Annotated in this window: 34 protein-coding genes and 1 pseudogene (2 of these 35 cut by a window edge); 4 read left to right on the top strand and 31 right to left on the bottom strand. The window is 69.1% G+C overall.

The window, feature by feature from the left end:
- From DIE21_RS10045 to DIE21_RS10015, 7 genes are all read right to left on the bottom strand, one after another.
- On the bottom strand, nt 1-555 hold the 5' portion of the coding sequence (locus tag DIE21_RS10045) for a GNAT family N-acetyltransferase (protein WP_124497554.1). 462 nt of this gene lie to the left of the window's left edge; 555 of the gene's 1,017 nt are visible here — the first part of the coding sequence; the start codon lies at nt 553-555; the stop codon falls past the left edge of the window.
- Entirely contained in the window at nt 555-1,394 is an 840-nt protein-coding gene (locus DIE21_RS10040; RefSeq protein ID WP_124497553.1) for a formyltransferase family protein, read from the bottom strand. The genes DIE21_RS10045 and DIE21_RS10040 overlap by 1 nt, the downstream gene beginning before the upstream one ends.
- An 86-nt stretch (nt 1,395-1,480) precedes the next feature.
- The gene (locus tag DIE21_RS10035) at nt 1,481-3,736 is read right to left on the bottom strand and encodes a TonB-dependent siderophore receptor (RefSeq protein ID WP_124497552.1); all 2,256 of its coding nucleotides are present in this window, start codon (nt 3,734-3,736) and stop codon (nt 1,481-1,483) included.
- A gap of 46 nt (nt 3,737-3,782) precedes the next feature.
- A complete protein-coding gene (locus DIE21_RS10030; RefSeq protein ID WP_124497551.1) occupies nt 3,783-5,159 on the bottom strand; it encodes a lysine N(6)-hydroxylase/L-ornithine N(5)-oxygenase family protein in 1,377 nt (458 codons plus the stop codon).
- A gap of 34 nt (nt 5,160-5,193) precedes the next feature.
- Nucleotides 5,194-6,219: a GNAT family N-acetyltransferase gene (locus DIE21_RS10025; protein ID WP_124497550.1), complete on the bottom strand. Its 1,026-nt coding sequence runs from the start codon at nt 6,217-6,219 to the stop codon at nt 5,194-5,196.
- Nucleotides 6,209-11,215, bottom strand: a complete 5,007-nt coding sequence (locus DIE21_RS10020; protein ID WP_124497549.1) for a non-ribosomal peptide synthetase — start codon at nt 11,213-11,215, stop codon at nt 6,209-6,211. Before DIE21_RS10020 ends, DIE21_RS10025 begins: the two co-directional genes overlap by 11 nt.
- A gap of 9 nt (nt 11,216-11,224) precedes the next feature.
- The gene (locus DIE21_RS10015; RefSeq protein ID WP_124497548.1) at nt 11,225-20,944 is read right to left on the bottom strand and encodes a non-ribosomal peptide synthetase; all 9,720 of its coding nucleotides are present in this window, start codon (nt 20,942-20,944) and stop codon (nt 11,225-11,227) included.
- 272 nt (nt 20,945-21,216) lie between these two features.
- Between DIE21_RS10015 and DIE21_RS10005 the strand changes: the two genes are divergently transcribed.
- Entirely contained in the window at nt 21,217-22,962 is a 1,746-nt protein-coding gene (locus DIE21_RS10005) for a cyclic peptide export ABC transporter (protein ID WP_124497547.1), read from the top strand.
- Nucleotides 22,963-23,192: 230 nt separating this feature from the next.
- Here the strand turns inward: DIE21_RS10005 and DIE21_RS10000 are convergent, their stop codons facing one another.
- From DIE21_RS10000 to DIE21_RS09970, 7 genes are all read right to left on the bottom strand, one after another.
- Nucleotides 23,193-24,230, bottom strand: coding sequence for an ABC transporter substrate-binding protein (locus DIE21_RS10000; protein ID WP_124497546.1), 1,038 nt, complete (start codon nt 24,228-24,230; stop codon nt 23,193-23,195).
- A complete protein-coding gene (fhuF, locus tag DIE21_RS09995) occupies nt 24,227-25,027 on the bottom strand; it encodes a siderophore-iron reductase FhuF (RefSeq protein ID WP_124497545.1) in 801 nt (266 codons plus the stop codon). The genes DIE21_RS10000 and fhuF overlap by 4 nt, the downstream gene beginning before the upstream one ends.
- A complete protein-coding gene (fhuB, locus tag DIE21_RS09990; protein WP_124497544.1) occupies nt 25,024-27,117 on the bottom strand; it encodes a Fe(3+)-hydroxamate ABC transporter permease FhuB in 2,094 nt (697 codons plus the stop codon). The genes fhuF and fhuB overlap by 4 nt, the downstream gene beginning before the upstream one ends.
- Nucleotides 27,114-27,974: an ABC transporter ATP-binding protein gene (locus tag DIE21_RS09985; RefSeq protein ID WP_124497543.1), complete on the bottom strand. Its 861-nt coding sequence runs from the start codon at nt 27,972-27,974 to the stop codon at nt 27,114-27,116. The genes fhuB and DIE21_RS09985 overlap by 4 nt, the downstream gene beginning before the upstream one ends.
- Complete coding sequence (locus DIE21_RS09980) at nt 27,964-28,983, bottom strand: TauD/TfdA family dioxygenase (protein ID WP_124497542.1); 1,020 nt, start codon at nt 28,981-28,983, stop codon at nt 27,964-27,966. Before DIE21_RS09980 ends, DIE21_RS09985 begins: the two co-directional genes overlap by 11 nt.
- A 45-nt stretch (nt 28,984-29,028) precedes the next feature.
- Nucleotides 29,029-29,271: an MbtH family NRPS accessory protein gene (locus tag DIE21_RS09975; protein ID WP_124497541.1), complete on the bottom strand. Its 243-nt coding sequence runs from the start codon at nt 29,269-29,271 to the stop codon at nt 29,029-29,031.
- 95 nt (nt 29,272-29,366) lie between these two features.
- A complete protein-coding gene (locus DIE21_RS09970; RefSeq protein ID WP_124497540.1) occupies nt 29,367-30,035 on the bottom strand; it encodes an RNA polymerase factor sigma-70 in 669 nt (222 codons plus the stop codon).
- A 246-nt stretch (nt 30,036-30,281) separates the two neighbouring features.
- Between DIE21_RS09970 and DIE21_RS37710 the strand changes: the two are divergent.
- Nucleotides 30,282-30,362: pseudogene (locus DIE21_RS37710) on the top strand (HHHH-motif protein); the annotation flags it as partial.
- A gap of 50 nt (nt 30,363-30,412) precedes the next feature.
- On the opposite strand, the gene DIE21_RS09965 reads toward DIE21_RS37710, so the two are convergent.
- The 7 genes from DIE21_RS09965 to DIE21_RS09935 all read right to left on the bottom strand — a co-directional run bounded on the left by DIE21_RS09965 (nt 30,413) and on the right by DIE21_RS09935 (nt 41,928).
- Nucleotides 30,413-31,435, bottom strand: coding sequence for a fimbrial protein (locus DIE21_RS09965; RefSeq protein ID WP_124497539.1), 1,023 nt, complete (start codon nt 31,433-31,435; stop codon nt 30,413-30,415).
- Nucleotides 31,432-32,178 carry a molecular chaperone gene (locus tag DIE21_RS09960; RefSeq protein WP_124497538.1) on the bottom strand — a complete coding sequence of 249 codons (747 nt, stop codon included), beginning with the start codon at nt 32,176-32,178 and terminating at the stop codon, nt 31,432-31,434. The genes DIE21_RS09965 and DIE21_RS09960 overlap by 4 nt, the downstream gene beginning before the upstream one ends.
- A gap of 16 nt (nt 32,179-32,194) precedes the next feature.
- A complete protein-coding gene (locus DIE21_RS09955; RefSeq protein ID WP_124497622.1) occupies nt 32,195-34,648 on the bottom strand; it encodes a fimbria/pilus outer membrane usher protein in 2,454 nt (817 codons plus the stop codon).
- A 123-nt stretch (nt 34,649-34,771) separates the two neighbouring features.
- Nucleotides 34,772-35,284, bottom strand: a complete 513-nt coding sequence (locus tag DIE21_RS09950) for a fimbrial protein (RefSeq protein ID WP_124497537.1) — start codon at nt 35,282-35,284, stop codon at nt 34,772-34,774.
- Between the two features lie 828 nt (nt 35,285-36,112).
- Nucleotides 36,113-37,573, bottom strand: a complete 1,461-nt coding sequence (locus DIE21_RS09945; RefSeq protein ID WP_124497621.1) for an efflux transporter outer membrane subunit — start codon at nt 37,571-37,573, stop codon at nt 36,113-36,115.
- Nucleotides 37,573-40,710, bottom strand: a complete 3,138-nt coding sequence (locus DIE21_RS09940) for a multidrug efflux RND transporter permease subunit (RefSeq protein WP_124497536.1) — start codon at nt 40,708-40,710, stop codon at nt 37,573-37,575. The genes DIE21_RS09945 and DIE21_RS09940 overlap by 1 nt, the downstream gene beginning before the upstream one ends.
- Nucleotides 40,711-40,725: 15 nt before the next feature.
- The gene (locus tag DIE21_RS09935; RefSeq protein ID WP_124497535.1) at nt 40,726-41,928 is read right to left on the bottom strand and encodes a MexX/AxyX family multidrug efflux RND transporter periplasmic adaptor subunit; all 1,203 of its coding nucleotides are present in this window, start codon (nt 41,926-41,928) and stop codon (nt 40,726-40,728) included.
- Nucleotides 41,929-42,078: 150 nt separating this feature from the next.
- Here DIE21_RS09935 and DIE21_RS09930 point away from each other — a divergent pair, with 150 nt between their 5' ends.
- Together DIE21_RS09930 and DIE21_RS09925 are read left to right on the top strand one after the other, a co-directional pair.
- Nucleotides 42,079-42,726 (top strand): TetR family transcriptional regulator, encoded by a 648-nt coding sequence (locus DIE21_RS09930; protein ID WP_124497534.1) that lies wholly within the window; start codon nt 42,079-42,081, stop codon nt 42,724-42,726.
- A gap of 328 nt (nt 42,727-43,054) precedes the next feature.
- Nucleotides 43,055-44,323, top strand: a complete 1,269-nt coding sequence (locus tag DIE21_RS09925) for a M23 family metallopeptidase (protein ID WP_124497533.1) — start codon at nt 43,055-43,057, stop codon at nt 44,321-44,323.
- A 129-nt stretch (nt 44,324-44,452) separates the two neighbouring features.
- Here the strand turns inward: DIE21_RS09925 and DIE21_RS09920 are convergent, their stop codons facing one another.
- From DIE21_RS09920 to DIE21_RS09870, 10 genes are all read right to left on the bottom strand, one after another.
- Nucleotides 44,453-45,178 carry an amino acid ABC transporter permease gene (locus DIE21_RS09920; RefSeq protein WP_124497532.1) on the bottom strand — a complete coding sequence of 242 codons (726 nt, stop codon included), beginning with the start codon at nt 45,176-45,178 and terminating at the stop codon, nt 44,453-44,455.
- Between the two features lie 2 nt (nt 45,179-45,180).
- Nucleotides 45,181-45,903, bottom strand: a complete 723-nt coding sequence (locus tag DIE21_RS09915) for an amino acid ABC transporter permease (protein ID WP_124497531.1) — start codon at nt 45,901-45,903, stop codon at nt 45,181-45,183.
- 115 nt (nt 45,904-46,018) lie between these two features.
- A complete protein-coding gene (locus DIE21_RS09910) occupies nt 46,019-46,834 on the bottom strand; it encodes an ABC transporter substrate-binding protein (protein ID WP_124497530.1) in 816 nt (271 codons plus the stop codon).
- Between the two features lie 455 nt (nt 46,835-47,289).
- On the bottom strand, nt 47,290-48,594 hold the full coding sequence (locus DIE21_RS09905) for an MFS family transporter (protein WP_124497529.1): 1,305 nt from the start codon (nt 48,592-48,594) through the stop codon (nt 47,290-47,292).
- A gap of 229 nt (nt 48,595-48,823) precedes the next feature.
- Nucleotides 48,824-50,503: a SpoVR family protein gene (locus DIE21_RS09900; RefSeq protein WP_124497528.1), complete on the bottom strand. Its 1,680-nt coding sequence runs from the start codon at nt 50,501-50,503 to the stop codon at nt 48,824-48,826.
- Nucleotides 50,500-51,768 (bottom strand): YeaH/YhbH family protein, encoded by a 1,269-nt coding sequence (locus DIE21_RS09895; protein ID WP_124497527.1) that lies wholly within the window; start codon nt 51,766-51,768, stop codon nt 50,500-50,502. The genes DIE21_RS09900 and DIE21_RS09895 overlap by 4 nt, the downstream gene beginning before the upstream one ends.
- 125 nt (nt 51,769-51,893) lie before the next feature.
- Nucleotides 51,894-53,816 carry a PrkA family serine protein kinase gene (locus DIE21_RS09890; protein ID WP_124497526.1) on the bottom strand — a complete coding sequence of 641 codons (1,923 nt, stop codon included), beginning with the start codon at nt 53,814-53,816 and terminating at the stop codon, nt 51,894-51,896.
- A gap of 509 nt (nt 53,817-54,325) precedes the next feature.
- Entirely contained in the window at nt 54,326-56,065 is a 1,740-nt protein-coding gene (locus tag DIE21_RS09880; RefSeq protein ID WP_124497525.1) for a methyl-accepting chemotaxis protein, read from the bottom strand.
- A gap of 276 nt (nt 56,066-56,341) precedes the next feature.
- Nucleotides 56,342-57,271, bottom strand: a complete 930-nt coding sequence (rbsK, locus tag DIE21_RS09875) for a ribokinase (protein WP_124497524.1) — start codon at nt 57,269-57,271, stop codon at nt 56,342-56,344.
- On the bottom strand, nt 57,268-57,671 hold the final stretch of the coding sequence (locus DIE21_RS09870; protein ID WP_124497523.1) for a LacI family DNA-binding transcriptional regulator. The gene runs 628 nt beyond the window's last position; 404 of the gene's 1,032 nt are visible here — the last part of the coding sequence; its start codon lies off the right edge, out of view; it ends in the stop codon at nt 57,268-57,270. Before DIE21_RS09870 ends, rbsK begins: the two co-directional genes overlap by 4 nt.

Raw genomic sequence — 57,671 nt, 5'->3', positions numbered from 1 at the left:
GAGGTTCATCCAGTCGCTGAACAGCTGCGCATGGGCATCGATGTCGACGGTGCGCAGGCTGAACGTCATCCCGACCTGCGGCATGTAGCGCGCATAGATCTCGCCGGCCGGCGACGGCGGCCGCACCGGATGCCGATGGCCGTTCGTGATCGTGTAGCGCAGCGGCATCCCGCCCGACGCGGGCGCCTTCAGCCACGGCTGCGGGTTCTGCCAGAACGTTGCGCGCGATGCGCTCAGGCGCAACCGGTCGCCCGCGACCTGCGCGCCGTCGATCACGCCTTCGCGCACCGCGCGGTCGACGTACGACGCGACGGCCGCCCGATCGGCGCCGCCGAGCGGCACCGACACCGTCGCCGCGTCGTGCCGCGTGTCGGTGTTGAACAGTGCGACGAATGCCGCGAGCAGCGCGGCCGGCGGATCATCGGGCCGCCACGAATCGAGCGTGCGCTCGGCGGCGGGCGTCGCCGGCCCGTGCGCGGCGCCGTCAAGTGCCGCGGCCACCTCGCCTTCGACGGCGTCTGCCGTGCGCGCCGGCTTCGTCATCGTGTCTTCCATCACAGTGCTCCCGCGTCGTGGCGGTCGGCGAGGATGTGCAGCCCTCGCTCGAGCGCCGGAAACAGGCTGCGCTGGAAGTTGTTCCAGCGCAGTTCGAGAATCGTGTCGTCCGGCGCGATCGGTGTGTCGAGCACGTCGCAGATCACCTCGCCGGAATCGATGCCGTTGTCGACGTAATGGAACGACGCGCCCGTCATCGTCACGGGTTCGACGCGCGACGTCGCGCCGCTCGCCCAGTCGACCCGTTCGCCGCGCGCGCCGTGCAGCGCGTCGAGCGTCGCCCATGCGCCGCGCCGCTGGTACGGCGAATCGTCGGCCGTGATGCCGGGGTGGATGTTCGCGATGCGGCGGTGAAAGCGCGCGCCGGGACGCACGAGTTCGTCGAGGATCACGAGCAGCCCGTCGAGCACCACCACGTCGGCGTCGAGTTCGAGCAGGCGTTCGAGCAGGCGGCGCTCGAACGCCTGCTTGCCGGTCACGCGCTCGCGCGCGTCGCGCGGCAGCCGGCGGTACGTCGACGCAATCGTGCAGAACAGTTCGTCGACCGGCCGGCCCTGCACGGTCAGCCCGTCGGGCAGAATCCACGGGCGGCCCGGCGTGCGCGTGAAGCCGTAGTCGGCGACCTTCGCTCGATCGGCCGGCGAGCCTTCGTCGTCGTCGACGATCACGCCTTTCAGCGTATAGCGTTCGCCGAGCGGCGAATCGTTCAGGCGCTCGACGAGGAATTCGAGCGGCGCCTTCATGTAGCGCGTGCCGCCCTGGTAAGCGACCGGCTGGCCGGCGCGATCGGCCGCGCCGTTGCGCAGCGACTGGATGTAGACGAGATTTTTCTTCGGCATGGAGGCGTCGTGGAAAAAGCGGACGACGGCGCCGCGGCCCGCCCGCGCCGGCCCGAAGGCCGGCCGGCGCGCCGCGGCGCGCGGCGTCACCAGTTGTATTTCGCGGTGGCGATCACCGTGCGGTCGGTACCGAAAATGCAGACGCTCGTCGACTGGCAACCGCTGATGTAGTGGCGGTTGAACAGGTTCGTCCCGTTCACGGCAAAGCGCCAGTTACGCGTGTCGTAGTGCACGCCCGCGTCGAACAGCGTGTAGCTCGCGACCGTCAGCGAGTTGTCCGCCGCACCGGCCGACGCACTCTGGTAACGGACGCCGCCGCCCAGGCCGAAGCCCGTGAGCGGCCCCGTGTGCCACGTCCAGTCCGCCCACAGCGACGCCATCTGGCGCGGGCGCGGAATGTCGACCGGCCAGTTGTTCAGCGACGCGTCGTTCGCCTTCACGTTCTTCACGTCCTGGTAGACGTAGGACGCGATCAGCGACAGGTTCCGCGTGAGCTTGCCGGTCGCGTTCAGCTCAATCCCGCGCGAACGCACTTCGCCGGTCTGGACCGACGTCGTGCCGGTCGGGTCGAGATTCGTCGGCGTCGGCGTGAGCACGTTGGTCTGGTTGATCTGGTAGATCGCCGCGCTCAGCATCAGGTTCCGGCCGGGCGGCTGCCAGCGCAGGCCGGCCTCGATCTGCTTGCCGCGTGTCGGCTGCGGCAGGCCGCCGCCGTACAGGTTCACGCCGATCAGCGGGTTGAACGACGTCGCGTAGCTGATGTACGGCGACAGCCCGTAGTCGCCCTGGTACGTGAGGCCCACGCGGCCGGTGAACGCCGTGACGTCGGCCTTCGACTGCGTGCCGCCCTCGCGATCGTCCATCCGCTGGTTGACCCAGTCCTCACGGCCGCCGAGCGTCAGCGTCCAGCGGTTCCACTTGACCTGGTCCTGCACGTAGAGCCCGAACGTGTTCATCGTCGTGTACGTGTTGGTGCGGTACGTCGTGTTAGGCGGCGAGAACACGGACAGCGTGACCGGCGTGTAGACCGGGTTGTAGATGTTCAGCGTCGATGCGGCGGCGAGCCATTCGCTGTCGGTCGCGGTCTGCCGGTTGTACTGGAAGCCGAGCAGCAGCGTGTGCTCGAGCGGCCCCGTGCCGAACCGGCCCTGCAGGTTGTTGTCGATGTCGAAGCGGCTGTAGTTCGTCTGGAACACGCCGGCCCAGCGGTTGATGTCGGTCAGGCTGCCGTCCGCGAAGCCCGCGCCGAACACCGACCCGTTGTCGAGCGACAGGTGCATCCAGCGCACGTTCTGCCGGAACGTCCACATCGAATTCAGGTTCCGCTCGAACTGGTAGCCGAGCGACCACTGCTTCTTGCGGTAGTAGTTGAAATTCGGGTCGCCGCCGTACACGTCCTTGTCGAGCTGCCCGTTCGGGTTCGGCAGCACCGTGCCTTGCGCCGGCAGGAAGTTCGACGAGATGTCGCCCCAGTCCTGCAGGTACGTGGCCGACAGCGTCAGCGACGTATCCGCGTCCGGGCGCCAGCGGAACGACGGCGCGAGCGCGACGCGCTGGTCGTTGTTCGGCCCCGTCAGCGCGTTGCCGTCGCGTGCGACGCCGACGAACCGGTACGCATACTTGCCGTCCGCGTCGAGCTTGTCGCCGACGTCGATCATGAACTGCTTGCGCGCATAGTTGCCGAACTGCACGCCGGCTTCGCGCACGCGCTCGCCGTCGGCCGTCTTGGTCTGCACGTCGATGATCGCGCCCGGGTCGCCCGCGCCGTACAGCACCGACGTCGGCCCGCGCAGCACGGTGATGCTGTCGATCATGTACGGATCGACGCGCCAGCTCGACAGGTTCAGCGTGTTCGGCACCTGCAGGCCGTTCACGTAGGCGGTCGGCGTGAAGCCGCGCAGCGCCGCGTACCAGTCGGAACGGTTGTCCGAGCCGTACGACGAGAAGCCCGGCACGTAGCGCAGTGCCGCGTTCACGTCGGTCGCGCCGGTCATCTCGATCTGCTGCGCGGTGACGACGTTGATCGTCTGCGGGATTTCATTGATCGACGTATCGGTCTTGGTGCCGGTCCTGCTGCGCTTCGCGACGAGACCGACCGTGCCGTCTCCTTCCGAGCCCGCGTTGACGTTGATCGCCGGCAGCGTGCCGGTCGCCGAGCCGCTCGGCGCGCCGGTCGACGCATTGTCCGCCGCGCCGTTGCGTGCATTGCTGCTGGCCGGCGCCGCGGCGCCTGCGTTCACGGCCGGCGCCGTCTGGGCGAATGCGTGCCCTGCCGCCATCCCGAACGCCACGCTTGCCGCGGCTGCGATCGCACGCAAACGCGTGCCTGTTGCCCACTCCATCTTTCTCTGCTCCACTTTTTTGATGCGGTCCCCGACCGCGCCTTTGTCAAAGAGCGAAAGCCATGCGGCCCGCGCTCGCCCCGTCTTGATGTCGTTGTTCATGCAGTGCCCGGGCCGCGCCATCGTCATGGGCGGGCGCGATCCCTTCCTCGAGCGACGCGCAGATCTCGTCCGCGCGGCGCGCCAGGACCGACAGCAGCGTGTCGGACAGGCCGTGGCTGTCTTCGCAGCAGCCTTGCAGGTAGATGCGCGGCGCGAAGTGCTCGGGCGTCGCGAGCAGGTAGTCGCGCGTGACGTCACCGCGCGTGAGCGCATCGCCGAGATGCGGCGCGAGTCCTTCGAGCAGCGTCGAATGCGTGTCGCGCCGGTAGCCGGTCGCGAGCACGAGCGCATCGAAGCGTTCGACACGCGTCGTGCCGTTCATCCGGTCGCGCAGCGTCAGTTCGATGCAGCCGTCGGCGGTGCGCACCGCGGCTTCGATCGCGCTGTTCGCGAGCAGCGCATGACGCGGCGTGCCGTCGATGCGCTGCAGATACAGCATTTCGTAGATCTGCTCGATCAGCGGCCGGTCGACCACCGCGTAGTTGGTGTCGCGGTAGCGCTCGAGCAGCGCGCGGCGTGCATCGTGCGGCTGCGCGTAGACGACGTCGGTGAACTCGGGACTGAAGATCTCGTTGACGAACGGACTGTCGTCGGCCGGCTTCAGCGCGCCCGCGCGCATCACGAGGCTCGCGTCGACGTGCGGGAAGCGGCGCGCGAGGTCGATGAACACCTCGGCCGCGCTCTGCCCCGCGCCGATCACCGCGACGCGGCGGCGCGCGCCGTCCGGCGACGCGGCCAGGCGGTCGATGTCGGTCAGGTACGACGACGAATGGATCACGCGATCGCGGCCGAGCGCGGCGAACGCGTCCGGCACCGCCGGCGTGCCGCCGACGCCGACCGACAGCGCGCGCGTCACGCGCTGGCGCTCATGGCCGGCCGCGTCGCGCGACACCACGCGCAGCGCATCGATCCGCGCGCCTTCGCCGCGCACGGGTTCGATGGCCGTGACGGTCTCGCTGTAATGGACGTGCTCGTCGAACGCGTCGGCGACCCAGCTCAGGTAGTCGTGGAATTCGACACGGGTCGGATAGAAGTTCTTCAGGTTGACGAATTCGTTCAGCCGGCCGCGTTCGAACAGGTAGTTGATGAACGTATAGCGGCTTTTCGGATCGCGCATCGTGACGAGATCCTTCAGAAACGAGATCTGCATCCGGCAGTCGTCGAGCAGCATCCCGCGATGCCAGCCGAAATCCGGCTGCCGTTCGATGAAGCATCGGGCGAGCGGGCGCGCCGCACGCCGCTCCTCGAGGCGCACGGCCAGCGCCAGATTCGACGGCCCGAAGCCGACGCCGATCAGGTCGAATACGGTTTCTCTCTGCATGTCTCTCAGCTCCCTTGTCGGTGAAACCGGCCCGTCAGACGTGACGGCCGGTGAAGAAGGTCTCGCGCAGCGTGCGCATCCACAGCGGCTGCACGTCGGCGAGCGCCAGGCGGCGCTGCCGCGCGAAGCCATGCCGCGCGAGGGTATCGACGACCCGCGCGCGGCCGGCCGGGACCGCGCAGCCGACCGCTTCGGTGCGCGGGTCGTCGAGAAACAGGTAATGCACGACGGACGGCAGCCAGCCGGCCACGCAATGCGGGCCGCGCCAGCGCGACTCGCCGACCAGCATCCGCAGCCCGCGGTCGTAGTCGCGCGCGCCGACGTGCGGCGCGAGCGGGTCTTCCTTCAGCCAGAACGCCTCGACATACGCGAACGGTTCGCCGTCGAAGCAGCCGACGAGCGGGCTCACGTGCGGCTCGGCATCGGGCGCCGTGCCGTCCACGCCGGGCTGCGTGCCCGGCCAGCCGTCGCGCACACGCGGCTCGTCGAACCAGCGCGCGACGCGCGCGGCGTCCTCGGCCGGCTGCCAGCCGCGCAGCGTGAAGCGCACGCCGAGCGCCGGCAGGTCGCGCGCATACACGTCGCCGCGCGGCGCGGGCGGCCGGCGCGGATGACGCCGGCCGTCGGTCAGCATCGGCAGCGTCGCGCACGGCAGATGCGTGCCGACCCGCCACAGATCGGGCTGCTGCGCCCAGCCTTCGCGCATGCACAGGCCGCCATCGGCGAGCACGCCGCTCGCGCGCAGCGCATCGAGCGCGACCACCGGCCACGCGGCCGGGTCGAGCCGGATCGCCGCGCGGCGCACGTCGTCGGAAAACGCGGCGGCGAGCGCGGCCAGCAGCGCGCGGCGCTGATCGGCCGGCGCCGCGCGATGGTTATATGCGACGAGGCGCAGCGTGCCGTCGTCCGCGAGTTGCGCGCGCAGCAGCTGCGCGCCGATGCCGTCGCCCTGCGCGACGCGGATCTCCGCGCCGTCGCGCGCGGCGAACAGGCCGTCCGCGAACGCGAGACGGCAGGTGTCGGGCATCGTGAATCCGTCCGGACGCACTTCAGCCAGCATCGCGCACCTCCTGCGCCGTTTCGGTCGATGCATCGATATGTGCGCCGAGCGCCGCGAGCGTCGGCGACGCGAACACGTCGGCCACCGTCAGCGCATGACCGGCGCGGCTCGCCGCGTCGACGAAGCGCACGACGTCGAACGACGTCGCGCCGGCCTCGAACAGGTCGGCGTCGGGTGCCGGCGCGGCCGTCGCGAACGTGTCCGACCACAGCGCGCCGAGTGCGGCTGCCGTGGCCGGCGCACGCGCCGCCGCCTTGACGCGCGCCGCGTTGTCGGCCGGCGCGGCCGCGACCGCCGTCCGCGCGGCGAACAGCGCATCGGGCGCGCCGAGCGCCGCTTCCTGCGCATCGGCGAAACGCGCGACTTCGTCGTGATAGCGGTCGACGAGCGCATCGACGAAGCCGCCGTCGAGCACTTCGTCCGCATACGAGAACGCGGCGCTCACGCGGCCGTCCGGATGCTCGACCACATCCAGCTCCAGCGTGAATACCACGCGATGGCGCACATCGTCGAATGCGGCGAGCGACAGGCCCGCCCAGTCGCGCGCGGCGGCGCCGGTCGGGCGCAGGTAGTTGAACATCACCTGGAACAGCGGATTGGCCTGCGCGGCACGCGGCGCGCGCAGCGCCGCGACGACGTCGGCGAACGGCACGTCGGCATGCGCATACGCGGCGAGCGCCGTATCGCGCACTTGCGCGAGCACGTCCGTGCGGCGGGCCGCCGCATCGATCCGCGTACGCACGACCACGGAATTGATGAAGAGCCCGAGCGCTTCGCGCGCCGCATCGCCGGTCAGCGCGCGGGTCGACGCGAGCACGCCGACCGGCTGGTCGGCCGCGCCGGTCACGCGGAACAGCGCGGTGTTGAGCGCCGCGTGCAGCAGCATCGGCAACGTCGCGTGCGCAGCGGACGCGGCGTCGCGCGCGGCACGAATCAGCGCCGCGTCGAACTCGAACGCGATGCGTGCCGCTCGCCATTGCGGGACGGCTGGCGCGTTGGCGCGCCGTGGCAGCATGGACGACGGCAGGTCGGCCAGCGCGTCGCGCCAGTACGCGACACGGGCCGGATGACACGGCGCGGGCAGCACGAGCGGCGTGTTTTCCGCGGTCATCGACGTCGCTGCCGACGATGCCGGCGCCGCGCCGGCACGCACGAGCGCGACGTAGCGGGCACGCACCGCGTCGAACCACAGCTCGATCGATTCGCCGTCCGACACGATGTGATGAATCGTCACCGACAGCACGTGATCGTCCGCCCCGAGTCGCAGCACGCATGCGCGCCACAGCGGTGCATCGACCGCGAGATCGAACGGCGCGAGCGCATCGGCATCGGTCAGCGCCGCCGCGCGGGCAAACGCGTCGGGCTGCGCGGACAGGTCGACGAGCGGCAGCGCGACGCAAGCCGCGGCATCGATCCGCTGGCCCGGCAGCATGCCGTCGCGTACGACGAGCCGTGCGCGCAGCGCCGGGTGCGCGGCCGCCGCCGCCGAGAACGCCGTGCGCAGTGCGTCGACGTCGAGCGGACCGCGCACGCGCAGCGCGACCGGAATGTTGTACGCCGCGCTGTCCGGCTGTGCCCGCCACAGGAACCACAGGCCGAGCTGCGCGGGCGACAGCGGCCACACGCCACGCGCATCGGGTTTGACCACCGCAACGCCCGGCGCCGCGGCCCCGGCGTGCGCGGCGCGCGGCGCGTCGGCCACCTGGCGCGCATATTGCGCGAGCACCGGCGCTTCGAACAGCGCACGCACCGGCACGTCGCGGCCGAGCCGCTCGGCGACGCGCGTCGCCACGCGCACCGCTGCCAGCGAATGGCCGCCGAGTTCGAAGAAGTGATCGCCGCGGCCGACGCGTTCGACGTTCAGCACGTCGCGCCAGATCGCCGCGAGCGCGGTTTCGTCGCCGTCGTGCGGCGCTTCGTATGCGCGTTCGACGCGCACCGGGGCCGGCAGCCGCGCACGGTCGACCTTGCTGTTCGCGTTGCGCGGCAGCGCGTCGAGCACGATCAGCTGGGCGGGCACCATGTAGTCGGGCAGCGTGCGGCGCAGATGCGCGTCGAGCGCCGCGGCTTCGACCGGTTGGGCGGCGGCCTGCGCGTCGGCGGTCAGTTCGACGTACGCGACGAGCTGCGCCTGCGCACCCTGCCCGTGCACGACCGCGCACGCCTCGCGCACCGCATCGTGCGCGGCCAGCTGCGCCTCGATCTCCCCGAGTTCGATGCGCAGCCCGCGCAGCTTCACTTGATGATCGACGCGGCCGATGAAATCGAACACGCCGTCCGCGCGACGCCGCACGAGGTCGCCCGTGCGATACAGGCGCGCGCCCGGCGCGCCATACGGATCTGGCACGAAGCGCTCGGCCGTCAGCGCGGGGCGATCGAGGTAGCCGCGCGCGACGCCGATCCCCTCGCCGCCCAGGTACAGCTCGCCGATCACGCCGACCGGCAGCGGATGCAGCCGCTCGTCGAGCACGTGCGCGGTGCGCGCGCCGACCAGCGTGCCGATCGGCAGATAGGCGGCGTCACCCAGCTTCGCGACATCGTCGCCGGGACGGAACATCCACAGCGTCGGCGTGATCACGGTTTCGGTCGGGCCGTAGCCGTTGACCACGCGCACGTTCGGCATCGCGCGGCGCAGCATCGCGAACGCTTCGCGCGACGTCGCTTCGCCGCCGACGGTCAGCGAGCGCAGCGTCGGCGGCGCGCCGTGCGCGAGCGCCCATTCGGCGAGCTGCGCGGCGCAGCCGGGCGGCACGTAGGTCATCGTCACGCCGTCGCGGACCATCATCGCGCAGGTCTGCGCGGGCGGCCACAGCACGTCGGCCGTCACCGACACGGCGGCGCCCGACAGGTATTGCGAAAACCAGCCTTCGTGCGCGCCGTCGAAGTTGACCGACTGGAACAGCAGGAACACGTCGTGCTCGCCCGCGCCGTAGCGCTGCGCGATCGCCACGCAATGCCGCGCGAACGACGCGTGATCGACGATCACGCCCTTCGGCTTGCCGGTCGAGCCCGACGTGTAGATCGCGTACGCCGCATGACCGGGCAGCACGTCCGGCAGCGCGACGTGGGCCGCTGCGTCGAGCGCGTCGACTTCGTCCGCGCGCCAGACGCGCAGGGCCGGCAGTTCGGGCAGCGATGCGGCGCTCGCGCCGTCGGTCAGCACGTGCGCGATGCCCGCATCGCCGACGATCTGCGCGAGCCGTTCGCGCGGATGGGCCGGATCGAGCGGCACGAACGCGGCGCCCGACTTCAGCACCGCGATCAGCGCGACCAGCAGGTCGACCGAACGCTGCAGCGCGACGCCGACGCGCATCTCGGGCCGCACGCCGGCCGAGACGAGATTGCGCGCGATGCGTGCCGCGCGCGCGTCGACCTCGCCGCGCGTCAGCGCACGATCGATGTCGGCGACGCCGCGTGCGTCGGGGCGTGCCGTCGCATGCGCGGCAATGCGCGCGTGCACCGGGACGAACGGTGCGGCTTCGGCGGCGCCCGCCGGCGCGTTCCATCCGAAGAGCTGCGCGCGTTCGCCGGCCGGCAGCCAGTCGAGATCGCCGACCGGCATGTCGGGGCGCGCGAGCGCATCGCCGAGCAGCGTGACGAAGCGCGCGGCCAGCCGCGCGATCGCGTCCGCGTCGAACAGGTCGAGCGCATGGATGAACGCAGCGTCGAACGTGCCGTCGGGCGTCGCCTCGACGGCGAGCGTCAGGTCGAATTTCGCGGACGGCGTGCCGGACGGCAGCAATGCGGCCGACGCCGCGCCGAGCGCCGGCAGCGCGCGGCGCTCGCCGTACGCGGCCATCACCTGGAACAGCGGATGGTGGCTGGCGCTGCGCGGTACGCCGAGCGCATCGACGACCTGCTCGAACGGCACGTCCTGGTGCATTTGCGCATCGACGAGCGCGCGCTGCGTGCGCGCGACCAGCGACGAGAAATCGCCGTGCGCGGGCACCGCGACGTCGATCGCGAGCGTGTTGACGAAGAAGCCGATCAGGCCGGCCGTTTCCGCGCGCTCGCGGTTCGCGGCCGGCACGCCGACGCAGATCCGCGCGTCACCGGTCGCGCGCGCGAGCAGCGCGTCGAGCGCCGCGAGCAGCACCGCGAACGGCGTCGCGCCCGAGGCGGCCGCGAATGCGCGCAATTGCGCACCGGTGCGTGCGTCGAGCGAAAACACATGACGTGCACCGCGCGCGCTGCGGCGTGCGGGCCGCGCGGCCGCGCCGGGCAGCGTCAGCACGCCGCGCTGCGGATCGAGCCGCTCGCGCCAGAACGCCAGCTGGCGCTCGCGCTCGCCGGCATCGAGCCAGCGGCGCTGCCACAGCGCGTAGTCCGCGTACTGGATCGGCAGCGGCGCGAGCGGCACCGGCGCGCCCGATGCGTACGCGCGATAGAACGCCGCGAGTTCGTCCAGCATCACGCCCGACGACCAGCCGTCCGACACGATGTGGTGAACGGTCAGCGCGAGCCAGTGATGCGTCGCGTCGAAGCGGATCAGGTGCGCGCGCACGAGCGGCGCCGTGCCGAGATCGAACGCGTCGGTTTCGTCGGCCGTCGCGATGCCTTCGGCGCGTGCGGTGCGCTGCGCGTCGGGCAGCGCCTCGAGATCAGTCTCGCGCCACGGGCAGCGCAGCGGCGGATGGATCGTCTGCGCGACGCCGTCTTCTGCTTCGTCGAAGGTCGTGCGCAGCGCTTCGTGGCGCGCGATCAGCGCATCGCACGCGAGCCGCAGCGCATGCGTGTCGAGCGGGCCCGTCAGCGCGAGCCGCTCGGTGATGTGATACGCGTCCGGCGCGTCGATCAGCCGCGCGTGCAGCCACAGCCGCGTCTGCGCGAACGAGGCCGGCACGCGGTCGTGGCGCGCCGTGCGCGGCGGGATCGGCAGCACGCGGAAGTCGATGCCGGCCGCGCCGAGTTTGTCGATGAACACGGCGCGCTGCGCGTCGGGCAGTTGCGCGAAGCGCGTCGCGAGCGCGAGCCAGTCGGGTTGAACCTTCGTCATCCGTCGTCCTTATTGGGTTTCCAGTTCGCCGAGCAGCGCGTCGATCGCGCTCGCCGCGTCGGTCGCGCCGCGGGCCGCGCAGGCCGAGTCGATCGCGTCCGCGCAACGTGCGAGCGTGCGGGTGTCGAACAGCGTGCGCAGCGGCAGCGCGAGGCCCCAGTGCAGGTTCGCCTGCGCATGGGCCTGCGTCGCGAGCAGCGAGTGGCCGCCGAGCAGGAAGAAATCGTCGTCGCGGCCGATCGCGTCCACGTGCAGCACGCGCTGCCAGATCGCTGCGAGCGCGCGCTCCGTGTCGGTCTCGAGTTCGACGGCCGCGGCCGCCTCGCGCACCGGCGCGGGCAACGCATGGCGATCGCACTTGCCGTTCGGCGTGACCGGCAGCGCGTCGAGCTCGATCAGCTGCGATGGCACCATGTACGCCGGCAGTTGCGCGCGCAGCGAATCCAGCAGCGCCGCACGGTCGAGCGGACCCGCGTCGCCGCGTGCGACATAGCCGATCAGCTGCTCGTCGCGCACGATCACGACCGCGTCGTGCACGCCCGGCGCCGTGCGCAGCAGCGCCTCGATTTCACCGGGCTCGATCCGCTGGCCGCGCAGTTTCACCTGCGTGTCGACGCGGCCGAGGTAGTCGAGCGCGCCATCGGCGCGGCGCCGTGCGAGGTCGCCGGTGCGATACATGCGCGCGCCCGGCACGAACGGATCGGGCACGAAGCGATCGGCGGTCAGCCCCGGACGGCCGAGATAGCCGCGCGCGAGGCCCGCGCCCGCCAGATACAGTTCGCCGGTCGCGCCGGCCGGCACCGGCTGCCATGCCGCGTCAAGCACGTGCAGCTGCAGGTTCGCGATCGGATGGCCGATCGGCACCGCGACGGCGCGCGCGTCGTCGGGGCCGCAGGTCCAGTGCGACACGTCGATCGCGGCTTCCGTCGGTCCGTACAGGTTCACGAGCGTCGCGTCCGGCATGAGCCGTGCAACCTTCGCGACCAGTTCGGGCGCGAGCGCCTCGCCGCTCGCGACGATCAGGCGCACGCTGTCGCATTGCGCAGCGGACGAGAAATCGTCGAGATAGGCGGCGAACGCGGCCAGCATCGACGGCACGAAGTGCAGCACCGTCACGCCGTGCGCATGGATCGCGGCCGCGAGGCGGGCCGGATCGCGGTGGTCGCCGGGCGCGGCGATCGCGAGCTTCGCGCCGGTCGCGAGCGGCCACACGAATTCCCATACCGACACGTCGAAGCCGAACGGCGTCTTGTGCAGCACGACGTCGTCGCGCGTCAGCCGGTATGCGTGCTGCATCCACGCGATCCGGTTCGCGAGCGCGCCGTGCGAGTTGCCGGCGCCTTTCGGCTTGCCGGTCGAGCCGGACGTGTAGATCAGGTACGCGAGCCGGGCGTCGTCGACGATGTCGGCCGCGGCGTCTGCGGCGACATCGCCCGATGCGGCGGCTTCGTCGGCGAGCAGATCGGCCACCGTCAGCAGTTGCGTCGTCGCGTCGTCGCCGAGCGCGGCCTCGACCTGCCCGCGCAGATGGGCCTGCGTGATCGCGACCGCGGGCCGCGCGTCACGCAGCAGATACGCGATGCGCTCGGCCGGATAGTCGGGATCGACCGGCAGGTATGCGGCGCCGGCCTTCAGCACGCCGACGAGCGCCGTGACCATGTCGAACGAGCGCTCGACGCACAACGCCACGGGCGTATCGGGCCGCACGCCGCGCCGGCGCAATGCGGCGGCGACGCGCGTCGTGTTCAGATCGAGTTCGCGATAGGTCACGCGTTGCACGCCGCCGCGGGCATCCGCGTATTCGAGTGCGATCGCATCGGGCGTCGCCTGTGCCACGTCCGCGAATTGCAGGTGCAGCGGCTGCCGTTGCGCGTCCGGCCACGTCCGCGCGGTGTCCTGCGCGAGCGCCAGTGCGCCGCGCGTCGCGTCGTCGGCGATCGACAGCGTGCCGAGCAGTGCGTCCGGCGTGCGGGCCAGCGCATCGAGCGCGCACGCGAACGCGCGGTGCCAGGTCTCGACCTGGCGCGCATCGACGCGCGCGGTGTCGTAGCCGTAGTCGATCGTCAGCCCGGCGCCGCTCTCGATCACGAGCGTCAGCGCGAAATCGGTCGATTCGACGCTGCGCACGTCGCTCAGCGCGAGCGCGCGCGGATCGGCTTCACGCGCCGTATCGTCGACCGGATAGTTCTCGAACACGACCAGCGTGTCGAACAGCGCGCCGCCGGCGCCGCGCGCCCAGCGCTGGATGTCGGCGAGCGGCGTGTGCGCATGCTCGGCGGCGGCCGCGTTCTCGCGCTGCAGCGTCTGCAGCCAGTCGGCCGCGCGCTGCTGCGGCGCCGGTGCCGTGATCACCGGCAGCGTATTGATGAAGAGACCGAGCACCGTGTCGACGTCCGCGAGCGCATCGGGACGGCCCGCGACGGTCGCCCCGAATGCGACGGCCGGCTGGTGCGTCATGCGCTGCAGCGCGAGCGCCCAGGCACCCTGCACCAGCGTGTTGACGGTCAGCTTCAGCGCACGCGCCGTTTGTGCGACGCGCGTCATCGCATCCGCGTCGATCGTTGCGCGCCACGTGACCATCTCGGCGTCCGCTCGGTCGGCCACGCGCTCGGCGATCAGCGTCGGCGCATCGAGGCGCGCGAGCCGATCGGTCCAGAAGCGTTCGTCCGCGGCGCGATCGCGCGTGCCGAGCCACGCGATGAAGTCGCGATAACGCAGTGTCGGGCGGCTCGCGAACGGCGACACCGCATCGGGGTCGCGATAGTCGCGCAGCACGTCCGCGAGCAGGCGCGCGGTGCTCCAGCCGTCGAGCAGCACGTGGTGGCGCGTCCAGACGACGCGCCATGCGTCGTCCGCGACGCGGATCAGCGTGAGCCGCATCAGCGGCGGCTCGCGCCAGTCGAAGCCGCGTGTGCGGTCCGCCGCGAGCCACGCGTCGAAATCGGTGTCCAGCGTGTCGCCGCGCATGCGCCAGTCGAGCTGCTCGACCGGCATCTGCGCATGGCGATGCACGCACTGCAGCGGCGCGGCCTCGTCGGGCATCACGCTGGTGCGCAGGATGTCGTGGCGCGCGACGGACGCGCCGAACGCGGCCGCGAGCCGGTCGGCATCGAGCGCCGTCGCGGTCGCGACGAGCTGGTTCACGTAGCTTGCGTGACCGGGCGCGAACAGCGCATGGAACAGGATCCCCTGCTGCATCGGCGACAGCGGATACACGTCGTCGATCGTGCGCCAGTCGAGCGGCGCGCGCTCGATCGCGGCTTGCGTGAGGCCGGCCGCCTGCGCGAGCGGGAAATCGCCCGGCGTCGCCCCGCCGCCACGGTGCACGACACGCGACGCGCATGCGTCGGCGAGTTCGCGCAATGCGGCTGCAAAGCGTTCGGCGAATGCCTCGATCGTCGCGCGCTCGAACTGCGGCGCGCCGTATACCCAGTGAATCTTCAGCGTGCGCGCGCCGTCGCGGCCGGTATCCAGATATGCATGGATCGCGAGCGTGTTGCCGAGCGGCCCCTGAGGATCGCGTTCGATGCCGGTGCCGCCGAAGCGCGGCACGAGCGTCGCGTCGCGCGGCACGTCGAACTGGCCGAGATAGTTGAACGTGACGCGCGGACGCGGCACGGCGGCCAGTGCCGCACGCGTCGCCGCGTCGCCGTGGTGCGCGAGCACGCCGAAGCCGAGCCCCTTGTGCGGCACCGCGCGCAGCGTGTCCTTGACCGCGCACAGCGTGTCGCGCGCCGTGGCTTCGACCGGCAGCATCACCGGATAGTGGCTGGTCAGCCAGCCGATCGTGCGGCTCGCGTCCGCATCGTCGAACAGCGCCTCGCGGCCATGCCCTTCGAGCTCGACCCGGCACGAGGCGCCACCGTCGGCACCGGCCAGCGCCAGTGCGAGCGCCGCGCCCAGCAGTTCGATCGTCTGCGTGCGATACGCGGCGTGCGCGTCGGTCAGCGCGGCACGGGTCAGCGTCGCGTCGATCGTCTGCACGACGACGGCCGCATCGGCGTTCGTCGCCGGTGCGTCCGGATGATCGGGCACGAGGTCGTCACCCTGTGCCATGCCGGCCCAGTATGCCGTTTCAGCGGCGAACGGCGATGCCGGTTCGGTCGCGGCCCGCGCGAGGCGTGCGGCCCATGCGTCCGCGCGCAGGCCCGGCTGCGACAGGCGCACCGGCGCGCGTTCGCATGCGGCGCGATACGCGGCGTCCAGGTCGTCGAGCAGAATGCGCCACGACACGCCATCGACGATTGCATGGTGAATCGCCAGATACAGCTGCGTCGAGCCGTCCGGCAGCCGCGTCGCGCACGCGCAGGCGAGCGGCCCGCGGCCGAGATCGAGGCGGCGCTGCACTGCGTCGAAGCGCGCCAGTGCATCGGCGTCGTCGCGTGCGGCCACCTCGACGAACGGCAGCGCGTCGTACGGCTTCGCCGCCTCGCTCGCATGCCAGTTGCCGTCCGCGCCGCGCGCGAAGCGCTGGCGGAATGCGTCGTGATGGGTCAGCAGCGTATCGAACGCGCGCGCGAATGCATCGGCGTCGAACGGGCCGCGCACGTCGAACGCGACCGACTGGTTCCAGTGGCCCGGATGCGGCACGTCGAGCGCGAAGAAGCGCTGCTGCGCGGGCGTCAGGATCGCCGCGACGGCCGGCGCGGACCGAGCCTGCGCCAGCGTTGCGGATGCCGACGTCGATGCCGGCGTTGCAGCGGCGACCTCCTCGGTCTTCGCGATGCGCGCGAGTTCGGCGACCGTCGGGCCGTCGAACAGCTGCTTCGGCGTGAAACGCACGCCGCGCTTGCGGGCGCGTGCGATCACCTGCAGCACGAGAATCGAGTCGCCGCCGAGTTCGAAGAAGTTGTCGTCGCGGCCGACGTGCGGCGCCTTCAGCACCGCTTGCCAGACTTCGGCGAGCGCCGTCTCGACCGGGCCCTGCGGCGCGTCGCCGAAGGCCGTCGCCACCGGTGCGGCCGCCAGTTCGCGCAGTGCCGCGCGATCGATCTTGCCGTTCGCCGTCACCGGCAGCCGCGCGAGCGCGACGAACTGCGCAGGCACCATGTAGTCGGGCAGCGTCGCGCCGAGCGCCGCGCGCAGGGCGGCTTCGTCGAATGCCGCGCCGTCGCGCATCACGACGAACGTCGCGAGCCGCAGGCGGCTGTCGTGCTCGATCGCGAGCGTCTCGGCCTGCGCGATCGGGCCGGCCGCGCGGACCGCCGCGCTCACCTCGCCCGGTTCGACGCGATAGCCGCGAATCTTCACCTGGTCGTCGATACGGCCGAGGAACGCAAGACGGCCGTCCGCGCACAGACGCACGCGGTCGCCGGTGCGATACAGGCGCGCGCCGGGCGTGAACGGATCGGGCACGAAGCGCTCGGCGGTCTGCGCCGGCCGGTTCAGGTAGCCGCGCGCGACGCCCGGCCCGCCCAGATACAGTTCGCCCGTCGCACCGGCCGGCACGCATGCGCCGAACGCGTCGAGCACCAGTGCGCGCGCATTCGGCAGCGGCATGCCGAGCGGCACGCCGCTCGCCGGGTCGCGCGCATCGGCGGCGATCGATGCGGTATCGCACACGATCGCGCCGACGGTCGCTTCGGTCGGCCCGTAATGGTTGATCACGCGGCAGGCCGGCGCGAGCGCGGCCAGGCGCGCGACGAGCGCCCACGTCAGCGTTTCACCGCCGGTCACGAGCGCGTGGCACGGCAGCACGTCGGCCGGCACGCGCGCGTCGAGCAGCGCCTGCAGGTGGCTCGGCACGATCTTCAGCACGCCGACGTCGCGACGGCGCATCTCTTGCGCGAACAGGTCCGGATCGAACGCGCACGCGGCCGGCAGCAGGTGCAGCGTGCGGCCCGCGCACAGCGCGCCGAACAGCGTCGTATGGCCGAGGTCGGCGGCGACGGTCGACACCATCGCGAACGACGCGTCCGGCGCGAACGCGAGTTCGTCGAGCATTCCGTGCACGTAGTCGGCCAGCGCGCCGTGCGATACGACGACACCCTTCGGCGTGCCGGTCGAACCCGACGTATAGATCAGATAGGCGCCCTGTTCCGGATGCGGCGCGGCGCGTACGCCGGCCGCATGCGCGAGCGTCGCGTCCTGCGTGAGCGTGTCGACGTCGAGCGGCTGCGCGTCGATTCCGGACGGCCACGCGGCCCCATCCCGACCATGCGCGACGAGCGCCCAACGCGCGCCGCAGTCGGCGGCCGCGGCCGCCAGGCGTGCGGTCGGCTGCGCCGGGTCGAGCAGCACGACCAGCGCGCCGGCCTTCAACGCGCCGAGCAGGCCGACGACGAAGCGGACCGAGCGCTCGATGCAGACGATGACGGGCGCTTCGGCCGTCGCGCCGCGCAGTGTCAGTGCGTGCGCGATGCGGTTCGACGCGTCGTCGAGTTCGGCGAACGTGAGCGATGCCGACGCATCGGCGAGCGCGACGCGATGCGGATAGGCAGCCGCCTGCCGTGCGAATGCGGCGACGATGTCGGCGTGTTCGACGCTCAGCGCGCGGCCGTCGCGCGGCTGGCGCGACGCCGGCGACGCATCGCACGGCAGCGCGGCCGTCGTGCATTGCGGTTCATGTGCGGCGGCCGCGACGAGCGCCGCATAGCTGTCGAGCCACGCGCGCGCGGTGTCGGCATCGATGCAGTCGGTCGCGTAGGCGGCGACGAGTTCGATCCCGTGCGCGTCGTCGGTGAAGTCCAGCGCGAAGTCGAAGCGCGCGGCGAGATCGGGCCCCGGCGTCGCGACCGCGGTCGCGCCCGGCAGCACGCTGTCGTGCCGCGCATCGAACTGCTGCGCGAATTTCACGCGCAGCCATTCGTCGCCGCGCTTGACGGGCGGCTTCACCGCATCGACGACGCGCTCGAACGGCACGTCCTGGTGCGCGACCGCGTCGAGTGCGGCCGTGCGGGCCGCGTCGACCAGCGCGCGGAACGGCAGCGTCGGCGCCACGCGCACGCGCAGCGCAACCGTATTCAGGAACAGGCCGAGCAGCGCGCGGGTTTCCGGGCGCTGGCGATGCGCGACCGGCACGGCGACGACGACGTCCGTCTCGCCGGTCAGGCGCGCCAGCCATGCATCGAGCGCGGCCAGCAGCACCGTGAAGACCGTGGCCTGCGCGTCACGCGCGAGGCGCCGCACGTCGGCCGCGACCGCGTCGGGCAGGCGGTGCGACACGCGCGCGCCTTGCAGCGTGCGCGTCGCGCCAGGCTGGCGGTCGACCGGCAGCGCGAGCGGGCCCGGCACGTCGCGCAATGCGGCGCGCCAGTATTCGAGCTGACGCTCGCCTTCGCCGCAAGCGAGCATGTCGCGCTGCCAGTCCGCGTAGTCGGCGTACTGGATCGGCAGCTCGGGCAACGACGGTTCACCGCCCTCCGCATACGCGCGGTACGCGGCCGACAGCTCGTCGAATGCGCAGCGCGAGCTCCAGCCGTCGGTAATCGCGTGGTGCGCGGTCAGCAGCAGCCGGTGGCGCTCGTCGGCGAGCACGATGAGCGTCGCGCGCAACAGCGGCCCGCGCGACAGATCGAAGGGCTCGCCCGCGTCGCGTTCGGCAATGCGCGCGGCTTCCGCATCGCGCGCAGCCGGCGGTTGCCCGCGCAAGTCGAGCGTCGTGATCGCGACCGGCAGGCGTGTATGAACGCGCTGCATCACGATGCCGTCGTCGTTGTCGACGAGCGTCGTGCGCCACGCGTCGTGCCGTCCGATCACGTGATCGAGCGCACGCTGCAGCGCGTCGCGGTCGAGCGCGCCGTCGATCGTCCAGTGCGCGGCAATGTGATAGGCGGCGCTCGCATCGCGCGTCTGCGCGAGGACCCAGAAGCGTTGCTGCGCGAGCGATGCCGCGCGATCGACATACGCCGCAGCCGCCGCGGCATCGGCCGGCGCACGGCGCGCGGCGATCGCGGCCAGCGGCTCGCCCGTTTCGCGTTCCGCGCGATCGACGTGCGCGGCCAGCTCGGCCAGCGCCGGATCGGCGAACAGCGTGTCGAGCCGCAGGTTCACGCGCAACGCGGCGCGGATCGCGGCCTGCAACTGCATCGCGGCGAGCGAATCGGCGCCCAGTGCGAAGAAGCGGTCGTCGCGCGACGGCGTCGCGTCGAGGCCGAGCAGCGTCCGCCAGACACCGGCGATCTGCTGTTCGGTCGGCGTGCACGGTGCGTCGCCCGTGTGTCGTTCGGTATCGCGTGCGGCGGCGATGCGCTCGCGCAGCGCGGCACGGTCGAGCTTGCCGTTCAGCGTGTACGGCAGTGCATCGCAGCGCACGAACCGGTGCGGCTGCCACGCGGCGGGCAACTGCGCGCCCACGTGCGCCTTCAGCGCCGCATCGTCGGCGGCCGCACGCAGCGCGACGCACGCGATCAGCCGCGCCGGCCCGTCGCCGGTTTCGGCGATCACGGCCGCGTCGGCCACCGCCGGATGCGTGCGCAGGCACGCGGCGATTTCCGCGGGCTCCACGCGCACGCCGCGCACCTGGATCTGGTCGTCGAGACGGCCGAGATAATCGAATGCGCCGTCGGCGCGCAGGCGCGCGAGGTCGCCGGTGCGGTACACGCGCGCACCGGGCTCGCCGTGCGCATCCGGAATGAAGCGTTCGGCCGTCAGCGCCGGGCGGCCGTGATAGCCGCGCGCGACGCACACGCCGCCGAGGAGCAGTTCGCCGCCCTCGCCCATTTCGCCCGACGCGCCTGCCGCGTCGCCATCGATACGCGCGACACGCGGACCGATCACGCGGCCGATCGGCAGCGACGCATATGCATCGTTCGCGGCCAGCTCGGGCGTTTCGCCTGGTTCGACCGGCCACAGCATCGGCGAGATCACGGCCTCGGTCGGCCCGTAGCCGTTGATCAGGCGCACCGACGGGAACGTGCGGCGCACGAATTCGAAGGCCTGCTGCGGCAGCGCCTCGCCGCCGAACGCGAGCACGCGCAGGGCCGAAGGCACGCCGTCGCGCGCGGCGACGGCGGCGAATTCGCGCAGGTAGGCCGGCGGAAACGCGGCGACGCTGACCGCTTCGCGCACCATCAGCGCATGCGCGGCGTCCGGCGCGAACGGCTGCGGCGGCGCAATCGTCACGCTGGCCCCGACCGCGAGCGGCGCGAGCCAGCATTCGTGCGCGGCGTCGAAATTGACCGACGCGAAATGCAGCAGGCGATCGCCGCCTTCGATCGGCAGCGCGGCCGCGAGCGCGTCGCAATGCGCGGCGAGCGGCCCGTGCTCGACGACCACGGCCTTCGGCGTGCCGGTCGAGCCCGACGTATAGATCATGTACGCGGCCGCGCGCGGATGCACCGGCACGTCTTCGTCGTCGGCAAAGGCGGCGGCATCCGCGCCGTCGTCCAGTGCCGCCGCCGCGTCGAACGCATGGTCGAACGACGTGCCGAGCGCCGCGCGGCCCGCCGCGTCGACGATCCCGTGGCGCAGCTGCGCATCGCGCACGATCCAGTCGAGGCGCGCGGCCGGATGACGCGGATCGAGCGGCACGAACACGCCGCCCGCCTTCAGCACGGCCAGCAGCGCGACGAACAGCTCGCAGGAGCGTTCGACGCAGACGCCGACCCGCACTTCCGCGCCGACACCGGCCGCGCGCAGCTGGCGGGCAAGGTGCGACGCACGCGCGTCGAGCGCGCCGCGCGACAGGCGCAGGTCGTTCTGGAAAGGCGCGGCGAGCGCGGGCGCGTCGGGCGCACGGCGCGCCAGTTCGCGGATTCGGTGGTGCAACGCAGTCGGGAAACTCGTCATGTGCGTGAAATCCTTCGGTCCGGCCGCTTCGGCCAAGTCTCGGGGCCGCTTGGGGCGGCTTCATTGGTGTGACGAACGGCGCGGCCGATTTTTTACCGTTTTGCGCGCAAAGCCCGAACGGACGCATTTTTCGAAGGCATCGCTAAATATTTGCGCGGCCCGTTCGTCTATCAGGGAGGAAAGCCGCAACCGGGCCGGTCCCGCGCGCTGCTTTCGCATCAGTCTTGCCGTTTCCGCATGGTTTGCCTGCCCTTCATTTACCGACGTTGCCGATGACAGCCGCCCACGAGCCTTCTTCCCCGCCGTCCCTCGACGCCTCCCCCGGCCGCCCCGCGGCCCGCCTGATCCTCGCGTTGCTGCGCGAAAGCCGCGCATCGCTCGCGCTGGCGCTCGTCGCCTGCGTGCTCAACGGTGTCGCGAGCGTGCTGCTCGTCGCGACGCTGAACCGCGCGCTCGCGCAACCCGGCGCGGCCGACGCGTCGCTTGCATGGCGCTTCGCGCTGTGCGCGGTGATCGCGCTCGTCACCCGGATCGTGTCGGGCACGCTGTTCGCCCGGCTGTCGCAGGACACGATGGCGCGGCTGCGCGTGCATCTCGCGCGGCGCGTTGGCGCGGCCGAGCTGCGCGACATCGAGCGGATCGGCGCGGCGCCCGTGCAGTCGGTGCTGACCGACGACGCGACCAACGTGTCGATGCTGTTCTTCGCGCTGCCGAACCTGGTGATGCACGGCTCGATCGTGTTCGGCTGCCTCGGCTATCTCGCGTGGCTGTCGTGGCCCGTGTGCCTGCTCGCGCTGACCGCGATCATCGCGGGCTCGCTCGGCTATCACACCGGCGATCGCCGCGCGATCGCGTCGCTCGAAGCAGCCGGCCAGGCGCAGGACCGCCTGTTCGGCTATCTCGGCTCGCTGTTCTCCGGCGCGAAGGAACTGAAGCTGCATGACGCGCGCGCACGCCAGTTCGTCGACGGCCAGCTCGGCGCCGCCATCGGCGAGGTGCGCGATCACCGCCGCCGCGCGTTCAGCGCGTATGCGGTCGGCGTCGGCTGGATCATCTTCCTGTTCTACGTGTTCCTCGGCGCGGCCGCGTTCTGGCCGCAGATGGGCGTGCACGCCGATGCAAGCACGGCGGCCGGCTACGTCGTCGTGTTCCTGTTCATGCTGGTGCCGCTCGACGGACTGCTGAACAACCTGCCGACCGTCAATGCGGCGCGCGTGTCGCTCGGGCGGATCGAAGGCGTGATGGCCGAGTTCGGCGCACTGCGCACGGTGCCGCCCGCCAGCGACGCGCTCGACGTGCCGCCGGCCGGCGCCGTCACGCTGCGCGGCGTCACGCATGCGTATTTCCACGAGCGCGACGAACGGATGTTCCGGATCGGGCCGATCGACCTGACGATCCGGCCGGGCGAGCTCGTGTTCATCGTCGGCGGCAACGGCAGCGGCAAGACCACGCTCGCGAAGGTGCTGACCGGGCTCTACGAGCCGGAGGAAGGCACGATCGAGGCCGACGGCCGGACGATCGGCTGGCGCGAGCGCGCCGCGTACCGGCAGCGCTTCAGCGCGGTGTTCAACGACTTCCACCTGTTCGACGCACTGCTCGGCATCGTCGATCCGGACGATCCGGCGCGTGCGCAGGCCGATGCGCGCGCGAACGCGCTGGTCGCGAAGCTCGCGCTCGACCACAAGGTGAAGGTCGTCGACGGCGCGTTCTCGAACCGCGCGCTGTCGACCGGGCAGCGCAAGCGGCTCGCGCTCGTCGTCGCGTACCTGGAGGACCGCCCGTTCTACCTGTTCGACGAATGGGCGGCCGACCAGGATCCGTCGTTCAAGGCCGTGTTCTACGAGCAGCTGCTACCCGAACTGCGCGCGCGCGGCAAGGCCGTGATCGTGATCACGCACGACGACCGCTATTTCGATCTCGCCGATCGCCTGCTGAAACTCGACAACGGGCAGATCGTCAGCGACACGACGCCCGCGCGGTCACGCGCACGGGATGGTGCCGACGCGCTGAGCGCGTAGGCACGTGCGTACACCGGCCGCCCGCGCGCGGCGATTGCGGCGCGCAGGCGGTGCTCGGTTCGGAGGATCGGAAGGATCGGGAAGGATTCGGAAAAGCCGGAAGGAAACGTCGTTCGGCGTACCTGCGTACGCGTGACGCCACCGGAATGCGGCGTCCCGTTCGCGCGGCACGCGGACGGCAACCCGGCTCCCGACCGCGCTGCCCCGCCCGCTCGCGAGGATCTGCCGGTTCAGCGCACGGCCGGCAGCTTCAGCATCGTATCGGTCATCACGTCGGCCAGTTTGAGCGCCGACATCGGCCCGCCGAACCCCCAGATATTCCGCTCGATGAGCGCGATCCGGCGTTCGCGCAGCGCGGGCACGAAACGCCACACCGGCGAATCGAGCTTCGTGGACAGCGGCACGTCCATCCCCGTCGCGGTGACGAACAGCACGGCGAGATCGCGTTGCCTGAGCAAGTCGGCGGACGTCACGTACAGCGTGCCTTCCCGGGTCGGCTTCCTCGGCCACGGATCGAGCCCCAGCGCGCGCGCGAGGCCCGCCGACGTGCTGTTGCCCGTATAGGCCCAGTAACGGTCGGGCAGCCCGAGATCCTGCAGCAGCGCGATGCGTTCGCCGCTGCGCCCGGCCGCCTTGAGCCGCGACGCATTGCGCGCGATGCCCGCGTCGAGTTGCGCGTCGACCGCCTTCGCGCGCGCATCGCGTCCGGTGACCGTGCCGATCGTCCGGAAGATCTGCCGCATCCAGTCGAGCTGCGTCACGGGCACGCCGTCTTCGGACACGTTCGGGCTGAACTGGAACAGGATCGTCGGCGCGATCCGGTCGAGCGCGGCGAAGATCGGCGCATGCCGGAAGCCGACGCCGATGATGAGGTCGGGCTTCACCGCGGCGATCGCCTCGAGCCCCGGCTCCTGCCGCGAGCCGATGTCGGTCACGTGCGCGAGCCGGTCGCTCTCGTAGCCGAGCCAGCCCGGATAGAACGCGGTATCGGCCATGCCGACCGGCACGATGTCGAGCGCGATCACGCTTTCCGCGAACATGAAGTCGAGCGCGACCACGCGCTGCGGCCGCACCGGCATCGTTGCACTCGCCTGCGATATGACGGGATTGCCCGCGAGCGAGCGGCCCGGTGGCGAAGCCGTGCTGCTGCCCTGCCCGCCGCGCGCGTCGTCGGCGACCGCAACGGCCGGGCCAACCAGCGCGCCGCAGCACGCGGCGCCGAGCGCGGCCAGTGCGCCGAGCACCTGGCGGCGGCCGGCATGCGTCACCGGATCGCGTCCTGCTCGGCCAGCGCCGCGTCGTCCATCGTCAATAGCAAGGGGCAGCTTCCACACAATTGCGTTTCTCCAGGAATTTCATAGCGCAGGCAGCACACGCGGCGCGCGCGAAACGGCGTCGGCAGCAGCGGCGAGCGCGGCACGGCGTCGCGCACCGGCAGGCGCAGCGGATTCGGCTCGCCCTGGACACAGGATGCGCCGAACAGCCAGTCCGCATCGCGAACGGGATCCGCTGCGCACGGCAGCGACCGGTACGTGTCGAGCAGATAGTCGAGCAGGTTGCCCGCGTTGCTCCACAGCACGCGCGGCGTGACGCGGCCCATCGCCGCGAGCAGGTCGATCACCGCGCCGAGATGCGCGACGAGCCCCGCATAGCGCGGCGCGGGATCGGCGCACGGCGCGCCGAGCGCGTCCGGTGCGAAATACAGTGCGGCCGGCATCCCGTCGTCGAGCGCGACGAACGTGCGTTCCGGCGCCATGTCGAGCGGCCGGCCGAGCGTCAGCGCGGCGACCACGCCGGCAGGCGCCGCGCGGCCGAAGTAGTACTTGCTCCATTGCGACATCAGCGCGCGCGCATGCTGCGCCGGATCGCCGCCGTAGTGGCGGACCATCGCGTCGAGCACGGCCTCGCGGTAATCGGGCAGCGCGCTGACCGGCACGACGACCCGGCCCGGCGCGCGCATGTCGTCGGGCATCCCGAGCCACACGACGTCGAGATGCTCGGCAAACGGTTCGGGCGCGAACGCGGAAAAGCGCGTGGCGCATGCGCCGTCGAGCGCCGGCGTCATCGCCCCGCGCGCCGGGCGCGGCGCCCCTCGAGGATCAGCAGTCCGAGCAGGTACGGTGCGCCGATCAGCGCGGTCAGCACGCCGGCCGGCACTTCGCGCGGCGCGACGACCGTGCGGGCGGCCAGATCGGCCAGGCCGAGGATCAGCGCGCCGCACGCGGCCGCGAGCCACAGACGCGTGCGATGCCGGCGTGCGCCGAGCATCGTCGCGACGTGCGGCGCCATCAGTCCGATGAAGCCGACCGGCCCGACCGCCGCGACGGCCGCGCAGGCGGCGAGCGTCGCGATCGTCAGCGCGAGCGGCCGCAACGCGGCGACCGGCAGGCCGAGCGCGGCCGCCTGGTCGTCGCCGAGCGCGAGCATGTCGAGCGGCCGCGCGAGCCATGCGAACACGGGTATCGCGAGCACGCACCACGGCAGCAGCATCGACACCTCGCCCCAGCTGCGGCCGTAGGTGCCGCCGACGAGCCAGACGACGAAGCGCGCGGGCTGCACGCTTTCCTGCGTGATCAGCCATTGCGCGAGCGTGGTCCACAGCGCGCCGATCACGATGCCTGTCAGCGCCACCGCGAGCGGTGCATAACGATGCCGGTGATTCAGCGCGAGCGTGATCGCGAGCGACAGCGCCCCGCCGGTCAAGGCGGCCACGGCGAGCGTCACGTGGCCCATCAGCGGCCACGTCGACAATGCGAACAGCGTGACGAGCCCCGCACCCTGCGTGACACCGAGCACTTCGGGGCCCGCGAGCGGATTGCGCACGACGCTCTGCATCGCGACGCCGCTCACGGCCAGCAGCGCGCCCGCGAGGAGCGCGCACAGCAGCCGCGGCATGCGCAGGTCGATCAGCATGCGCGCGAGCGCATCATGGCCCGACAGCGCGGCCGACCAGCGCGCGGGCGACAGCCATTCGGGGCCGGCCGACACGCCGGCGAACACCACGAGCAGGCCGCCCGCGACGAACAGCACGGTGCGCAGCGGCCAGCCGAGCCGTTCGAGCCAGCCGACCACACGCGTCGAGCCGCTGCCGGCCGCGCGTTCGGCCGGCGCGTGCAGCACGCCCGACCATGCCGCGCCGCGCCGGATCATCGCGAGCATCAGCGGCGTGCCGACCAGCGCGATCGCGACGCCGGTCGACAGCGTCGCGTCGAGGCCCGACGCGAGCACCGCGCTGTCGGTGACCAGCACGAGCGCACCGCCCGCGAGCGCCGACAGCGGCACCAGCACGCCGAGCCGCGCCACCCGGGCACCGCGCACCTGGCGCAGCAGGTTCGGCGCGACGAGCCCGACATACGACAGCGGGCCCGCGATGCTGACGGCCACGCTCGTGAACGCGACCGCGACGATCGTCGCGGCGAGCCGCGTCGCGTCGACGCGCACGCCGGCCGCGGCCGCCGCCTCGTCGCCGAGCGCGAGCGGATTCAGCGGTCGAACGACGAACGGCAGCGCAAGCAGCGGCACGACGAGCCAGCGCGCGGCGAGCGCGAGCCCGGTCGCGCCCGGTTGATAGAGACTGCCGTTGGTCCACAGCGCGGCGCCCGCGATGTTCTGCTCGAAGAACGCGAGCACCAGCGTCGACAGCGCCGCGAACAGCAGCATGCAGACGCTGCCCGCGAGCACGAGCCGCAGCGGCGTCGCGCGCCAGCCGCCGGCCGCGACGATCGCGCACGCGGCGGCGATCAGCCCGCAGACGAACAGCAGCGGCACCGATGCGACCCCGGCGAGCGCCGGCACCAGCATCGCCGCGAGCAGCCCGAGCTGTGCGCCGCCCGTCACGCCGAGCAGGTCGGGCGATGCGAGCGGGTTGCGCGTGAGCGACTGGAACAGCGCACCGGCGATGCCGAGACAGCCGCCAGCGACGAGCGCAGCCGCGACGCGCGGCAGGTTGAGGTCGAACAGGAACACGCCCGCGAGCACAGCGGCGTCGCTGCCCGGCACCGCGTTCCACCACGCGCGCAGGTCCGGCGCGACGCGCAGCACCGCCAGCACGGCGATCAGCACGACGAGGCCGAGCGCGATCGCACCGGCGCGGCGGCCGGATGCCGTGCGCTGCCCGCTCGCCGCGAGCCGCTTGCGCAACGCGAACGTCGTCATACGGCGAGATCCCTGTCGAACGCGCCGGCCGCGTGCGGCGTGCCGGATGCAGGGCCGGACGCCGGCGGCCCGTAGGCCGGCACGCACATCGGCGCGCCCGTCCGCGGATGCGCGAGCTTCAGCATGTCGACGCCGAATGCCGCGCGCAGCCGCGCCGGCTCCAGCATCGCGTCGGGCGAACCGTGCGCGATGAGGCGGCCGGCACGCATCAGCACGATTTCGTCGCTGTACGCGGCCGCCTGGTTCAGGTCGTGCAACACCCACACGATCGTCAGCCCGCGCGCGCGGTTCAGCGCGCGCAGCGCGTCGAGGATGTCGAGCTGGTGATGGATGTCGAGATAGGTCGTCGGCTCGTCGAGCAGCACGATCGGCGCCTGCTGTGCGAGCGCCATCGCGATCCACGCACGCTGGCGCTCGCCGCCCGACAGCGCGCCGACGTCACGCTCGGCGTCGCCGGCAAGGCCGCTCGTGTCGAGCGCCTCGTCGATCGCCGCATGGTCGGCGCGCGACAGCCCGCGCAGGAAGCCGCCATAGGCATAGCGTCCGTACGCGACGAGCTCGCGCACGGTCAGCCCCGACGGGATCTGGTTGAACTGCGCGAGCATCGTGAGTTCGCGCGCGAGCGCGCGACGGCGAAACGATGCGAGCGGCTTGCCGTTCACGTCGATGTGGCCCGCACGCGCGGGCTGCAGGCCCGCGAGCGTGCGCAGCAGCGTGCTCTTGCCGCAGCCGTTCGGACCGCACAGCGCCGTTACGCGGCCGGCCGCGATCGACAGGTCCAGCCCGTCGATCACGACATGGTCGCGATAACCCACCGTCAGTCCGCGCGCGGCAAGCGCTGCGGTACTACGCGTCATCGGTCCTCCGTTCGGTCGCGCGCGGGACCGTGTAACTCTGCGCCATCGCGACGACCACCTTGCGCGGCCCGTCGAACGGGTCGCGCGCATGCGCGGTCAGCATGTTGTCGAGCATCAGCACGTCGCCCGTCTGCCACGGGAACACGATGCGCTGGCGGTCGAGCACGCCGCGAATTTCCGCGAGCGCATCGGCCTCGAGCGGCTCGCCGTCGCCGTAGTACACGTTGCGCGGCACGTTGTCGAGCCCGACCGCGTCGACGAGCGCTTCCTGCATGTCGTCGTCGAGCGCGGACAGGTGAAACAGGTTCGCCTGGTTGAACCACACGCGCTCGCCGGTGCGCGGATGACGCGCAACGGCCTGGCAGCGTTCGCGCGTGCGCAGCAGCAGTTCGCCGTCGTCGTCCGTGCGCCAGGTGCATTCGATCCCGCGCGCCGCGCACATCCGCTCGACCTCGGCGGGATCGTCGGTGCCGAACGACTGCTGCCACGGCAGGTCGAGCCCCTGGCCGAAGTTGCGCACGTACAGCAGCTCGCGCTGCTCGAAGCGTGCGACCAGCGCCGGATCGAGCGCGCGATGGACGGCGCGGCTGTCCGCGATCGGCGTCGCACCGCCCTTCGGCGCCGCGCGCGCGCAATGGAACCAGATCCGCAGCGGCCACTCGCGCGTGTACGACTGCTCGTTGTGCAGCGGAATCGCGCGGTGCGGCGGGTATTCGGTCGACGTGTAGACGGCGCCCTCGACCTGGCTGCGCGGCGTCGACGCGTATTCATAGCCGATCAGCGGATCGCCGAACGATGCCGCGAACTGCTGGAACGCATCGATCGACGGCACGTGGAAGCCCGTGAACAGCACACCGCCCGCCCGTTCGAGCGTGTCGGCCGCGATGGCATGCGCGAGCGGCGCGACTTCGTCGATCGACATGCCGCCGGTGCCGCGCGGCGACACGACGGTGGGCAGCCCCGGCTCGATACGCAGGTCGTCGAGCGTCGGCAACGAAAGCAGGGTCATGCAACGTCCTCTTCAGGTGGCGCGCCGCAAGCGCGGCGCAGCGGGTCACGACGCGCGCGTCGTGCGTTCGCCGTCCATCGCGCGGCGCAGGCTCGCGGGGCGCATGTCGGTCCAGACGGTCTCGATGTGCGCGAGGCAGTCGGCCTTCGGGCCGCGCACGCCGACCTCGCGCCAGCCGGCCGGCACGGGCCGGAACGTCGGCCAGATCGAATACTGTTCTTCGTCGTTGATGACGACCGTGTAGACGAGGTCGTCGGTGTCCGCGGAAGGCGTCGTGGCTTGCGTCATGATCGTAAGAAAGCGGGAGACGGTTGAAGGATGCGAAGCGGCGGACTGTCGAATCGGCCGCTCCTGTCTTGAAGACGATTGACCGGCGCGATTTTTTACCCGCGCCGCGCGCGGCCGCCGAGAAACACCGGGCACGCGACGCCGCGATGGCATGCATCGAGACACTCCGCGCAGTGCCGCTCCGCGTCGCGCACCATGAAATGCACCAGCGTCTGCGAGACGTTCAGCGCGCGCGCCGCGGTCTGCAGCGTCTCCTCGCGCAGCCGCACCATCTCGAACGCCGCGCGGCTGCGCGCCGGCAGGTCGTCGAGCGCGGCCCACACCCGGCGCAGCGTGTCGCGCGTCATCAGCGCGGCCTCGGGCGTCGGTTCCGGCGACGGCACGTCGAAGCCGTCGTCCTCTTCCGTGTGGTAGACGTTCTCGAGGCTTTGCCGGCGGCACGCGTCGATCGATGCGTTGCGCACCATCCGCGTCACGTACGCGACCGGCTGGCGCACCGCGTCCTGGTTCGGGAATTCGACGAGCTTCACGAACACGTCGTGCACGACGTCCTCGGCGCGGCTCGTGCAGCCGACGAAGCCGCGCGCGATATTGACGAGCATCGCGCGATGGGAAATCAGCACGTCGAGCAGCGCGCCCTGCGCGCGCGGCTCCGCGGCACGACGCGCACGCGGCGCGCGGCGCGACGGCAGGTCCGGATAACTGCCGAGGAACGGGTTCGCCGTTGCCGCTGCCGGTCGTTCGAGCACTTCCGCCATTGCCATCGATCTGCTCCGTCTAATTCCGAGATAGCGCAATTTAACGTAAACGCAAATCATTCTCAATCACATTACCGGATACCCCTTCCGATTATCAGGATTTGTCTGATCAATCAGAGGGATCGGCGTTCCGGCGGACGGGATGGATGCCACGGATCGGTGGCGCGAAGAAAGCTTTCCGCATGAAAGGAGGCTGCACGGCGCCGAAAGGGCTCGACGATCACGACGGGAACGCCGCCATGCCGTGCTCGGCCGGCCATCGCCGAAGCGCATCCGCACCGGGTGTGCCACTTCGAGCATCACCATCACAAGGTGTGCCGCCGGGTGCGTTGAGCATCGCGCAGCACTTTTTTCATGACGTGCGCGTGGTGCGCTCGCGAACGTCAGTAGATGAACAGCCGGATCGTTGCGGTCGCATCGAATCGCCCGATCTTCGGCGGACCGAACGATTTCAGCACCGCGTCCATCAACACGCTCTGATTCATCACGTTGGACGCAAACTGAGCCAGCGTGAACTGCTGATTGAACGGAATGGCCTTGCCCTGGCTGTCCTCGATGCCGATACCGAAATTGCTGTCCTTCGCCGGCACCAGCAAGCCGTTCTGCACCGGAAAGCTCGTTTCGAAATACCCGTCGACCCGCACCGCGACGTTGCATTTCTTGGTCAATGACAACGAGAACCGCTTGCGTGGCACCGTCGGCATGAAGCCGTTACCTACCGCCTGCACCTGCCCGAAGTTGACGATGCCCGGTTCGGGCGTCACGAGCACGTCGACAAAGCACGGCGTCGGCTTGAGGTTGCGCAGGCCGCTCAGCCGGTACTGGAAGCTCGGGTTGTACGCATTCAGCCCGAACTCGCCGTCGAACTGGAATACCGTGTAGATATCGCTCGGCGGCTGGACCCAGTTGCCCTTCTTGCGCACGACGACCTGGTAGTCGATGCTGATTCGGGTCTGCTGACAACGCCCGCGATCAAAGTCGTACTTGCTGCACGGCGGCACCGCATACCCGGTAAACACGCCGCCGCCGCGATTGCTCGTCTTGTCGAAATAGTCGATACCCTTGTAGCGGATGCCGATCTCGAGCCCCCACGCGGCCGGGTTGGTGCGATTCGGGTTCGCATAGAAATAGATGTTGTCGACGACTTTCAGGCTGCCGGCGTCCCCGAGGTCCTTGTAGCAATACCCCGACGTCGTGCGGACCGGAGACACCCAGATCACGTATCCGTCCGGCGCGTCGGTCGGATACGACGCAACGCCGCCGATCGGTTCGGTCAGCGAAGTCGCGCCGCTGTTCGTCAGGCACCGCAACGCCCACGCGGGCTGCGCGGCCACGGCCAGCAATGCGAGCACGATCCAGCGCAACCATGCCGCCGGCCATTGCCGTTCATGCGTGGCGCCGCTCATCGCTTCACGCTCTTGCAAGCACCCGCATCACACGCATATTCGACCGCCACCTGGCCGCCGTAGTCGTCGATATGCGTGACGAACAGCGTCGACGGCGTCGCGGCCTTGAACGGCACGTCGGCCGTGCTCATCGGGTTCACCATCACGGGCTCGATCGGCACCGGCGTCTTCTGCGCGCCCGCCGTCACGTCGACCACCGTCACGTGGTACGGCGTCGGATTGTCGAACACGAGCCGGTGCGCGGCCGTGTCCACCCGCAGCGTCATCGGCCGCGTCCAGTCCTCGTCGCGCGCGGGCTGCACGCCCTTCGGCCGGTAGAACAGCTTCATCTGCGTATGCAGCGCGATCTGCAGCGTGTTCGGCGTATCGGTCTTCGGCGGCACTTCGCGGATGTTCAGGTAGAACACCGATTCGCGATCGGCCGGCAGCGCGGCGCCGGGCAGCTTCGCGATGCGCAGCACGTTGCGCTCGTTCGCCTCGACGCGCTGCAGCGGCGGCACGACCATCAGCGGCGACGTGATCTTGTTGCCGTTCGCGTCCTCGAGCCACGATTGCACGAGATACGGATACGTCGTGCTCTTGTTGGTGATCGTGACGATCGCGGCCTGTTCGCCTTCGTTGAAGATCACGCGCGTGCGGTCCGGCACGATCGCCGCGTGCGCGACGCCGGCGAGCAGCGCGCCGGCCGCGGCCAGCATGCACGACGTGCGTCGCGGGAAGGAAAGGGAGAAAACAGGGTTCATCGCGGCATCCGTGAAATCATCGTTCGACCCGGGCGGCCGCTGCATGCGACTCGCCGGGCGCCTGGCACGTCACCGGAATCGGCGTGCCTTCGAGTTGGAGCTGGTTCGGCAGCACGTCCACCGTGCACAGCGTGCGTTCGCCGGCGCGCACCACGAGTGCGGATTTCGGCTGCACCTGGGTCAGGAACGCGGCACCGGCCTCGCCGACGATGCCGAGTTCCTTGCCGTTCGCCGCGTCCTGCACGGATGCGCCGAACGGCAGCGGCTTGCCTGCCCCGTCGGTCAGCGTCAGGTACAGGTTGCTGCCGCGCGCGGCGGAGAACTTCGCGAAACCGATCGCGCCGTCGGTCAGCACCATGCGCTGGATCGGGTTCGACACCTGCACTTCGAGCGGCAGCTTCTCGACGTTGACGGTCGCGTCGTACACGTTGTACGGCGAGATCCCGTCGAGCACCGCATAGCCGCGCGAGTCGGTATGCGTGAGCGTGCCGGACAGCGGCACGTCGGGCACGCCGTCGGTCGATACCAGCAGGCGCGTATCGCCCGCGTTGCCGTTCGCGTGCGCGGACACGCCGTACTGCGTCGCGACGAACGAGCCGTCGACTTCGAGCGACGCGGCCGCATACGCGTTGGCGAGCGTCGACGCCTGCGCGGTCAGCTGGTACGTCGACGCGCGCTGGCGAAAGCTCGCGTTCGCCGACGCGCGGCCGTCGGTCGCGCCCGCGTTGATCTGATAGGTGCGGCGGGCAGGATCGTCGTAGATGTAGCCCGCGTTCACGCTCGTGCTGCCGCTGCCCGTCGTCAGGTTCGACGTGACGGTGTGGCGGCCGCCGATCGGCAGCGTCGCGGTCACCGAGAACTGGTTGCCGCTCGCGCCCGCGCTTTGCGTGCGGAACGCCGACACGCTGACGTTCAGGTTGCGCAATGCGCCGACCGAGAACGCGCGCGTCAGCGTGAGACCGACGCGTTGCTCCGACGCGCGGGCCCAGTAGGTCGTCTGGTCGTACGAGAAATAGGTCGACGTGTCGCCGAAGCGCTTCGACATCGTCGCCGAATAGCGCTGCTTGCTGTTGGCGAGGCCGTACGCGGTCGGATCGCCGGAGAACTGCGCGAAGCTGGTGTACTCGCGTTCGGAGAAGCGATAGCCGAAGAAGCGCACGTCGGCGTCGAGGCCGTCGAAGTGCTTCGAATAGTTGATGCGGTACGAGTTGCCGTTGCGCGTCGCACCGTTCCACCACAGGCGCGCGCGCGCATGCGTGACGTCGGCCGATACCGCGCCGAACGTGCCGAAATCACGGCCGACGCCGAGTGCGATCGACGTATAGCCCGAAGCCGCGATGAAGCCGCCGTACACCGTGATGTCGAACGGCAAACCGTACGCGGCCTCGCCGAAACCGAAGAACGGCGTGATGCCGGCGCCGCCGAACTGCCTCGGCTTGCCGACGGCGGCCTTGTAGCGCAGCTGTCCGGTGCGCGCGAGGAACGGCACGGCGGCCGTCGTCACCTGGAAGCGCTGCACGCTGCCGTCCTCTTCCTCGACTGCGACGTCGAGCGTGCCCTGCACGCTCGTGTTGATGTTCTGCAGCGCGAACGCGCCCGGCGACACGCGCGTCACGTACAGCACGCGGCCTGCCTGCGACACGGTCACGGTCGCGTTGGTACGCGCGACGCCCGAGATCAGCGGCGCATAGCCGCGCAGCGACGGCGGCAGCATGCGGTCGTCGCTGCGGATCGACGCGCCCGTCAGCGCGAACGTGTCGAAAATGTCCGAGCTCAGGTAGTCGTCGCCGAACGTCACCGTCGATTCGATCGACGGCAGCGCGCGAAACGCGTAAAGCCGGCTGAAGCGGAACGTGCGATCCGCGTACGCCGTGTTGCCCACGTTCGACTGGGCCTGGTAGTCGCCGCGAAAGCGCCATGCATCCCAGTTCGCGCCGATCGTTCCGTAGGCCTGGATCGAATTCGTCTGTCCGCCGCCCGCACCGAAGCTGCGGTTCGTGTTCGCGATCACGCGATAGTCGAGCATCGCGCCCGGAATCCCTTCGGACCAGCGCTCCGGCGGCAGGTAGGTCGAATCGGTGAATTCGAGCGCGGCCTGCGGAATCGTGATCTTCAGTCGTCCGTCGTTCTTCAGGTAACGCACGGTCGCGCCCTCGATCGCGCCGAGATCGACGCAACGCCCGCCCTGGAAGCGCGGCAGGTCCTTCGCGAGCGACGGCTTCAACCCGAACTGCGCGACGAGTTCCGGCGGCAGGCACGGCTTGCCCGCGCCCGATGCGTCGAGCGCGATGAACCGGATCGCCTGCAGCCCGTAGAACAGGTCGTTGACCTGCACGTCGAGCATGTACTCGCCCGGCAGCGTGAAGTCGGCCTGCGAGAACTGCGACAGGTCGACATTGTTCGTGCCGTCGATGTCGAGGAACGACGAATTGAATTCCGTCGCATGGCTCTGGCTGCCGACGACCAGCACGGAGACGCAAAGGAAGGAATGTCTGATTCGCACGCGGCGCTACCGGAAATCCGAGTAAGAAGAAACGGGAAGGCAAGGAAGACGGAGAAAGGGTGCGCACCCCCCCTTCTCCGGTATGAACGCTTACTGGTAGCGGACGGTGAAGTTCGCGACGCCGTCGGCGGTACCCGGCGTCACGCCGGCTGCCGTGGCTTCGTACATCGCCGCGAAGCGCGCGACGTTGGTGCCGTTTTGCAGCACGGTCGGTGCCTTCTGCTCGGCGCCGTTGTCGAGGTATTCGCCCGACGCGGCCTGCAGGCGGATGCCGACGTTGGTTGCCGAGCCGATCGTGGCGAGCAGCTTCGGCTGGCCGGCGCTCGACGTGCCCGTGAACGTGAAGTACGCGTTCTGGGCGATGCTGGTGTCGCAGTCGGTCAGCTTGATGTCGAAGTTGGTCGGCGTGGACTTGTCGCCGGCCTGCTTGAACGTATGGGTCGGCACCTTGCCGAGGTTCACGGTCTGGTTGACCGAGCCCGAGTCGATGCCGCATGCGCCCGCGACGATCTCACCCGTGAAGTTGATCGTGCCGGTGCCCTCTGCGAAGGCCGAGGTGGACAGGGCCGCGAGCGCGACAGCGGTCAGGAGGGATTTTTTCATGACGTTTTCCGTGAGAATTGCAAAGGGAATGGACGACGTGGCGGATACAAAAGGCAGCGTGTGGTTGGCTCCCGTCCGTCACGAGGCGGCATTATCGAGATAAGAATGAAAGAATTTTGTAAATCATTGTCAAATCGAACATGACAATGTTTGATTTACGTTCTTCCGAATGACTCTTTCCCGAAAATCCTCAATCCGGATATTTTCTTCCGCAGTCCTTTTCTATTTTCAGGAACCGTCTGAAATTTAAAGAAATTTCCCGTTCGCAATTGCAGCCACCCCGCACTTCCTTGCTGGTCATGGCTTTGGCTGATAACCGCCCCGAAATGACAAAATTCTGTCCAATCCCGCCATCGTTGTCCGAGTGCAACGAAAATGATTGGCGATTTTCAACCGAGAGGAAATTAACAGGCGATTTTCACCATCTTGAATTTCTTGCGCAAACGATTGCCCAATCCATACAAACGTTTTGCCGCGACACTTTGCCACCCTGCATTATTCGGAATGCGCGAATCAATCCAATCGTCAAGCCCGGATTAAGGCCGTGTATCAAGCCGTGTGCCAAGACGACATTCGGGGTACTGGATGGAATCGAAACAGGAGGAAGTCCGGCATGATCGGAGGCCAGTGGCAACGCGATCGGCCGCCGGGATGCGTGTCGAGTCGAAGGAGGCCCTTCGACTCGACAGCCTGGAGGAAAGACGGGGTCGACGATGCGCGCTTGCACTTATCCTCGAGCGCCGCCGGTGGCCCGTCGGCAGAAACACCGGCCGAGGCGGCGTCGACGCCTCGCAATGCGCCGCCACCTGGCCGGACCCGGCCAAGACATCACGCGACGGACGCCCCTGCCGCCGCCCACCCGCCGCCCAGCGCGCGATACAGCGCAATCGCATTCGCGAGCCTCAGCTCCTTGAGCCGGATCAGCTCCTGCCCGGACTCGTACGTGCTGCGCTGCGCGTCGAGCAGTTCGAGATACGTCGCGACGCCGCCCGCGTAGCGGCGCTCGGCGAGTTTGAGCCGCGCGCCGTCGGCCGCATAGACGTCCTGCTGCGCGGCGAGCTGGCGATCGATCCAGTCGCGCGCGGCGAATGCGTCGGCCACTTCGCGGAACGCGGTCTGCACGGTTTTCTCGTACTCGGCGACCGCGATGTGCTTGCGCGCGTTCGCGACGTCGAGATTCGCGCGATTGCGGCCGCCCGCGAAAATCGGCAGCGTGATGCGCGGCGCGAACGTCCACACGCTCGTGCCGCCCGCGAACAGGTTCGAGAACGCGTCGCTGACCGAACCGTAGTCGGTCGTCAGCGCAATGCGCGGGAAAAACGCCGCGCGCGCGGCGCCGATCTGCGCGTTCGCGGCCTTGAGCCGCGACTCGGCCTGCCGGATGTCCGGCCGCCGCTCGAGCAGCGTGCTCGGCACGCCGCGCGCCACCGGCGCGATCACGAGCGTATCGAGCGCGGTGCCGTCGGCGGGCACGTTGCGCGCGAAATCGCCGGTGAGCAATTGCAGCGCGCGCACCGATTGCGCATGTTGGCGCTGCAGCGCGGCCTGCGACGCACGCGCGGACGCGACCAGCATCTCGGCCGACCGCAGCTCGATCGCGTCGCTCGTGCCGGCCGCGTAGCGGCGCTGCGTGAGCGCGGCGATACGCTCGCGCGCGTCGAGCGTGCGCTGTGCCAGCGCCAGTTGCTCGTGCAACGATCGCTCCGACACGTACGCCCCGGCGACTTCGGCAATCACGCCGATGCGCACCGTGCGCTGCGCATCGGCCGTCGCGAAATACTCGGCGAGCGCCGCATCGGACAGGTTGCGCACGCGGCCGAACAGGTCGAGCTCGTACGCGCTGATGCCGACGCCCGCGCGATACAGCCCGCTGATCGCGCTTTGGCGCACGACCGGATCGTACTGGCGCGTGCGTTCGTAGCCGAGGTTCGCGTCGACCGACGGCATCAGGTCCGCGCGCTGCACGCCGTACAGCGCGCGCGCCTCGTCGAGCCGGCCGGCCGCGATCCGCAGGTCGCGGTTGTTCGCGAGCGCCGCGTCGATCCAGGCCTGCAGCGCCGGATCGGTGAAATACGCATGCCAGTCGTCGAGCAGCGCGGCGTCAGCAGCGTCAGCAGCAGCAGCCGCTTCAACCGCCTGCTGCGTGCCGCCATCGACCGGCGCATAGCTGGCCGGCACCGGCGGCGCCGGCCGCTCGTAACGCGGCGCGAGCGAGCAGCCCGCGAGCGCGAGCGCGGCGGCCAGCGCGAGCTGAACCCTTGGCGCGGCGCGTGCATTCAACGCAAACATCATCGAGAACCCTCCATCGTCGCCGGCTGCGATCCGCCGCGCCGGCGCGGGCCGACGTCGAACAGGCGGCCGACGATCACGAAAAACAGCGGGACGAGGAACACCGCGAGCACCGTCGCCGTGATCACGCCGCCGAGCACGCCGGTGCCGATCGCCATCTGCGCGCCGGACGCGGCGCCCGACGCGAACGCGAGCGGCAGCACGCCGACGCCGAACGCGAGCGACGTCATCACGATCGGCCGCAACCGCAGGCGCGCGGCCTCGAGCGCGGCGTCGACGAGCGACATGCGCTGCGCGACCAGATCCTTCGCGACCTCGACGATCAGGATCGCGTTCTTCGCGGACAACCCGATCGTCGCGATCAGCCCCACCTTGAAATAGATGTCGTTCGGCATCGCGCGCAGCGTGACGCCGAGCACCGCGCCGATCACGCCGAGCGGCACGACCAGCATCACTGCGAACGGGATCGACCAGCTCTCGTACAGCGCCGCGAGCGCGAGGAACACGACGAGCACCGACAGCGCGAACAGCATTGGCGCCTGCGCACCCGACAGCCGCTCCTCGAACGACTGTCCCGACCACGCGTGGCCGATGCCGGCCGGCAGCTTCGCGGCGAGCCGCTCGATCGCGGCCATCGCTTCGCCGCTGCTGTGCCCGGGCGCGGCCGAGCCGTTGATCGTGAACGACGGATAGCCGTTGTAGCGCGTGAGCTGCGGCGGCCCGAGCGTCCAGTGCAGCGTCGCGAACGCCGCGAGCGGCACCATCTCGCCGCGCGCGTTGCGCACGCGCAGCTTCTTCACGTCGTCCGGATCGAGCCGGTGCAGCCCGTCGGCCTGCACGACCACACGGCGCACCTGCGTGCCGTGCATGAAGTCGCCGATATAGTCGGAGCCGAACATCACCGCGAGCGTCGTGTTGATCTCCTCCATCGACACGCCGAGCGCCGACGCCTTCGCGCGATCGATGTCGAGCTTCAGTTGCGGCGCGTCCTGCGTGCCGGCGAACATCAGGTCGGCGAGCGCCGCGTCCTTGCCGCCCGCCGCCAGCAGTTGCTCGCGCGCGGCGCTGAACGCCGCATGGTCGAGCCCGCCGCGGTTCTGCAGCCGGAAGTCGAAGCCGCTCGTCGAACCGAGATCGGGCAGCGCCGGCGAATTCATCGCGAACACCGTGGTGTTCGCCGTGCCCGCGAAGCGCTCGTTGATGCGCGCGACGATCGCCTGCACGTGATCGCGCCCGGCCTTGCGCGCCGTCCAGTTCTTCAGCGTGACGAAGATCATCCCGCCGTTCGGCCCCTCGCCGTACAGGTTGAAGCCGCCGAGCGCGAACGTGTACGCGGCCGGCTCGTCGTGACGAATATACGATTCGACCTCGCGCACGCTCTGCATCGTTTCCGCGAGCGGCGTGCCCTGCGGCCGGATCACCATCACCATGAAGTTGCCCTGGTCCTCGTCGGGCAGGAACGCGGTCGGCAGTTGCGTGAGCATCAGCGCGGCGGCCGCGGTCAGCGCGCCATACACGACGAGCCAGCGCAGCGGCTTCTTCAGCATCGCGCCGACGCGCGCCGCATAACGCTGCGTCGAACGCGCGACGAAGCGGTTGAACCAGCCGAAGAAGCCGCGCTTCTCGTGATGCTCGCCGGACACCGGCTTGAGCAGCGTCGCGCACAGCGCGGGTGTCAGCGACAGCGCGAGAAACGCCGAGAAGCCGATCGACACCGCGAGCGACAGCGCGAACTGCCGGTAGATGTTGCCCACCGCGCCGCCGAAGAACGCCATCGGCACGAACACCGACGTCAGCACGACCGTGATGCCGACGATCGCGCCGCTGATCTGCCGCATCGCCTTCACCGTCGCGTCGTACGGGCCGAGCCCTTCCTCGACCATCAGCCGCTCGACATTCTCGACGACGACGATCGCATCGTCGACGAGGATGCCGATCGCGAGCACCATCCCGAACATCGTCAGCACGTTGATCGAGAAACCGGCCGCATACATCACGCCGAACGTGCCCGCGAGCGCGACCGGCACGACGAGCGTGGGAATCAGCGTCGCGCGCAGGTTCTGCATGAACAGGAACATCACGAGGAACACCAGCACGCCGGCCTCGATCAGCGTCGTGACGACCTTGTTCATCGACACGCGCACGAACGACGACGTCTCGTACGGGATCTGGTAGGTCACGCCCGGCGGGAAATACGCGGACAACTCGTCCATCGCCGCCCGCACGCGCTTCTCGGTGGACACCGCGTTCGAGCCCGGCGCGAGCTTGATGCCCATCCCGGTCGCGACCTTGCCGTTCACGTACGACGGATAGTTGTAGTCGTTGCCGCCGAATTCGATGCGCGCGACGTCGCGCAGGTAGAGCGCGGAGCCGTCCGGCTGCGTGCGCAGCGCGATCGCGCCGAAATCGGCCGGCGTCTTCAGCGGCGCGTCGGCGAACACCGTCGCCGCGATCGGCGTGCTGTCCGGCACCGCGCCGCGGCCGATGTCGCCGACCGTCACGCGCGCGTTGTGCGCACGCACGGCCGATGCGATATCCGATGCGGTGAGGCGGTGCCCGGCCATCTTCACCGGGTCGGGCCAGATCCGCATCGCATATTCAGCGCCCCAGAACTGCACGCGCCCGACGCCGTCCACGCGGCGCAGCGCCTGCACGACGTTCGCCGACGCGTACTCGCCGAGCTGCACGTCGGTCATCCGGCCATCGTCGGACGTCAGCGACACGACGAACTGGATGTTGTCGGCAGCCTTCTCGACCTGGATGCCGCCGCGCCGCACCGGCTCGGGCAACCGCGCCTCGACCGTCTTCAGCCGGTTCTGCACCTCGACGGCCGCGAGATCGGCGTTGACGCCCTGCTTGAACGTCAGGTACAGCGACGCCGCCCCGGCGCTGCTCGTCGCCGACGTATACAGCAGCCCCGGCGCGCCGTTCATCTCGCGCTCGATCAGCGCGGTCACCGATTCCTCGACGACCTGCGCGGACGCGCCCGGATAGGTCGCATAGATGCTGACGACGGGCGGCGCGATGTCCGGGTACTGCGCAACCGGCAGCGCGCGAATCGCGAACATGCCGCCCATCGTGATGAAGAGTGCGATCACCCACGCGAAGACGGGGCGATCGATGAAGAAACGTGCCATGGTGGTTCGAACCGGTCAGGTTTGACGGGCGGCCGCGTGCGATGCGGCCGCTGCCGGCGCCGCCTTCGACGGCGGCGCCTTTTCGACGGGCTTGACGGCCGTATCGGGCGCGAACTGCGCGGCGTCGTCGACGATCACGCGCTCGCCGCCCGCGAGGCCGCGCGTGATACGCCAGTCACGGCCGCTCATCTGGTCGGCCGTGACCTCGACGTCCTTCACCTTGCCGTTCGCACCGACGACGCGCACCGACGTGCGGTCGGCCGTGCGCAGCAGCGCGTCGCGCGGCACGAGGATCGCCCGCTGGTCGACGGCCGTGTCGAGCGCGATCCGCACATACGCGCCCGGCAGCAGCTCGCGCTCCGGATTCGGGAACAGCGCGCGCATCGCGACGGTGTCGGTGGTCGGATCGACCGCGAGATCGCTGAACAGCAGCTTGCCCTTCAGCGGATACGCGGTGCCGTCGGCGCGCAGCAGCGTCACCGCGACGTCGTGCTGCGCAATGCCCGTCGCGCGCCCGCTCTTCACCGCGCGGCGCATTGCATCGACGTCGGCCGCCGGCTGCGAGAAATTCACGTAGATCGGATCGAGCTGCTCGACGGTCGTGAGCGGCGTCGCCTGGTCCTGGCCGACGAGCGCGCCTTCCGTCACGAGCGCGCGCCGTGCGCGGCCGGCGATCGGCGCGGTGACGGTCGCGTAGTCGAGCTGCAATTGCGCGCGCGCGAGCTCGGCCTTCGCCGATGCAACCTCGGCCTTCGCCTGCGTGTCGGCCGCGACGGCCTCGGTGTGGTCGCGCTCGCTGACGGCGCGGTCGTGCACGAGATCGTCGTAACGGCGGCGCTTGTCGCTCGCCGCGAGCGCGGCGGCCTGCGCCTTCGCGAGCGCGCCCTGCGCGGCGTCGCGCGCGGCCTTCAGCGGCGCGGGATCGATGCGGAACAGCACCGCGCCCTGCTTCACTTCCTGGCCTTCGTCGTAAGTCCGCGCGGTGACGATGCCCGCAACCCGCGCGCGCACTTCCGCCTGCCGATACGCGTCGAGCCGGCCCGGCAATTCGACGGTCATCGGCACGGCCGTCGGACGCACCGTCACGACCGTCGCGCTCTGAATGGCCTCCGGCGCGTTGTCTTGTCCGCCCTTTCCGCATCCGGCCACGGCCAGCATGGCCGCGAGCGCGAACGGCGCCAGCCGAAGGCGGCGCCCCAGGGTGCGTTTGTCATTCATAGGTGACCTCGGATCGTTCGCCGCCGATACAATGCGGCGGCTCAGGGTGGCCGATTATAATCAGTCACGACTGATTAAATACATGCGGATGCAATCCGGCCGCCCCACTGTCTCAATAAAGCGACAGCGAACTGTAAGGAAATTCATGACATGGCCCGCAAGACCCGGGAAGAATCGCTCGCCATCAAGCACCGGATCCTCGACGCCGCCGAGCTCGTGCTGCTCGAGAAAGGCGTCGCGCAAACCGCGATGGCGGACCTCGCCGAGGCCGCCGGGATGTCGCGGGGCGCCGTGTACGGCCACTACCGCAACAAGATGGAAGTGTGTCTCGCGATGTGCGACCGCGCGTTCGCGCGGACGTCGGAAGGGTTCGAGGCAGTCGACAGCCTGCCCGCGTTCGCCACGCTGCGCCGCGCGGCGTCGCATTACCTGCGGCAATGCGGCGAGCCCGGCGCGATGCAGCGCGTGCTCGTGATCCTCTACACGAAGTGCGAGCAGAGCGAGGAGAACGGTGCGCTGCTGCGGCGCCGCATGCTGCTCGAATTGCAGATGCTGCGCATCACGAAGGCGCTGCTGCGCCGCGCGATCGCGGCCGGCGAAATCGCCGCCGATCTCGACGTGCATCTCGCGGCCGTCTATCTCGTGTCGCTGCTCGAGGGCGTGTTCGCGTCGATGATCTGGACCAACCGCTTGCACGGCAATCTGTGGAACGACGCGGAAGCGATGCTCGACGCCGGTTTCGACGCGGTCAGGCGCTCCGGCGCACTGCGCGTGCGCACGCAAAAATTGCCTGCCTGACGAAAGATACGCAATAAATACTGATTTAACCCCGATTTACCGCACTGCGAAACGAATGCGCCGACCCTCTTTAAAATTTTTAACGTTTCGCGGAACATCGGTAGACTGTCGCTGTCATCTTTCTTTAGCGTCTTCGTGATAATCCGGGTGCGACCCGGAAAGTTCACGCCGCCGTTCGAAGCGGGCCCGCCCGCGAGTTGGGTCGAACGGGAACGACACAGGCCCCGCCGGGGCCTGTTTTGTTGCACGCCCGTCGCCCGCCCCGTCGCCGCCCGACGGATTCGCCGCCGATGGCTCCTGCCCACACCTCTTTGAACCGCTTTCCTGGATGTGGACACCTTTGGTCAAGCCTGCCGCAACCCCTGATGCCTTCGCGCCCGGCCGCGCGCAGCGCCTCGTGCGCGCGCTCGTGCCGGCCGCCGTGCTTGGCGCCCTCGCCGCCTTCGGTCTCGCCGCCGCGCTGCCGGCCGTCTCGCAACTGCCGGGCGCAGTCGATTCGGGCACGGCCGCACTGCCGCAGCGCGTGCTGTCCGACACGCCGTTTCCCACCGCGCAGCATTTCGTGACAAGTGAACTCGCGCGTACGCTCGGCGAGCGCAACGAACGCAGCGACCGCAACCCGCAGCCGGGCCTGTTCGCGCCGCTCAGCGCGCACCGCAACGACATGCTCGGCTATACGAGCCTGTTCGAGTACGCGGCGCCCGAAAACCAGCACGGCATGCGCGCCGGCGACATCGAACTCACGCTGTCCGATACGCTGAACCGTCTCGACGTGCCGCCCGAGGTGCGCATCCAGCTCGGCGATCTCGTCACCGGCAAGGTCGCGATGCGCGCCAGCGCGCAGCGCGGCGACTACTACCGCATCGCGTACGACACGAACAGCGGCACGCCGCACCTCACCGCGCTCGAGCTACGCGTCGCAGGCCGCACGTTCGGTGCGATCTGGTTCCGCGCACCGGGCGCCGACCACGGCGCGTACTACACGCTCGACGGCGCACCGCTCGAGGCCGCCGCGTTCACGATGCCGGTGAAGTGGACCCGCATCAGCTCGTTCTTCGGCGAGCGCATCCACCCGCTGTCGCAGGCAATGGCGTTCCATACGGGCGTCGATCTCGCCGCGCCGTCCGGCACGCCCGTCAATGCGGCGGCCGACGGCGTCGTGTCGTTCGTAGGAACCGATCCGGGCGGCTACGGCCGCTACGTGGTCGTCGATCACGCGGACGGCTATTCGACCTACTACGCACATCTGTCCGCGTATGCGCGCGGGCTGAAGACGGGCGAACCCGTGAAACAGGGCCAGCGCATCGGCTCGGTCGGGATGACCGGTGCGGCCACCGGCCCGCACCTGCACTTCGAAGTGCGCGTCGCGAACGATCCGGTCGATCCGCTCGTCACGCTCGCGAACGCGCAGACGGGGCTGTCCGACATGCAGCTCACCGCGTTCCGCCAGGAAGCGGCGCAATGGCGCTTCCGCCTCGCATCGATCAATACGTCGCCGTTCGCGTTCGCGCAGAGCGACGGCCCGCTGTGGGGTGACTTCGCGACCGGCCCGTCGACGCTGCGCTCGGTCTTCGATACGCACTACAGCGCGTCCTGACGCTGCGCGCCGAAGCACCGTCACGCCCATCACGCCCGTCGCCGCTCGAGCAGCGGCGACGCGGCCCGCCGCATCACACCGACCTTCCATCACCGGGAACGCGCCGCGTGCGTCGCACGCGGCACGCCGTCACCGCACGGGTTCCGTGCGTTCGGCCGTCGCCTGCGCGACGCGCGCCGCACGCGGGCGGCGCGTCAGCAGCCAGCGCGCCGCGCCGTCGAGCGACGTGCACAGCACCAGATAAAGCGCCGCGACGAACAGGAAGACCGGTGCCGGATACACCATCAGCCGGTTGTTCACCTGCGTCGCGACGAACGACAGTTCCGGCACGCCGACGATATACGCGAGCGACGTGTCCTTCACGAGCGCGACCCACTGATTGACGAACGACGGCGTCATGATCCGGATCGCCTGCGGCAGCAGCACGTAGCGCACCGTCTGCCAGCGCGTGAGCCCGAGCGACAGCCCGGCTTGCCACTGCCCGTCGCCGGCCGCGACGATGCCCGCATGCACCGCATGCGCGAGATACGCACCGCCGATCAGCGCCAGCGCGCACACGACCGTCGCGAGCCCCGGCACGTCCAGGTGCAGCAGCATCGGCATCAGGAAGTACGTCCAGAAGATCAGCATCAGCACCGGAATCGCGCGGAAGAAGCCGATGAACGCGAGCAGCAGCACGCGCAGCGGGCCGCGCGCAAGCGCCATCGCGACGCCGAGCGCCACGCCCAGCACCGCCGACGCGATGGCCGACGCGATCGCGAGCACGAGCGACAGCGCGGCGCCGCCGAGCGGGCCGTCCGGAAACGCGCCGACGAGCAGGTACGGCAGGTTGTCGAGCAGCAGCGAGAAATCCATCGTCACCGCCCCGCCCCGAGCCGGTCACGCCATTGCGTGGCCACGTACGCGCCGGCCTCGATCGCGGCCACCGCGGCGACGTACAGCACGGTCGCGACACCGAACGCGGCGAAGGTCTTGAACGTCTCCGTCTCGACTTGCCGCGACGCATACGACAGCTCCGCGACGCCGATCGCCATCGCAAGCGACGAGTTCTTCACGAGATTCATGTATTGGCCGAACAGCGGCGGCAGCGCGATGCGCACGGCCTGCGGCAGCACCACGTAGCGCAGCGACTGCATCGGCGTGAGGCCGAGCGCCGCAGCCGCGTCGTGTTGCGCGCGGCGCACGCCGCGCAGCCCGGCTTCACATTCCTCGGCGACGAACGCGGCCGTATACGCGCTCAACCCGACCCAGCCGGCGATGAACTCGAACGACGGCCACGCGAGCGTGAGCGGGCCCGCGCTCAGCTCATGGCGCGCGTTCAGCCACTCGACCCAGGTACCGGGCAGCAACGATGCGACGCCGAAGTACCAGAACAGCAATTGCACGAGCAGCGGCGTATTGCGGAACGCGACGACGTAGCCGGCCGCCGCCGTGCGCGGCGCCGTGCCGCGCGCATGCCGCATGACGGCGAGCAGCAGCCCGCCGACGGTCGCGGCGAGTGCCGACGCGGCCGCGAGGCCGAGCGTCAGCAGGAAGCCCTGCCAGAGCCAGGACAGATATTTGGGAGCCAACCCGAGCATGCCGTGGTGCGGGCGCGGAGCGCGCGATCGAAAGAAGCGAAGAAAAATGGAAAGCGCCGCGACCGGCGCACACCGGCACGGCCGGCGGCGGATCGCGACGCATCTGGCGCGCGGCTCAGGTCTTGTCGCCGATGCGGAAGATGCGTGTGAGCGGCGTCTTCGTCGTCGGCCCGAACCACGCATCGTAGATCTGCCCCGCGCGGCCGTTCGCCTCGAACCCCTTGAGCGTGTCGTTCACGAAACCGAGCAGGCGCGTCTCGCCTTTCGGCACGCCGACGCCCATGTAGTCGTTCGAGATCGTGAACGCCGGGATCTCGTAGTTCTGCTTGTCGGGCACGTTCGCGAGCAGCCCGATCAGTTTCGGCCCGTCCTGCGTGATCGCCTGCACGTTGCCGGCTCGCAGCGCGGCGAACGCGAACGGCGTGTCGTCGTACGCGACGATCGTCGCCTTCGGGAATTTCTCGCGCAGCGTGATCTCGTTCGTCGTGCCCTTGTCCGCGCCGACGCGCAGGTTGTTCAGCTGGTCGGCCGATTTCAGCACACCCTTCTTCGCGAGGAACTGCTGGCCGGACGAGAAGTACGGGATGCTGAAGTCGACCTGCTTCGCGCGCTCGTCGGTGATCGTGAAGTTCGCGAGCACCAGGTCGACCTTGCCGGAGGTCAGGAACGGAATGCGGTTCGCGGGATTGGTCGGCTGCAGCTGCAGCTTGACGCCGAGCTTGTCGGCCAGCGCCTTCGCATAGTCGACGTCGAGACCGACGATGTGATTGCTCTTGCCGTCGACATAGCCGAACGGCGGATTGCTGTCGAAGGTTGCAACGCGCAGCACGCCGGCCTTCCTGATGTCGTCGAGCCGGTCCGCGTGCGCGACCGTGCCGGCCGTGACGAGCGCGGCCCCGACGAGCCATGTGGCGAGAGTGTGGATTTTCATGAGCACGACCTGATTTGTCATGAAGGCCGCCGCGGATCGCACGGCGGCCGGTTCGAGGAACATCGCGACGCCGTGTGTCGTCGCGAAGCCGCTAACGTATCAGCGCGCGCGGCAATTCCGAACCAACGAATGGTGCTTTGCTCAGCGGGTTTCGTGATGAGGCGTGCGGGCCGCATGCAAGGCGTGCGCGCAAAAAAACGCCCGCTGCACGCAGCGGGCGCGAATCCCAGTCAAGGAGGTGTCACACGAACTACGGGTTCAGAATAAGAGCATCGCCCGCGGCGGACAACGAAGCGATTGCGATATCGATATCGCGCGTCCCGCGATGAGCTTGCACGCGCTCCGATGCGAAGATGCCATGCATGAAAAAACGGCGCGCCGCCTGCGTGGCGGAGCGCCGTCCTGTTGCAGGTTGCCGGTCGATGCAGGCAGCCCCGGCCGGGCTGCCCCTTCCATCACGGTTCGTGACGCAGATACCCTTCCTTGCTCGGGTCGCGCATTCGCCACGACACGATCAGCGAGATCGCGCACAGCACCGTCACGTACCAGTAAAAGGTTTCCTCGCTGCCGATCGACTTGAACCACAGCGCGACGTACTCGGCCGAGCCGCCGAAGATCGCGTTCGCGACCGCATACGACAGGCCCACGCCCATCGCGCGCACTTCGGGCGGGAACATCTCGGCCTTGATGAGGCCGCTGATCGACGTGTAGAAGCTGACGATTGCCAGCGCGATCGTGATCAGCACGAACGCGGCCGTCGGGCTCGTCACCGTCTTCAGCGCGTGCATCAGCGGCACCGTGCCGATCACCGCGAACGTGCCGAACAGGATCATCGACGTGCGGCGGCCGATCTTGTCGGACAGCGCGCCGAACACCGGCTGTATCAGCATGTACACGAGCAGCGCGACGGTCATCACGTTGCTGGCCGTCTTCGCATGCATGCCGGCCGTGTTCACGAGGTACTTCTGCATGTACGTGGTGAACGTGTAGAAGATCAGCGAGCCGCCGGCCGTGAAGCCGACCACCGTGAAGAATGCGCCCTTGTGCTGCCACACGCCGCGGATCGTGCCCGCGTCCTTCTTGTCGCGCGATGCGCTCGTCGACGTCTCGTCGAGCGACTTGCGCAGGTACAGCGAGATCAGCGCGGCCGCCGCACCGCACACGAACGGAATGCGCCAGCCCCACGCCTTCAGTTCGTCATTCGACAGTGCCTGCTGCAGGATCACGAGCACGAGCAGCGCACACAGCTGGCCGCCGATCAGCGTCACGTACTGGAACGAAGCGAAGAAGCCGCGCCGCCCCTTCAGCGCGACCTCGCTCATGTAGGTTGCGCTCGTGCCGTATTCGCCGCCCACCGACAGCCCCTGGAACAGGCGCGCGACCAGCAGCAGCGCCGGCGCCAGCGCGCCGATCTGCGCATAGGTCGGCAGCACCGCGATCACGAGCGAGCCGCCGCACATCATCAGCACCGAGATCATCATCGCCGCGCGGCGGCCGTGACGGTCGGCGATGCGGCCGAACAGCCAGCCGCCGATCGGACGCATCAGGAAGCCGGCCGCGAACACGCCGGCCGTGTTCAGCAGCTGCGTCGTCGTGTTGCCACTCGGGAAGAACGCCGGCGCGAAGTACAGCGCGCAGAACGAGTAGATGTAGAAATCGAACCACTCGACGAGGTTGCCCGATGAGGCGCCGACGATGGCGAACACGCGCCGCCGGGTGTCATGCGCGGTCAGCGCAGCTTGGTCGGTCTGGACGTCCATGGGTTGGTCTGTTCCTTTTAGTGCTTGCTGGGCGAGACGGCTCGGGGCCGCCGCGTGCGGTCGCACGTGGCACCGGTTCCGGCGCACGGCGCTACGGGATTTTAGCGAAATGTAAAGTAACGGGCTTTCCGGGTTCGTCCGGATGTAGAAGAATTTTCTCTCGCCACGTGTTCGTCATATGAAAACGCCAGCCGTCAGGCTGGCGTCCGATGCAAACTCGTCACGCGAGTCAGGCACGCACCTCGGGCGGCACGTAGCGGCACTCGTAGCGCTTGCGCACGGTACCGGCCTCATCGACGCTTTCGAGATACACGTCGAACTGCCAGAGCCGCGCCATGTGCTTGAGCACCTCCTCGCTGTCGTTCGACAGATGGCGGTTGTCAGTCATGAAGTGGCGCAGCGTGAGGCTGCGGTCGCCGCGCGTGTTCACGGCCCACACCTGGATGTTCGGCTCGCGGTGATGGATGTCGTACTGCCGCGACAGCGCCTGCCTCACATACTGGTAGCCTGACTCGTCGTGGATCGCCGACACCTCGAGCGAATCGCGCATGTCGTCGTCGAGCACCGAGAACAGCCGCATCTCGCGGATCAGGTTCGGCGACAGGTACTGCGCGATGAAGCTCTCGTCCTTGAAGTTGCGCATCGCGTAGTGCATCGCCGGCAGCCACGGGGTGCCCGCGATCTCCGGAAACCACTTGTAGTCCTCTTCCGTCGGCGCTTCGCAGATCCGGCGGATGTCGCTCATCATCGAGAAGCCGAGCGCATACGGGTTGATCCCGCTGTAGTACGGTTTCGTGACGGGCGGCTGGTAGACCACGTTGCTGTGCGAATGCAGAAACTCCATCATGAAGCCGTCTTCCAGCTTGCCCTGGTTGTACAGCGTGTTCAGCAGCGTGTAGTGCCAGAACGTCGCCCAGCCTTCGTTCATCACCTGCGTCTGCCGCTGCGGATAGAAGTACTGGCCGATCTTGCGCACGATGCGGATCACTTCCCGCTCCCACGGCTCGAGCAGCGGCGCATTCTTCTCCGCGAAATACAGCAGGTTCTCCTGCGGCTCAGGCGGATAGCGGCCCTCCTGCTCCTCCATCTGCTCGGGTTTCTTGCCCGGCAGCGTGCGCCACAGCTCGTTGACCTGCGACTGCAGGTACGCCTCGCGCTCGCGCCGCAACGCGGCCTCCTTCGACAGCGACGGTTTCTGCGGCCGCTTGTAGCGGTCGACGCCGTAGTTCATCAACGCATGGCACGAATCGAGCAGTTCCTCGACGCGATCGAGGCCGTAGCGCTCCTCGCATTCGGCGACGTAGTTCTTCGCGTACACGAGATAGTCGATGATCGCGTGCGCGTCGGTCCACAGCCGGAACAGGTAGTTGCCCTTGAAGAAGGAGTTGTGCCCGTACGCCGCGTGCGCGATGACGAGCGCCTGCATCGTCATCGTGTTCTCTTCCATCAGATACGCGATGCACGGATTCGAGTTGATGACGATTTCGTACGCGAGGCCCATCTGGCCGCGGCGATAGCTCTTCTCGGTCGCGAGGAAGTGCTTGCCGAACGACCAGTGGCGATAGTTGACCGGCATCCCGACCGACGCGTACGCGTCCATCATCTGCTCGGCGCTGATCAGTTCGAGCTGGATCGGATAGACATCGAGCTCGTATTGCTCGGCGACCTGCGAGATGTGCGTGTCGTATTCCTCAAGCAGTTCGAACGTCCAGTCGGACGGGCACGGCAGCGGCTTGCGTTCGGCAACGTTCATACGCGCTTCCTTCTGCCCGGCACCGGGCAAGTCGGCGGCCGGCGCCGCCGGTTCGGTCCGGCCGCTTTGCTGCGATGCGGCAGGGCCAGCCGTGTCGTCACCGGAAGGGCGCGGCGCGTAGCCGCGCGACTCGTTGTGCAGATGGCGGGTCGTCATGACATTTCCACCTGCTTTTCGAACAATTCGCGAAATACCGGGTAAATATCGGCAGCCGATTCGACTTTCTTCATCGCGAGATGCGGTTGCGACAGCGCCAGCTGCGCATACTCAAGCCACAGGTTCTGCTCTTCCGGTGCGACCTGGATATACGCGAAATAGCGCGTCTTGGTGAGGATATCCTCTTCCAGGATTTTGCGACACTTCGGTGAATCGTCGGTCCAGTTGTCGCCGTCGGACGCCTGCGCGCCGTAGATGTTCCATTCGGTCGGCGAGTAGCGCTCGTTCATCACCTTGCGCATCAGTTCGAGCGCGCTCGACACGACGGTGCCGCCGCTTTCGGTCGAATGGAAGAAGGTGTCCTCGTCGACTTCCTCGGCGCGCGTGTGATGACGGATGAACACGACCTCGATGCGCTCGTAGTTACGCTTCAGGAACAGGTACAACAGGATGAAGAAGCGTTTCGCGAGATCCTTGCGCTGCTCGTCCATCGAGCCCGATACGTCCATCAGGCAGAACATCACGGCCTGGCTCGACGGCTGCGGCTGCTTCACGCGGTTGATGTAGCGCAGGTCGAACGGATCGATGAACGGGATTCGCCAGATGCGCCCTTTCAGGTGATGGATCTCCGCCTCGAGCGTCGCGATTTCCTCGCGGCGGTCCTCGGTGTCGGCCTTCAGCGCCTCGAGCCGGGCCTCCAGCTCGCGCAATTCGTTGACGAGCGGCGAGCCGAGCGCGATGCGCCGGCCAAGCGCGCTTCTGAGCGAGCGCACGACGTCGATGTTGTTCGGCGTGCCTTCCGCCGACCAGCCCGCGCGCACGTTCTTCCAGCTCGGCACCGTCAGCAGGTGCGTCTTCACGAGGCGCGGCAGCTCGAGATCGTCGAAGAAGTACTGCATGAATTCGTCACGGGACAGCTCGAACACGAAGTCGTCCTGCCCTTCGCCCTCGTTGCTCGCCTGGCTGCCGCCGCCGCCCGAGCCGCCCTGCGGACGCGGAATCTTGTCCCCGCGGACGTAGTCCGCGTTGCCCGGGTGCACGTATTCACGACGCCCGCCCGGCGCGTGCCGGAAATTCGGCTCCGCGATGTCCTTGCGCGGGATCGTGATGCTCTGCGTGCTCTGGATATCCTTGATGCTACGGTCGCGCACCGCATCGGATACGGCACGACGAATGTAGTTCTTGACGCGACGCAGAAAGCGTTCGCGGTTGGCGATGCTCTTGTTCTTGCCGGCCAGCCTGCGGTCGATGATTTGATGAAGCACTCCCGGTCTCCCGCTCGAAAGTCGATATGCCGGGACGCTCGCCGCACATGCCGTCTGCCGTCATGCGGGCGGCGTCTCTGAGGGCGCCCGCGCGGACGAACCGCACGGGCGCGGTACCGCGCGCGTCATGACGACTTGCGCACGCGCAGGTACCAGTCGCAAAGCAGCCTCACCTGCTTCGGCGTATAGCCCTTCGCGACCATCCGGTTCACAAAGTCCTCATGCTTGCGCTGCTCCTCCGCCGAACCCTTCGCGTTGAACGAAATGACCGGCAACAGTTCCTCGGTATTCGAGAACATCTTCTTCTCGATCACGACACGCAGTTTCTCGTAGCTCGTCCATACGGGGTTCTTGCCCGCGTTGGCCGCCCGCGCACGCAACACGAAGTTCACGATCTCGTTGCGGAAATCCTTCGGATTACTGATGCCGGCCGGCTTCTCGATCTTCTCCAGCTCCGCGTTCAGCGAGGCGCGGTCGAAGCTCTCGCCTGTGTCGTGATCGCGGAATTCCTGGTCCTGGATCCAGAAATCCGCATACGTGACGTAGCGGTCGAAGATGTTCTGCCCGTATTCGGAATACGATTCGAGGTACGCCGTCTGGATCTCCTTGCCGATGAATTCCGCATAGCGCGACGCGAGCACGTCCTTCACGAACGACAGGTATTTCTGCTCGGTTTCCGGCGGGAACTGCTCGCGTTCGATCTGCTGCTCGAGCACGTACATCAGGTGCACGGGGTTGGCCGCGACCTCGCTCGAGTCGAAATTGAACACGCGCGACAGGATCTTGAACGCGAAGCGTGTCGACACGCCCGTCATCCCTTCGTCCACGCCCGCGTAGTCGCGATACTCCTGATACGACTTCGCCTTCGGATCGGTGTCCTTCAGGTTTTCGCCGTCATACACCTGCATCTTCGAGAACAGGCTCGAATTCTCCGGCTCGTGCAGGCGCGACAGCACCGAGAACTGCGACATCATCTTCAGCGTGCCCGGTGCGCACACGGCTTCGGCGAGCGACGAGTTGCGGATCAGCTTCTCGTAGATCTTGACCTCTTCCGACACGCGCAGGCAGTACGGCACCTTCACGACGAAGATCCGGTCGAGCAGTGCCTCGTTGTTGCGGTTGTTGCGGAACGCCTTCCACTCCGACTCGTTCGAGTGCGCGAGGATCACCCCGTCGAACGGAATCGCGCCGAATCCTTCGGTGCCCTTGAAGTTGCCTTCCTGCGTCGCGGTCAGCAGCGGGTGCAGCACCTTGATCGGCGCCTTGAACATTTCGACGAATTCGAGCAGGCCCTGGTTCGCGAGGCACAGGCCGCCCGAGTAGCTGTACGCATCGGCATCGTCCTGCGCGTACTGCTCGAGCTTGCGGATGTCGACCTTGCCGACGAGCGAGGAAATATCCTGGTTGTTCTCGTCGCCAGGCTCCGTCTTCGCGATGCCGATCTGCCGCAGGATCGACGGATAGCGGCGCACCACGCGGAACTGGCGGATATCGCCGTTGTATTCGTGCAGGCGCTTGACGGCCCACGGACTCAGGATGTTCTTCAGATAACGGCGCGGAATGCCGTATTGCTCTTCGAGGATCGGGCCGTCTTCGTCGTAGTCGAACAGCCCGAGCGGCGATTCGTTGACGGGCGAACCCTTCAGCGCATAGAACGGCACGCGCTCCATCAGTTGCTTCAGGCGCTCGGCGATCGACGACTTGCCGCCGCCCACCGGACCGAGCAGGTAGAGGATCTGCTTCTTCTCTTCGAGCCCTTGCGCGGCGTGGCGGAAGTAGGCGACCACCTGCTCGATCACTTCCTCCATGCCGTAGAACTCACGGAACGCGGGATAGACCTTGATAACCTTGTTAGCGAAGATCCGCGACAGGCGCGGCTCGTTGCGGGTATCGATTTGTTCCGGTTCCCCGATTGCAGCCAGCATGCGTTCGCCTGCCGTGGCGTACGCCGACGGATCGTTCTTGCAGAGCGCGAGGTACTCCTCCAGCGAGAACTCTTCCTCTCGCGTTTTTTCGAAGCGGTTCGCGAAGCTGCTGTAAATATCCATGCTACCTCCCTCGCCTGAGTCTGAAGACGTGCTTGCCTTCTATGACTGCGCAGAAGCAAGCGCGTTCGAATTCATCCTAAACCCTTTCTTATTTTTTTTCACGAACTCTTCGTATGAAGTTCGTCATTCTCGACAACACCGGTTGGACAACGCATTTCGACGCTTTACAATCGATCTCCCGTGTCGCAGAAACTGCATCCGCCACGTCTCGTCGAGCATCGGAACGTCTCGTGCGTTGGACACCTCCGTCGTCGTCGCTGCGCCTTCACGCTCCCCTTCATCCCTAGACGTTCGAGCCGACGTTTGCGACGACACGTCGCGCGCGCCGTTACAAATTTTTTTCGCATCGTCCGGAGATACCCGTAGCGCGCAGGGCGCACATGCAACGCGCGGCGACGCATGAACCGTCACGCGCGCTGTCACATTCCATCGGTTGCCGAAACGACGACGCCCGCAGGCCGCGGGCGTCGTGTGCCACCAAATGGGGATAGATGCGCGGCGCGCGCGATTCAGAACGTCTCCCAGTCGTCGGCGCCGGCAGCCGCGGCGGCGGCCGGCTTGCGCGCCGGCACCGGCCGCTTCGGCGCTGCATCGCGCTCGTCGCGCGCAGCGGCCGGTGCGGACGGCGACACCGGCACGACAGCCGGTGCGGGAACCGCGCGCGGCGCCTGCCGTGCAGCGGCCGCGGCCACCGGCCGCCCCGCGTCGTCGTCGATCCGGAACACCGACGCCGTTTCGCGCAGGCGCGCGGCCTGTTCGTCGAGCGATTGCGCGGCGGCCGCCGCTTCCTCGACGAGCGCGGCGTTCTGCTGCGTGACCTCGTCCATCTGCGTGACCGCGCGCGCGACCTGGTCAATGCCGCTGCTCTGCTCCTCGGATGCCGCCGCGATCTCGCCCATGATGTCCGTGACGCGCTGCACCGCACCGATCACGTCGCTCATCGTGCGACCGGCTTCGTCGACCAGCGTCGAACCCGTGCGGATGCGCTCCACCGACGCGTCGATCAGCACCTTGATCTCCTTGGCCGCGCTCGACGAACGCTGCGCGAGACTGCGCACCTCGCCCGCGACGACCGCGAAGCCGCGTCCTTCCTCGCCGGCACGCGCGGCTTCGACGGCCGCATTCAGCGCCAGGATGTTGGTCTGGAACGCGATTCCCTCGATGATCGCGATGATGTCCGCGATCTTCGCAGCGCTGTCGTTGATCTCGCCCATCGTGCCGACCACCTGGCCGACCACCGTATTGCCCTTGTCTGCAATCTCCGACGCATTCGCGGCCAGCGAGCTTGCCTGCCGCGCATTGTCCGCGTTCTGTTTCACGGTACCGGTCAGCTGTTCCATGCTCGATGCGGTCTCCTGCAGCGCGGACGCCTGTTCTTCCGTGCGCGACGACAGGTCGATGTTGCCGGCGGCGATCTGCCGGGCCGCGGTCGCGATCGACTCGCTGCCGCCGCGCACGGTGCGCACCGTGTCGACGAGGCCCCGCTGCATCTTCGCGAGGCCGTCGAGGAGCTGGCCCATTTCGTCGCGCCGATGCACGACGATCGCGCGGCGCAGGTCGCCCGCGGCGATCGCGTCGAAATGCGCGAGCGCGTCAGCGAGCGGACGGCCGATCGCACGGCTGAGCGTCAGCCACGACAGCACCGCCGCGACCAGACCGGCCGCCAGCACGACGATCGTCAGCACGCGCAGCGTTTCGTACGCCGATTCCGACTGATCGAAGCTCGTCTGCGCCGCGCCGAACTGGAAATTGCGCAGCGCCTCGCTCGCAACCGCGAGATCGTTGTAAAGCACCTGGAGCTGCTTGGCGCCCTCGCCGATCCGGTCGTGGTCGCCCGTCGCGACAAGGCCGCCGAACGCGTCGCAACTGCGCTGCAGCGCCTGCCGCTTCGCGGCGACGTCCTGCGCGAGTCGGTCCTCTTCCGCGTCGCGCGGCAGCGCAAGGTACTTTTTCCACCACGAATCGGACTGCGCACGCATCGCGCGGCTACGCTCCACCGCAGCAGCCGAGTCGGGCGTCCCCGCCAGCAGCGCGGCGCGATCGAGCGCCAGGCGCTCGCGGGCCGCGTAGATCTCCGCAACGGCCACATCGGCCGCGCTCGGCATCTGGTTCGTGAAGATTTCGCGCGTCGAGTCGTTCGAGCGTGTCATCCCGTACAGGCCGAGCACGCCGATCACCCCGAGCAGTACCGCGAGAAACGCCATCGTCAAACCGATACGCGCACGTATCGTCAGATTTCCGATCACCATCATTTTTCCTGTGTTGCGTCGTCATGGACGGGCCGGGCCCGTTTTTCGAAACACTGTTCCGTTCCGATGCATTTACGACCATCCGCAACACAACTTGATGGTATTGACGTCAATTTTCCCCGCAATCCGTCTGTTTATTACCTTTTTTTGAATAATAGGTGCGGAACATTGCGGCTTGCGCTGCAAATGACGGGGCGAATGTCGAATTCCGGCTGATCAGCGGGAGAGGGCCGGCCGCCTGCTGATGCAGGCGCCGGCCGCGATGAGCGATCCGCCCTATTCGGCCAGTTCGGCGAGGGTGGGAATCGACGGCTGCGCGCCTGCGCGCGTGACCGACAGCGCCGCCGCGCGTTGCGCGAAGCGGATCGCGGCGTCGACGTTCTCGCCGGCCGCGAGCCGCGCGGCGAAGCCGCCGATGAAGGTATCGCCGGCCGCGGTCGTGTCGACCGGCTGCACGACGGGCGCCGGATAGTGGCGCGCCGCGCCACCGGCCGTCAGCGCGAGCACGCCACGCGCGCCGAGCGTGATCAGCACGTTGCGCACGCCGGCCGCCCGCAGCGCATGTGCCGCGGCTTCCGCCTCGGCCGGATCACGCACCGGCAGCCCGGTCAACGCGGCCGCCTCGACTTCGTTCGGGATCAGGTAATCGACCAGCGGCAGCCAGCCGTCCGGCAGCGGCGCGACGGCCGGCGCCGGATTGAGCACCACGGTGCGGCCGAGCCGCCGGCCGGCCGACAGCACAGCGAACACGGCGTCCGGCGGCGTCTCGAGCTGGCAGATCAGCACGTCGGCCGCGGCCAGCGCGGCCTCGTGCTGCGCCACCGTATCGGTCGTGACTTCGCCGTTGCCACCCGCGACGATCACGATCGTGTTCTGGCTCGCGTCGTCGACGACGATCAGCGCGACACCGGTCGACGCCGACGTGCTCGTCGCGAGCCGCGTGCAATCGATGCCTTCGGCCTCGAGGCCGGCCCGCAGCGCGGTGCCGTGCGCATCCGCGCCGACGCAGCCGATCATCGTGACCTGCGCGCCGAGCCGCGCGGCCGCGACGGCCTGGTTGCCGCCCTTGCCGCCCGCCGCCTGCGCGTAGGCATGGCCGGCGAGCGTTTCGCCCGGCTGCGGCAGCCGCGGCGCCCGCACGACGAGATCCATGTTGAGACTGCCGACCACCGTCACGCGGCCGGCGCCCGCTGCACGCGCCGTCATGGGCGGCCGCCGGGCACTGCCGGCTCGCGGTAGACCGCCGTCGATTCGCGCAGCACGAGGCGCGGCGACACGACGCGACGACGGCTCGGCGCGGCCGTCGAGCCACCGCCGATCCGCTCGATCAGCGTCTGCGCGGCCATTTCGCCGAGCGCGCGCACCGACTGGCCGACCGTCGACAGCGCCGGATACGTGTAGCGGGAAAATTCGATGTCGTCGAAACCGATGATCGAGCAGTCGTCCGGCACGCGCATCCCGCGCTCGGCCGCCGCGCGCAGCGCGCCGACACCCATCAGGTCGTTGCCCGCGAAGATCGCGCTCGGATGCACCGACTCGAACAGCCGCGACGCCGCGTGATAGCCGCCGAGGCACGAGAAATCGCTTTCCGCGATCGCGCCCGGCA

It is taken from the genome of Burkholderia sp. Bp9140, from assembly GCF_003853425.1.
In the GTDB taxonomy this organism is placed as follows: Bacteria; Pseudomonadota; Gammaproteobacteria; order Burkholderiales; family Burkholderiaceae; genus Burkholderia.
This window is presented reverse-complemented; position numbering and strand designations above follow the sequence as displayed.

Coding starts and splice junctions, on each gene's coding strand:
- DIE21_RS09935 (WP_124497535.1), bottom strand. CDS start 41,928: ATGAATGACAAACGCACCCTGGGGCGCCGCCTTCGGCTGGCGCCGTTC.
- DIE21_RS09970 (WP_124497540.1), bottom strand. CDS start 30,035: ATGGCAATGGCGGAAGTGCTCGAACGACCGGCAGCGGCAACGGCGAAC.
- DIE21_RS09880 (WP_124497525.1), bottom strand. CDS start 56,065: ATGGTGATCGGAAATCTGACGATACGTGCGCGTATCGGTTTGACGATG.
- DIE21_RS09965 (WP_124497539.1), bottom strand. CDS start 31,435: ATGAGCGGCGCCACGCATGAACGGCAATGGCCGGCGGCATGGTTGCGC.
- DIE21_RS10020 (WP_124497549.1), bottom strand. CDS start 11,215: ATGACGAAGGTTCAACCCGACTGGCTCGCGCTCGCGACGCGCTTCGCG.
- DIE21_RS10035 (WP_124497552.1), bottom strand. CDS start 3,736: ATGGAGTGGGCAACAGGCACGCGTTTGCGTGCGATCGCAGCCGCGGCA.
- DIE21_RS09905 (WP_124497529.1), bottom strand. CDS start 48,594: ATGGACGTCCAGACCGACCAAGCTGCGCTGACCGCGCATGACACCCGG.
- DIE21_RS09930 (WP_124497534.1), top strand. CDS start 42,079: ATGGCCCGCAAGACCCGGGAAGAATCGCTCGCCATCAAGCACCGGATC.
- DIE21_RS09900 (WP_124497528.1), bottom strand. CDS start 50,503: ATGACGACCCGCCATCTGCACAACGAGTCGCGCGGCTACGCGCCGCGC.
- DIE21_RS09960 (WP_124497538.1), bottom strand. CDS start 32,178: ATGAACCCTGTTTTCTCCCTTTCCTTCCCGCGACGCACGTCGTGCATG.
- DIE21_RS09945 (WP_124497621.1), bottom strand. CDS start 37,573: ATGTTTGCGTTGAATGCACGCGCCGCGCCAAGGGTTCAGCTCGCGCTG.
- DIE21_RS09975 (WP_124497541.1), bottom strand. CDS start 29,271: ATGACGCAAGCCACGACGCCTTCCGCGGACACCGACGACCTCGTCTAC.
- DIE21_RS09985 (WP_124497543.1), bottom strand. CDS start 27,974: ATGACGCGTAGTACCGCAGCGCTTGCCGCGCGCGGACTGACGGTGGGT.
- DIE21_RS10025 (WP_124497550.1), bottom strand. CDS start 6,219: ATGCTGGCTGAAGTGCGTCCGGACGGATTCACGATGCCCGACACCTGC.
- DIE21_RS09890 (WP_124497526.1), bottom strand. CDS start 53,816: ATGGATATTTACAGCAGCTTCGCGAACCGCTTCGAAAAAACGCGAGAG.
- DIE21_RS09940 (WP_124497536.1), bottom strand. CDS start 40,710: ATGGCACGTTTCTTCATCGATCGCCCCGTCTTCGCGTGGGTGATCGCA.
- DIE21_RS09980 (WP_124497542.1), bottom strand. CDS start 28,983: ATGACCCTGCTTTCGTTGCCGACGCTCGACGACCTGCGTATCGAGCCG.
- rbsK (WP_124497524.1), bottom strand. CDS start 57,271: ATGACGGCGCGTGCAGCGGGCGCCGGCCGCGTGACGGTGGTCGGCAGT.
- fhuF (WP_124497545.1), bottom strand. CDS start 25,027: ATGACGCCGGCGCTCGACGGCGCATGCGCCACGCGCTTTTCCGCGTTC.
- DIE21_RS09950 (WP_124497537.1), bottom strand. CDS start 35,284: ATGAAAAAATCCCTCCTGACCGCTGTCGCGCTCGCGGCCCTGTCCACC.
- DIE21_RS10030 (WP_124497551.1), bottom strand. CDS start 5,159: ATGCAGAGAGAAACCGTATTCGACCTGATCGGCGTCGGCTTCGGGCCG.
- DIE21_RS09925 (WP_124497533.1), top strand. CDS start 43,055: ATGTGGACACCTTTGGTCAAGCCTGCCGCAACCCCTGATGCCTTCGCG.
- DIE21_RS09915 (WP_124497531.1), bottom strand. CDS start 45,903: ATGCTCGGGTTGGCTCCCAAATATCTGTCCTGGCTCTGGCAGGGCTTC.
- fhuB (WP_124497544.1), bottom strand. CDS start 27,117: ATGACGACGTTCGCGTTGCGCAAGCGGCTCGCGGCGAGCGGGCAGCGC.
- DIE21_RS09920 (WP_124497532.1), bottom strand. CDS start 45,178: ATGGATTTCTCGCTGCTGCTCGACAACCTGCCGTACCTGCTCGTCGGC.
- DIE21_RS09910 (WP_124497530.1), bottom strand. CDS start 46,834: ATGAAAATCCACACTCTCGCCACATGGCTCGTCGGGGCCGCGCTCGTC.
- DIE21_RS10040 (WP_124497553.1), bottom strand. CDS start 1,394: ATGCCGAAGAAAAATCTCGTCTACATCCAGTCGCTGCGCAACGGCGCG.
- DIE21_RS10005 (WP_124497547.1), top strand. CDS start 21,217: ATGACAGCCGCCCACGAGCCTTCTTCCCCGCCGTCCCTCGACGCCTCC.
- DIE21_RS10015 (WP_124497548.1), bottom strand. CDS start 20,944: ATGACGAGTTTCCCGACTGCGTTGCACCACCGAATCCGCGAACTGGCG.